General features: G+C 34.3%; 54 protein-coding genes (2 of these 54 cut by a window edge). 43 read left to right on the top strand and 11 right to left on the bottom strand.

What is annotated here, in order from left to right; translation table 11 throughout:
- The 20 genes from RBR53_06515 to RBR53_06420 form a co-directional block, all read left to right on the top strand.
- Nucleotides 1-81, top strand: the final stretch of a protein-coding gene (locus RBR53_06515; GenBank protein MDY0132306.1) for a hypothetical protein. 444 nt of this gene lie to the left of the window's left edge; 81 of the gene's 525 nt are visible here — the last part of the coding sequence; its start codon lies beyond the left edge, outside the window; its stop codon occupies nt 79-81.
- Between the two features lie 69 nt (nt 82-150).
- On the top strand, nt 151-1,332 hold the full coding sequence (locus RBR53_06510) for an iron-containing alcohol dehydrogenase (protein ID MDY0132305.1): 1,182 nt from the start codon (nt 151-153) through the stop codon (nt 1,330-1,332).
- 19 nt (nt 1,333-1,351) lie between these two features.
- Entirely contained in the window at nt 1,352-2,980 is a 1,629-nt protein-coding gene (locus RBR53_06505; protein MDY0132304.1) for an aldehyde ferredoxin oxidoreductase N-terminal domain-containing protein, read from the top strand.
- A gap of 670 nt (nt 2,981-3,650) precedes the next feature.
- The gene (locus RBR53_06500; protein ID MDY0132303.1) at nt 3,651-4,991 is read left to right on the top strand and encodes a lysine 2,3-aminomutase; all 1,341 of its coding nucleotides are present in this window, start codon (nt 3,651-3,653) and stop codon (nt 4,989-4,991) included.
- 133 nt (nt 4,992-5,124) lie between these two features.
- Complete coding sequence (locus tag RBR53_06495; GenBank protein MDY0132302.1) at nt 5,125-5,514, top strand: NADH-quinone oxidoreductase subunit A; 390 nt, start codon at nt 5,125-5,127, stop codon at nt 5,512-5,514.
- 2 nt (nt 5,515-5,516) lie between these two features.
- A complete protein-coding gene (nuoB, locus tag RBR53_06490; protein MDY0132301.1) occupies nt 5,517-6,071 on the top strand; it encodes an NADH-quinone oxidoreductase subunit NuoB in 555 nt (184 codons plus the stop codon).
- 11 nt (nt 6,072-6,082) lie between these two features.
- A complete protein-coding gene (locus RBR53_06485) occupies nt 6,083-6,547 on the top strand; it encodes an NADH-quinone oxidoreductase subunit C (protein ID MDY0132300.1) in 465 nt (154 codons plus the stop codon).
- A gap of 81 nt (nt 6,548-6,628) precedes the next feature.
- The gene (locus RBR53_06480) at nt 6,629-7,765 is read left to right on the top strand and encodes an NADH-quinone oxidoreductase subunit D (GenBank protein ID MDY0132299.1); all 1,137 of its coding nucleotides are present in this window, start codon (nt 6,629-6,631) and stop codon (nt 7,763-7,765) included.
- Between the two features lie 4 nt (nt 7,766-7,769).
- Nucleotides 7,770-8,753, top strand: coding sequence for an NADH-quinone oxidoreductase subunit NuoH (gene nuoH, locus RBR53_06475; protein ID MDY0132298.1), 984 nt, complete (start codon nt 7,770-7,772; stop codon nt 8,751-8,753).
- Nucleotides 8,750-9,193, top strand: a complete 444-nt coding sequence (locus tag RBR53_06470; protein MDY0132297.1) for an NADH-quinone oxidoreductase subunit I — start codon at nt 8,750-8,752, stop codon at nt 9,191-9,193. Before nuoH ends, RBR53_06470 begins: the two co-directional genes overlap by 4 nt.
- Nucleotides 9,187-9,705: an NADH-quinone oxidoreductase subunit J gene (locus RBR53_06465; GenBank protein MDY0132296.1), complete on the top strand. Its 519-nt coding sequence runs from the start codon at nt 9,187-9,189 to the stop codon at nt 9,703-9,705. Before RBR53_06470 ends, RBR53_06465 begins: the two co-directional genes overlap by 7 nt.
- A gap of 1 nt (nt 9,706) precedes the next feature.
- Complete coding sequence (nuoK, locus tag RBR53_06460; GenBank protein MDY0132295.1) at nt 9,707-10,024, top strand: NADH-quinone oxidoreductase subunit NuoK; 318 nt, start codon at nt 9,707-9,709, stop codon at nt 10,022-10,024.
- A gap of 36 nt (nt 10,025-10,060) precedes the next feature.
- Nucleotides 10,061-11,545: a monovalent cation/H+ antiporter subunit D family protein gene (locus RBR53_06455; GenBank protein MDY0132294.1), complete on the top strand. Its 1,485-nt coding sequence runs from the start codon at nt 10,061-10,063 to the stop codon at nt 11,543-11,545.
- Nucleotides 11,542-11,817: a hypothetical protein gene (locus RBR53_06450; GenBank protein ID MDY0132293.1), complete on the top strand. Its 276-nt coding sequence runs from the start codon at nt 11,542-11,544 to the stop codon at nt 11,815-11,817. Before RBR53_06455 ends, RBR53_06450 begins: the two co-directional genes overlap by 4 nt.
- Nucleotides 11,814-13,586 (top strand): Na(+)/H(+) antiporter subunit D, encoded by a 1,773-nt coding sequence (locus tag RBR53_06445; protein MDY0132292.1) that lies wholly within the window; start codon nt 11,814-11,816, stop codon nt 13,584-13,586. The genes RBR53_06450 and RBR53_06445 overlap by 4 nt, the downstream gene beginning before the upstream one ends.
- 37 nt (nt 13,587-13,623) lie before the next feature.
- Entirely contained in the window at nt 13,624-15,198 is a 1,575-nt protein-coding gene (locus tag RBR53_06440) for an NADH-quinone oxidoreductase subunit M (GenBank protein ID MDY0132291.1), read from the top strand.
- A gap of 43 nt (nt 15,199-15,241) precedes the next feature.
- On the top strand, nt 15,242-16,666 hold the full coding sequence (locus RBR53_06435) for an NADH-quinone oxidoreductase subunit N (protein ID MDY0132290.1): 1,425 nt from the start codon (nt 15,242-15,244) through the stop codon (nt 16,664-16,666).
- Nucleotides 16,667-16,960: 294 nt separating this feature from the next.
- Nucleotides 16,961-17,146, top strand: coding sequence for a hypothetical protein (locus tag RBR53_06430; protein MDY0132289.1), 186 nt, complete (start codon nt 16,961-16,963; stop codon nt 17,144-17,146).
- On the top strand, nt 17,146-18,087 hold the full coding sequence (locus RBR53_06425; GenBank protein ID MDY0132288.1) for an alpha/beta hydrolase: 942 nt from the start codon (nt 17,146-17,148) through the stop codon (nt 18,085-18,087). The genes RBR53_06430 and RBR53_06425 overlap by 1 nt, the downstream gene beginning before the upstream one ends.
- 61 nt (nt 18,088-18,148) lie before the next feature.
- Nucleotides 18,149-18,535, top strand: a complete 387-nt coding sequence (locus tag RBR53_06420; protein MDY0132287.1) for a pancreas/duodenum homeobox protein 1 — start codon at nt 18,149-18,151, stop codon at nt 18,533-18,535.
- 125 nt (nt 18,536-18,660) lie between these two features.
- Here the strand turns inward: RBR53_06420 and RBR53_06415 are convergent, their stop codons facing one another.
- Nucleotides 18,661-19,482, bottom strand: coding sequence for an EFR1 family ferrodoxin (locus RBR53_06415; GenBank protein ID MDY0132286.1), 822 nt, complete (start codon nt 19,480-19,482; stop codon nt 18,661-18,663).
- Nucleotides 19,483-19,827: 345 nt separating this feature from the next.
- On the opposite strand from RBR53_06415, the gene RBR53_06410 reads away from it, so the two are divergent.
- Nucleotides 19,828-20,664, top strand: a complete 837-nt coding sequence (locus tag RBR53_06410) for a hypothetical protein (protein ID MDY0132285.1) — start codon at nt 19,828-19,830, stop codon at nt 20,662-20,664.
- A gap of 46 nt (nt 20,665-20,710) precedes the next feature.
- Here the strand turns inward: RBR53_06410 and RBR53_06405 are convergent, their stop codons facing one another.
- From RBR53_06405 to epsC, 3 genes are read right to left on the bottom strand one after another with little or no spacing between them, the layout of a single operon-like run.
- Nucleotides 20,711-21,814 carry a hypothetical protein gene (locus RBR53_06405; GenBank protein MDY0132284.1) on the bottom strand — a complete coding sequence of 368 codons (1,104 nt, stop codon included), beginning with the start codon at nt 21,812-21,814 and terminating at the stop codon, nt 20,711-20,713.
- A complete protein-coding gene (locus RBR53_06400) occupies nt 21,811-23,184 on the bottom strand; it encodes a TIGR01777 family oxidoreductase (GenBank protein MDY0132283.1) in 1,374 nt (457 codons plus the stop codon). Before RBR53_06400 ends, RBR53_06405 begins: the two co-directional genes overlap by 4 nt.
- Entirely contained in the window at nt 23,171-24,151 is a 981-nt protein-coding gene (gene epsC / locus RBR53_06395) for a serine O-acetyltransferase EpsC (GenBank protein MDY0132282.1), read from the bottom strand. The genes RBR53_06400 and epsC overlap by 14 nt, the downstream gene beginning before the upstream one ends.
- 171 nt (nt 24,152-24,322) lie before the next feature.
- Here epsC and RBR53_06390 point away from each other — a divergent pair, with 171 nt between their 5' ends.
- From RBR53_06390 to RBR53_06340, 11 genes are all read left to right on the top strand, one after another.
- Nucleotides 24,323-25,222 (top strand): exopolyphosphatase, encoded by a 900-nt coding sequence (locus tag RBR53_06390; protein ID MDY0132281.1) that lies wholly within the window; start codon nt 24,323-24,325, stop codon nt 25,220-25,222.
- A gap of 14 nt (nt 25,223-25,236) precedes the next feature.
- On the top strand, nt 25,237-26,412 hold the full coding sequence (locus RBR53_06385) for a (Fe-S)-binding protein (GenBank protein MDY0132280.1): 1,176 nt from the start codon (nt 25,237-25,239) through the stop codon (nt 26,410-26,412).
- Between the two features lie 10 nt (nt 26,413-26,422).
- On the top strand, nt 26,423-27,424 hold the full coding sequence (locus tag RBR53_06380; protein ID MDY0132279.1) for a DHH family phosphoesterase: 1,002 nt from the start codon (nt 26,423-26,425) through the stop codon (nt 27,422-27,424).
- Nucleotides 27,421-28,182: a ribonuclease Z gene (locus tag RBR53_06375; protein ID MDY0132278.1), complete on the top strand. Its 762-nt coding sequence runs from the start codon at nt 27,421-27,423 to the stop codon at nt 28,180-28,182. Before RBR53_06380 ends, RBR53_06375 begins: the two co-directional genes overlap by 4 nt.
- Nucleotides 28,183-28,920, top strand: a complete 738-nt coding sequence (locus RBR53_06370) for a bifunctional precorrin-2 dehydrogenase/sirohydrochlorin ferrochelatase (GenBank protein MDY0132277.1) — start codon at nt 28,183-28,185, stop codon at nt 28,918-28,920.
- The gene (gene ccsA / locus RBR53_06365; GenBank protein ID MDY0132276.1) at nt 28,917-29,735 is read left to right on the top strand and encodes a cytochrome c biogenesis protein CcsA; all 819 of its coding nucleotides are present in this window, start codon (nt 28,917-28,919) and stop codon (nt 29,733-29,735) included. The genes RBR53_06370 and ccsA overlap by 4 nt, the downstream gene beginning before the upstream one ends.
- 16 nt (nt 29,736-29,751) lie before the next feature.
- Nucleotides 29,752-31,074 carry a glutamyl-tRNA reductase gene (hemA, locus tag RBR53_06360; GenBank protein MDY0132275.1) on the top strand — a complete coding sequence of 441 codons (1,323 nt, stop codon included), beginning with the start codon at nt 29,752-29,754 and terminating at the stop codon, nt 31,072-31,074.
- Nucleotides 31,075-31,208: 134 nt separating this feature from the next.
- Complete coding sequence (gene dksA, locus RBR53_06355; GenBank protein MDY0132274.1) at nt 31,209-31,571, top strand: RNA polymerase-binding protein DksA; 363 nt, start codon at nt 31,209-31,211, stop codon at nt 31,569-31,571.
- An 8-nt stretch (nt 31,572-31,579) separates the two neighbouring features.
- A complete protein-coding gene (locus tag RBR53_06350; protein MDY0132273.1) occupies nt 31,580-32,428 on the top strand; it encodes a PHP domain-containing protein in 849 nt (282 codons plus the stop codon).
- Nucleotides 32,429-32,533: 105 nt separating this feature from the next.
- Entirely contained in the window at nt 32,534-33,229 is a 696-nt protein-coding gene (gene rnc, locus RBR53_06345) for a ribonuclease III (protein MDY0132272.1), read from the top strand.
- Nucleotides 33,222-34,256: a radical SAM protein gene (locus tag RBR53_06340; protein MDY0132271.1), complete on the top strand. Its 1,035-nt coding sequence runs from the start codon at nt 33,222-33,224 to the stop codon at nt 34,254-34,256. The genes rnc and RBR53_06340 overlap by 8 nt, the downstream gene beginning before the upstream one ends.
- Before the next feature lie 99 nt (nt 34,257-34,355).
- Here RBR53_06340 and RBR53_06335 read toward each other — a convergent pair whose 3' ends face one another.
- Complete coding sequence (locus RBR53_06335; GenBank protein MDY0132270.1) at nt 34,356-36,635, bottom strand: PBP1A family penicillin-binding protein; 2,280 nt, start codon at nt 36,633-36,635, stop codon at nt 34,356-34,358.
- A gap of 229 nt (nt 36,636-36,864) precedes the next feature.
- On the opposite strand from RBR53_06335, the gene hisI reads away from it, so the two are divergent.
- Genes hisI through RBR53_06315 form a run of 4 tightly spaced genes read left to right on the top strand, consistent with a single transcriptional unit; the run spans nt 36,865 to nt 39,055 of the window.
- Entirely contained in the window at nt 36,865-37,245 is a 381-nt protein-coding gene (hisI, locus tag RBR53_06330; protein ID MDY0132269.1) for a phosphoribosyl-AMP cyclohydrolase, read from the top strand.
- 3 nt (nt 37,246-37,248) lie between these two features.
- On the top strand, nt 37,249-37,869 hold the full coding sequence (yihA, locus tag RBR53_06325) for a ribosome biogenesis GTP-binding protein YihA/YsxC (GenBank protein MDY0132268.1): 621 nt from the start codon (nt 37,249-37,251) through the stop codon (nt 37,867-37,869).
- Nucleotides 37,862-38,776 (top strand): GTPase Era, encoded by a 915-nt coding sequence (gene era, locus RBR53_06320; GenBank protein MDY0132267.1) that lies wholly within the window; start codon nt 37,862-37,864, stop codon nt 38,774-38,776. Before yihA ends, era begins: the two co-directional genes overlap by 8 nt.
- The gene (locus RBR53_06315; GenBank protein MDY0132266.1) at nt 38,777-39,055 is read left to right on the top strand and encodes an HNH endonuclease; all 279 of its coding nucleotides are present in this window, start codon (nt 38,777-38,779) and stop codon (nt 39,053-39,055) included. It abuts the gene before it with no gap.
- A gap of 67 nt (nt 39,056-39,122) precedes the next feature.
- On the opposite strand, the gene RBR53_06310 is transcribed toward RBR53_06315, so the two are convergent.
- From RBR53_06310 to iorA, 4 genes are all read right to left on the bottom strand, one after another.
- Nucleotides 39,123-39,728: a hypothetical protein gene (locus RBR53_06310; protein MDY0132265.1), complete on the bottom strand. Its 606-nt coding sequence runs from the start codon at nt 39,726-39,728 to the stop codon at nt 39,123-39,125.
- 376 nt (nt 39,729-40,104) lie between these two features.
- On the bottom strand, nt 40,105-41,499 hold the full coding sequence (locus RBR53_06305; protein MDY0132264.1) for a hypothetical protein: 1,395 nt from the start codon (nt 41,497-41,499) through the stop codon (nt 40,105-40,107).
- A 74-nt stretch (nt 41,500-41,573) separates the two neighbouring features.
- Nucleotides 41,574-42,173 (bottom strand): indolepyruvate oxidoreductase subunit beta, encoded by a 600-nt coding sequence (locus RBR53_06300; protein ID MDY0132263.1) that lies wholly within the window; start codon nt 42,171-42,173, stop codon nt 41,574-41,576.
- Nucleotides 42,174-42,193: 20 nt separating this feature from the next.
- Nucleotides 42,194-44,047 carry an indolepyruvate ferredoxin oxidoreductase subunit alpha gene (gene iorA, locus RBR53_06295; protein ID MDY0132262.1) on the bottom strand — a complete coding sequence of 618 codons (1,854 nt, stop codon included), beginning with the start codon at nt 44,045-44,047 and terminating at the stop codon, nt 42,194-42,196.
- Nucleotides 44,048-44,444: 397 nt separating this feature from the next.
- Between iorA and RBR53_06290 the strand changes: the two genes are divergently transcribed.
- From RBR53_06290 to RBR53_06275, 4 genes are all read left to right on the top strand, one after another.
- Entirely contained in the window at nt 44,445-45,221 is a 777-nt protein-coding gene (locus RBR53_06290; GenBank protein MDY0132261.1) for a GntR family transcriptional regulator, read from the top strand.
- Nucleotides 45,202-46,854: a choline dehydrogenase gene (gene betA, locus RBR53_06285; protein MDY0132260.1), complete on the top strand. Its 1,653-nt coding sequence runs from the start codon at nt 45,202-45,204 to the stop codon at nt 46,852-46,854. The genes RBR53_06290 and betA overlap by 20 nt, the downstream gene beginning before the upstream one ends.
- An 11-nt stretch (nt 46,855-46,865) precedes the next feature.
- Nucleotides 46,866-48,344, top strand: coding sequence for an aldehyde dehydrogenase family protein (locus RBR53_06280; GenBank protein ID MDY0132259.1), 1,479 nt, complete (start codon nt 46,866-46,868; stop codon nt 48,342-48,344).
- Nucleotides 48,345-48,427: 83 nt separating this feature from the next.
- Nucleotides 48,428-49,372 carry an ABC transporter substrate-binding protein gene (locus tag RBR53_06275; protein ID MDY0132258.1) on the top strand — a complete coding sequence of 315 codons (945 nt, stop codon included), beginning with the start codon at nt 48,428-48,430 and terminating at the stop codon, nt 49,370-49,372.
- Nucleotides 49,373-49,467: 95 nt separating this feature from the next.
- Here RBR53_06275 and RBR53_06270 read toward each other — a convergent pair whose 3' ends face one another.
- Nucleotides 49,468-51,777: an SLC13 family permease gene (locus RBR53_06270; GenBank protein MDY0132257.1), complete on the bottom strand. Its 2,310-nt coding sequence runs from the start codon at nt 51,775-51,777 to the stop codon at nt 49,468-49,470.
- Nucleotides 51,778-52,397: 620 nt separating this feature from the next.
- Here RBR53_06270 and RBR53_06265 point away from each other — a divergent pair.
- The 3 genes from RBR53_06265 (at nt 52,398) to RBR53_06255 (ending at nt 55,138) form a co-directional block, all read left to right on the top strand.
- Nucleotides 52,398-53,660 carry a hypothetical protein gene (locus RBR53_06265; GenBank protein ID MDY0132256.1) on the top strand — a complete coding sequence of 421 codons (1,263 nt, stop codon included), beginning with the start codon at nt 52,398-52,400 and terminating at the stop codon, nt 53,658-53,660.
- A 13-nt stretch (nt 53,661-53,673) separates the two neighbouring features.
- A complete protein-coding gene (locus RBR53_06260) occupies nt 53,674-54,483 on the top strand; it encodes a mechanosensitive ion channel (GenBank protein MDY0132255.1) in 810 nt (269 codons plus the stop codon).
- Nucleotides 54,484-54,682: 199 nt separating this feature from the next.
- Nucleotides 54,683-55,138, top strand: a complete 456-nt coding sequence (locus tag RBR53_06255; GenBank protein MDY0132254.1) for a YccF domain-containing protein — start codon at nt 54,683-54,685, stop codon at nt 55,136-55,138.
- A gap of 65 nt (nt 55,139-55,203) precedes the next feature.
- On the opposite strand, the gene RBR53_06250 is transcribed toward RBR53_06255, so the two are convergent.
- Nucleotides 55,204-57,671, bottom strand: partial view of a cache domain-containing protein gene (locus tag RBR53_06250; GenBank protein MDY0132253.1) — the 3' portion only. It continues 217 nt past the right edge of the window; 2,468 of the gene's 2,685 nt are visible here — the last part of the coding sequence; its start codon lies off the right edge, out of view — the gene reads right to left on this strand; the stop codon is at nt 55,204-55,206.

The following is a 57,671-nucleotide window of genomic DNA, read 5'->3' as shown; positions in this document are numbered from 1 at the left end:
AGAATCCCGAAAATAAGCTTTTCGAAAAGAATGTCAAAAAGACTCTATTTTTATACAATAGGGCTGGTTAGGGGTTGTTAATCAGCTATCAGCTTACTTAAATTTTATATAATTCATTTTTTATAAAAGTTTTTAAATAAGGAGAAAAAAATGCTTCCATCATACTATCAGTTTTATAATCCGGTAAAAATAATATCTGGAAACAAAGCGTTAGACAACCTTCCCTATGAACTTGAACTTTTAAACTCAAAGCGTCCTCTTGTAGTTACAGATAAGGGTGTTGAAAATGCAGGATTAATTAAAGTTTTTATAAACTCTTTTAAAAACAGCGGTGTTGAAATAGGCGGGATCTATTCGGATGTTCCTCCTGATTCTTCAAATTCAGTTGTTAAAGATATTGCAAGGGTTTACAGAGAAAAAAAATGTGATTCCTTAATTGCGGTGGGGGGAGGTTCTCCAATTGACACTGCCAAGGGGGCTAATATTCTTGTAACTGAAAACTCCGATGACTTGATGGAATTCGAAGGTACAGACTTACTTAAAAAACCTTTAAAACCTTTGATAGTTGTTCCTACAACGGCGGGAACAGGATCAGAAGCTACTCTTGTCGCTGTTATTTATAATGAAGAAAAAAAAGTTAAAATGGAATTTATTTCAGACTACCTTCTTCCCAACCTTGCAGTTATTGATCCTAGAATGACAGAAACAATGCCTCCTAAAATTACAGCTGCAACTGGGATGGACGCTTTAACCCACGCAATAGAGGCTTATACATGTTTACAGAAAAATCCCATAAGTGATGCCTATGCTTTTTCAGCAATAAGGATTATAAGTGAAAATATTTTGGCTGCTGTGGAAAACGGGAAGGATCGTAAAGCCAGGCTCAATATGGCAAATGCTGCAACTATGGCAGGAATTGCATTTTCAAATTCAATGGTTGGCGGAATTCATGCTCTTGGTCATTCAACAGGTGCAGTTGCAAAGGTTCCACATGGAGTGGCAATGTCTATCTTTCTTCCCTATGGGCTTGAATATAGTTTTGAAAAAATCAAAGACAGTTTAAGTGAGCTTCTTTTGCCTCTTTCCGGCCCTGAAATTTATTCAAATACTTCAAAGGAAAACAGAGCTTTTAAATTTATTGAAAATTTGAGAAATTTACAAAGAAAGCTCAATGAAAAAGCATCTCTTCCAATGAGATTGAAAGAAGCTGGCGTAACAGAAGACATGTTTGAAAGTATTGCAACAAAGACAATAAATGACGGTGCCTTGATGATGAATCCAGAGGAGATGAGTCATGAAGATGCAATGGGAATTTTGAAAAAAGCATTTTAAAATCAGGATAAAAATATTTATGGCTAAAAAAAATATTGGAATTTCAAATAAAGTTCTTGAAGTTGATTTATCTTCAAGAACCTGGAATGTTTTTGAGGTTTCAAGGGAGGAAAGAAAACTCTATATTGGAGCAAAAGGTTTAGGGTTAAAGTTGTTGTTTGACAGAATAAATCCAGGGATTGATCCTCTTAGCGAAAAAAACATCCTCTCAATTGTCCCTGGTATTTTAACGGATGCAAAAGGAGGCTGTTCTGGGTGGTTTTATTCAGTTGCCAAATCTCCTCTTACAAATTTGTTTAATTCTTCATTCTGCAACGGTTCTTTTGGAGTTCAGCTTAGAACAGCAGGATGGGATGGTTTGATAATCAAAGGAAGAAGTAGAAAGCATATAATCTTAAAAATTGATAAAAATGGTGCTTACTTTGAAGATGGAGAAGCTATTTGGGGGTTTAGCACAAAAAAGTCCCAGGAAAAACTTGTAAAAGGTAAAAACGAAGCCGCCCTTGTGATTGGACCAGCAGGTGAAAACGGGGTAAAGTTTGCAAATATTAGATCAGGGAATAGCTTTTTTGGAAAAGAAGGCCTTGGTGCTGTAATGGGTTCAAAAAATTTAAAAGGAGTTGTTGTAAAAGGCGGAGATTATAAAATTCTTCCTGCAAATAAGAAAAAGCTTAATAAACTTAGAAAAAAAGCAAATAAATATACTAATCAAAACCAAGCCGGTTCATATCTTTTTAAAAGTTTTAAGCCTGAATCTTCTTCTGATTTAGGCGAAATTTTCAGTGAAATATTTACAAAACGAAAACCTTATAAAGTTTCATCTGAGGACAAAAAAAGCCTGATTGAACTTGGAGCAGCTTCAGTTATTGGCACAAACCTTAAAACTTCAGACTCAAGCATAACGGCTAAGTTTAATGAAATCTGTTCAAAAATGGGGATGGATACAATTTTAGCAGGAAGAACTATTGGCTGGATAATGGGAAGTTCAGAAAAGTGTGGCCTTGATTTTCAGGTGAAAACTGAATCCTATAAAGGGATAGAGGATTTTTTATATGAGATTGCATATTCAAGAGGTGAAGGAGTAAAAGCAGGTCTTGGTTTAGAAGAGCTTTTAAGGCAATACAACCAGGAAGATTTTACAACTAAGATGAAAATAAGGGAAATGGATGCTTTTATGAACGAGGCTTTGCCTGATTCTCAAATTGATTTTCATGATCTAAATAGCGGGTCCTTTAGTTTTTCTTTTTATGAGATTGCAATTGATTCTTTTTTTAGACTTTTAAAGATTGATAATCTTAGGTCACAACCTGGCTTTATTAAATTATTTGAAAATGTTTTTTGTGCTGTAAATTCACTTGGTATCTGCTGTTTTACATCCTATTTCTATGCTCGTAATCCCGTTTTGTTGAAATATTGTCCTAAATTAACTTTGAATATTTTTGTGAAAAGGTTTCCAGCCCTTGCAATTTCCCTTGTTAACTTCAGCCTTTATTCCAAACTTTTTACAGCTTTAACAGGAATAAAGTTGTCAAGAAAGGATTTTTTAAAAGCGGGTGAAAGAATCCATAAGCTTGAAAAAAATATGAACATACGGGAATACTCTTTAGGGAAAAAAGATGTTTTAAAAGGAAGAGGATCTCAGATTTAATAGGGTGATTTTTGGTTCATAGACTTGCTGTTGGAAAATTTCCACAAGCTTTAACGGTTTGTTTGCCCGCAAGAATATTTCAAAGATGTTTTATATCTAGATTAGCAATATATTGCATCTTTTTTAGCCGATTTTTTCTATTCGGACAAGTAAGCTAACCCTTTTTGTTTTAGAAAAACATTTTATGGTCGCCGTCTTATTTTGCAAGCTTATCTTGGGGGTGCTTCAATTTGATATTGTAAGAAAATATTTTCAATCTCAATTATCCCCAGGTTAAATTTTAACCATTTTTGCTTTGCTGTACCTCTCATCTGAAGGAAATAATTTTATCAAGATGGGTCTGATAAAAAAGGCTGTAATTAAAAAGAACCCCCTTTAAAGTCAAAGTTGTTTAATGCTTAAGTGCTTTGATTTTCTCTTTGTTTGCTCTCCTGGCATTAAGTTGTTTTTTTAAAAAATTTTTTAAACACCAGGTTTATACTTTTATTTAAGTCTTAAATAAAAATAAATTCTAGTTGTTTAATTGTATAACTCATTGTTTTAAAAGAATTTGGTGTTTGTCTTTGTTTGACAAATCAATTAAACTCTCATATCTTTCGTTCACCCTACAAACAAAACTTAAATCTCGCGTTTAGATTTTTCTAAAATTAGAAATATTCAAGGAGGCACAATGGATAAACTCAATTTTCAATTTTACAATAAAAATTTTTTAAATAAAATCAAATACCTCGATAAGCTGGCACCTGAAATAAAAGAAGAAATTGAAATCTGTGCTAATATAATTCCTTTTAGGGTTAGCAGTTATGTTCTTGATGAACTCATTGACTGGAATAATGCTCCAGATGATCCAATTTTCCAGTTGACATTTCCCCAGCCGGGGATGATAGGTGATGATAACTATAACCAACTGAAATTGTTGTATTTAAACGGTGAAATGGATGTATTTAAAGAGCAGGTAAGAAAAATTCATTTAGGCATGAATCCTCACCCTGCAGGACAAATGGATTTAAACGTTCCGGTTATGGATAAGACAATTCTTCAAGGAATGCAGCATAAATACGATGAAACTGTTCTTTTTTTCCCAACTCAGGGTCAGTTTTGTCATAGTTATTGCACCTATTGTTTTAGATGGGCTCAATTTATAGGATTTCAGAAATTTAAATTTTCATCGAGTGAAAGAGAAAGTCTTCATAAATATATAAAAACAAATCCCATGGTAACAGATCTTTTGTTTACAGGAGGGGATCCCATGGTTATGAAAACATCTGTTCTTGAAAAATATATTGAACCTTTTTTAAAGGAAAAACCTGAAAATCTTCTTAATATAAGATTTGGAACAAAAGCTCTGGCAAACTGGCCCTTTAGATTTTATCGGGATAAAGATTCAGATGACTTAATGAGGCTTTTTGAAAAAATAACAAACAAAGGTTACCATCTCGCAATTATGGCTCATTTTTCCCATTATAGAGAACTTGAAACTCCTGCCGTTGAAAAAGCAGTTAAAAGACTAAAGTCAGTAGGAGCCCAGATAAGATGCCAGGCTCCCTTGATAAAAAATATAAACGACAATAGTTATGTTTGGGAAAGAATGTGGAAGGGTCAATTAAAGCTTGGCACAATCCCATATTATATGTTTGTTGGAAGGGACACAGGGTCGAAAAAATATTTTGAAATTTCTCTTGCTAAGGCTTTTGAAATTTTTACCCAAGCCTATAGAAATGTTTCAGGATTGGCAAGAACTGTACGCGGTCCTTCTATGTCAGCCGAAATTGGTAAAATTCTTGTTGAGGATATCACTGAAATAAAAGGTGAAAAAGTTTATGTTTTAAAATTTGTACAGTCAAGAATTAAAGAACATGTAAATAAGGTTTTTTTTGCAAAATTCAACAAAGATGCCTCATGGATAGATGAATTAGAGCCAGCTTTTGGTGAAAAAGAATTCTTTTTTGAAAAAAAGCATAATGAGTTCAAGGAAAAAAAGTTAGATATACTTAGAAGCTGCACCAACTGAATACTTAAAGGCTTTTGGTTAAAAATATTTATTTTTTTAAACAAAAATTAAAATATTTATCCTTGACATAGCCATATTTAAGGAACTAATAAAGTATAACTTTGGTACAAACCTGATACATGGAGATGAGTAAATGCCAGATGAATTGCTAATTCATTATCTTTACATAATATCCTTTCTGATAGGAGGGTTTCTTGCAGCTTTTGCACCTTTTGTAATTGCATTGCTAGTTGCCCCTGGCAGACGGGATTCATCTAAAAGTCTAGATACTTATGAATGTGGTATGAAACCATATGGGGAAATGTGGAATTTCAGATATGGAGCTGCATATTATCTTTATGCCCTCATTTTTTTGGCCTTTGATGTTGATATTCTTTTTCTTTTTCCTGTTGCTGTGGCATTTAATTCTGTTGAAGCTTGGAGAGGGATTTTAGAACTTTTTATTTTCATAGGAATTTTATCTCTTGCAATTGTATATGCCTGGAATAAAGGTGTTTTTAACTGGGAGAGAAAAAAGGTTTAAAAATGGATAAATTTATTGAAAATACAAGATCTGATGCAGTCTTGGAAAACGCTGATTACCAAGGTCAGGGTCTAGTCCTTAAATTTGCTCAGGCTGATATTTTTTTGAAGCATTGCCAAGCAAACTCACTTTGGCCTTTAACTTTTGGAATTGCCTGCTGTGCAATTGAAATGATGGCTACAGGAATGGCAAGATTTGATTCCGCAAGATACGGAGCTGAAGTTTTTAGGCCTTCTCCAAGACAAAGTGACTTAATGATAGTAGCTGGTACAGTAAATAAAAAAATGGCTTCCACCGTTGTAAGGCTCTACGAGCAGATGGCTGAGCCAAAATGGGTGATCGCAATGGGAAATTGTGCAATTTCAGGCGGGCCTTTTGCGATAGAGGAAAATTATACTGTTATTGAAGGGGTCGATAAATTGATTCCGGTTGACGTATATGTTCCAGGATGCCCCCCAAGACCGGAAGCACTTCTTGAAGCAATTTTCAAACTTCAGGAAAAAATTACCGGCAAACGTCATCCTTTTCCTCAAAACAGACATCCATCAAGGAGTTAGGGTTAATTGCAATGGACACAGCTAAGTTTTTAAAAGAAATAGAGAAAATATCAGTAAAAGAAAAAAGCCAGGATATCCTTCCTGGAGTTGAGTATGAATTCACTGTTTCAAATGAAAATATAAGGGAATTTGTTTCAATTGCTTATAAAAGTGAATTTATGCTGCTTTTCGTAACTGCAGTACATATTGAACCTTTTCCTGTGGTAATCTACCAATTTGTAAACCCTGAATCAAAGTTTAGAATTAGAGCAAGGGTGTTTTGCAGTGAGACCAGATCTTTACCAACAATTTCAGATATTTTTAATGGTGCATCCTGGTATGAAAGGGAAGTTATGGAGTTTTTCGGACTTGATTTTGAAGGGCACCAAGATAAACGAACCCTTATTCTTGATGAATCTGATAAAGGGCTGAACCCTCTTCTTAAAAAAGAAGATAAAGCTTTGAGTGCTGAAGAAACAGGTTTTAAAAATACTTAGTGTTTTGGATTTGAAGTTTAGTTTATATTTTGGCTAGCAAAGTAAATTAACAAACACAAAGTCAGAGGAAATCTAAATACAATGACTTTAGAAAATGAAATTAAATGTGAAAATTTGGAAAGTCAGGGGAAGCATAAGTTCCTTTTAAACATGGGTCCCCAGCATCCAAGTACTCACGGTGTTTTAAGAGTTGTGCTTGAAATGGACGGCGAATACGTAATGGGAATTGATCCTGTAATAGGGTACAGTCACCGCATGCATGAAAAAATAGCAGAGGTCAGGCCGGCTCAATCTTTTCTCCCAAATACGGCAAGAATGGATTATGTGTGTGCCCTTCCTTACAATCATGGGTATGTTGCTCTTATTGAGAAAATGGCTGGAATAGAAGTTCCTGAGCGTGCAGAATACATAAGAGTAATTACAGTTGAGCTTAATAGGCTTGCAAGTCACCTCCTCTGGCTTGGAACTTTTCTTCTTGATCTTGGTGCTTTCACCCCTATTTTATATTGTTTTGATGACAGAGAGCATATTCTGGATATACTTGAAAGTCTTACCGGTTCAAGACTCACCTATAGTTTTCACAGGGTTGGCGGTGTTTACAAAGATATTGACGATGATTTCATCGAAAAATCCCGTGAATTTATGAAAAGGCTTGAGAAAAGATTCGATGTTTATGACAGGCTTGTAACAGGAAATGTGATCTTTCGGAATAGAACTGAAGGTGTGGGAGTTGTTAGTTCAGATATGGCAAGAAGATATGGAATTACAGGAGCAAACCTCAGGGCAAGCGGGGTTTCTTATGATATAAGAAAAGCTTTTCCATATTCAATCTATGATAAATTTGACTTTGAGGTTCCTTTGGGAACCAAAGGTGATTGTCTTGAACGCTATTATGTAAGAATCAATGAAATGAAACAAAGCATGAGAATTCTTTCCCAAGCTTTTGATATGATACCTAAAGGAGATATCAGAGCAAAAGTTCCTAGAAAACTGAAAATTCCAAAAGGGCAATCGTCTTTTTCAGTTGAATCTGCAAGGGGAGAGCTCTGTTATTATATGGTATCTGATGGAAGCGATGTTCCATACAGACTTAAGGTTAGGGTTCCTTCCTATGGCAATCTTTCAGCACTTGCAGAAATTTGCGAGGGGATGCTTATTGCTGATCTTGTGGCAGTCATGGGCAGTTTTGATCTAGTAATTCCTGAAATAGACAGGTAGAAAAATGGATTTTATTGCAAATTTACCACCACATTTTTTAAGAATACCAATTGCATTGATTCTTGTAGTTTCTCTTGTTTTTATCAATGCATTGATTATGGTTTACCTTGAAAGAAAAGTAGCGGGCCATATGCAGTTAAGACTTGGACCAATGGAAGTTGGCTGGCATGGTGTACTCCAGACATTAATTGATGGAGTAAAGCTTATGGCAAAACAGCTGATAGTTCCAAGAGCTGCACACTCTAAGCTTTTTAGGATAGCACCGCTTCTTGCTTTTGTTCCTTCTGTTCTTCCCTTTGTTGTAATGCCTTTTGCTCCAAAACTTCAGGCAGCTGACATAAACATTGGATTAATCTATATTCTTGCAATGGCATCTCTAAACGTTTTTGCAATTTTTGTAGCGGGCTGGGCTTCAAATAACAAATATGGACTTCTTGGAGCAATGAGGTCTATATCTCAAGGTATTGCCTATGAAATTCCAATAATTCTTTCTCTTCTTTCAATTGTATTTGTTGTTGGTTCTTTCAGTTTGGGGGATATTGTAAGTTATCAGGGTAAAATTTGGCTTTTCCTTGTTCAGCCTGTTGCTTTTTTGATTTATTTTGTTGCCAGTGTTGCTGAAACAAATAGAGCTCCCTTTGACCTGCCTGAAGCAGAAAGTGAGCTTACAGCCGGTTTCCATACAGAGTACAGTGGAATGGCTTTTGCTTTGTTTTTTCTTGGCGAATATACAGAGATTTTTGTTGTAAGTTCAATTGCAACAGCTGTTTTTTTAGGTGGATGGCACGGATTTCCCCTTCCGTATTTTGAATATTCATCTGCAGTTTGGTTTTTATTGAAAACATATTGTCTTATGTTTTTAATACTCTGGTTCAGATGGACTTTCCCAAGGGTAAGATTTGATCAGCTTCTTAATCTTTCCTGGAAGTATCTTATACCTTTTTCGCTTGTAAATCTTTTAATTACAGCAGTGGTAGTGAAGCTATGATAAAATATTTTAAGTATTTTTTTATAGGCCTAAAAAGCCTTCTTATAGGAATGGGCGTAACAATCAAAGCCTTTTTTTCACCAGTTGTAACTGTTCAGTATCCAAGGGAGAAAAATATAATTCCCCAAGCATATCGGGGTCATATTGTCTTGGTTGTAAATGAAAAGGCAGGAACGCACAAATGTATAGCCTGCGGCACTTGTTCAAGATCTTGTCCTTCTCATTGTATTGAGATTTCTTCTGAAAAAAAAGAAGGTGAAAAAAAGAAGAGCCTCACAAAATTTGATCTTGACTTTACCAAGTGTTCTCTTTGTGGAATCTGTGTTGAGTCATGTCCTGTCGGTGCAATTGAATATTCCAAGGAATATAATCTGGCAGGCTTTACCAAAGAAGAATTTCATTTTGATCTTCTTGAATGCCTAAAGGAGACTTCATGCTGATTTATTATTATATTGCCGAAGTTTTATTTTTTGCCTTTGTTGTTTTGACTTTTTTTGGCGGAATTTTGGCGGTAAAGTCAAAGCTTATAATTCATTCAGTCCTTGGTCTGGCTGTTTGTTTTCTAGGGGTGGCGGGTCTTTATTTCTATCTTGGATCTCCATTTCTTTCCATGATGCAGATTCTTATTTATGTAGGTGCTATTTGCATAGTGCTTGTTTTTGGAGTAATGGTCGGTTACACCCCAACTCAGATAGCAGAAAAGCATCTTAAAGGAAAAAATTTGGTTCTTGCTGTTTTGGCAGGAGTGTCTGTTTTTAGTTTGATGACAGCATTGATATTTAGAACCGAATTTGTTCCTGCTCTAAATAAAACAGGTGATTTTTCAATGGAGCGGCTAGGCAGATCACTTTTATATGACTATTGCCTGGCATTTGAATTGATTTCTCTAATTTTGCTTGCAGCAATTGTAGGTGCAATAATTCTTGGAAAAGGTGGAAGAGGGGACAATTAACATGTTTTTCAGCCAAACTTTGGAAACATATTTGCTGATAGCCGTTTTTTTGTTTGTTACAGGACTTTACGGAATGATTCAGCACAGATCTTTTGTGGGTATGCTGATTTCGGCTGAGCTTGTGCTGAATTCTGCAGCATTGAACTTTATGGCTTTCAACAGGTTTACAGCTCCAGATCCAGCTGTTGGTCAGGTTTTTACCTTATTTATAATGGGGATTGCCGCAGCTGAGGTAGCAATTGCAATAAGTATGGTTCTTGCAGTTTACAGGCGCTATAAATGTGATGATCCAGACAATGTACATGAAATGAAACATTAATATCAATATTTCAAATATCTTACAGGAATTTCAACAATGGAAACAGTTGTAACCGCTAAACTGATGATAACAATAATGTTGCCTGTCCTGGCCGCCTTGTGGGTAATGTTTTTTTCCGGAAGGCAAAATTTAAGGGATGCTGGTGCCATAGTCGGAGCTGTCTTGACTTTTGGTTCCATAGCTTTAATGATTGCTCCTCAAGTTATTTCAGGAGGTCATTACTCTTTTACTCTTTTTGAACTTGTTCCAGGTGTCAATGTTTCTTTTTTCATTGACGGACTTGGTCTTATGTTTGCAGGAACAGCTTCCTTTTTGTGGATTTTTGCAGCAATCTACTGCATAGGATATATGAGAGGGCTTTCGGAACACGCACAGACAAGGTTTTATTTTTGCTATGCAGTCGCAGTTTGTGGTGCAATGGGTGCTGCTTTTTCAGCCAACCTTTTTACCCTTTATCTGTTTTATGAAATAGTATCAATTATTACATATCCTCTTGTTGCCCATCATCAGGACAAAGAATCCTATGAGGGATCAAAGAAATATATTATTTATTTGATGTTTACCTCAAAAGCATTCCTTCTTCCTGCCATGGCTCTTATTTATTGGCAGTGCGGAACTCTTGACTTTGCAACTTCAGGTATAGCTGAGGGTATTTTTTCAGGTGGTGTTTCAAAAGGCCTTATAATAGCGATTTACTTTTTGTGCCTTTTTGGTTTTGCAAAAGCTGCGATCATGCCTTTTCACAGCTGGCTTCCTTCTGCCATGGTTGCTCCTACTCCGGTATCAGCACTTTTACATGCGGTTGTTGTTGTAAAAGTCGGTGTTTTTTCAATTTCAAGAGTGATGCTTTCAGTTTTTGGAGTAAATCTTTTATCTTCACTTAATCTTGGCCTTATCACAGCCTATATAGTTTCTTTTACCATTCTGACTGCGTCAATGATTGCATTATCCAAAACAGATTTAAAGGCAAGGCTTGCATATTCAACTGTAAGTCAGCTTTCATATATAATTCTTGGGGTTGCTATGCTTACCCCTAATTCTATTACAGGTGGTTTAATTCATATTACAAACCATGCTTTTGCAAAAATCACTTTGTTTTTCTGTGCAGGAGCAATTTTTGTTGCTACAAACAAAAAAGATATAAGAGACATGAAAGGGGTTGCATACCAGATGCCTTTTACAATAACGGCTTTTGGTCTTGCAATTTTAAGTATGATTGGTGTTCCTCCTGCCGGAGGATTTGTTACCAAATGGTTTCTTGCCCTTGGAACTCTGGATATAAATAATATGATTTTACTGACTGTACTTATGTTGAGTTCTTTTTTAAATGCCTGCTATTTTGTGCCTATATTTTTAAGATCTTTTTCCAGGATGCCGGAGTCAAATATAAATCTTGAGAAGTCCCCCTTAATTGCAATGATGGTGGTTCCTCTTTTTATAACAGCGGTAATTTCTGTATGTATAGGTATATGGCCCGATCTTTTCCTTAAAATCATTAACCTTCTGGTGGATACAATATGATGGGTAAATTTTTCGGTTTTTTACAACAAAATTCTAATATTTTAAAGTGGTTGTTTTTTCTTTTCCTTGCTGGAATAATTTGTTTTGATTTTTTTGTTCCAAGAAGCGGTAATGGTCATTTTTTCGGAGACTCAATTGTTGGTTTCTGGAGTTTTTTCGGAATCGTAGGCTGTCTTGTGATGATACTTGTATGCAAGGGAATAGCTCATTCTTTTCTCATGAAAGATGTTGATTACTACTGGGAAGATGAAGACGAAGGGATAGTGAGATGACACAGGTTTCATTTTTAATGCATCCTGCATCAGTATTTTTTATTGCAGCTTTTTTTATGCCCTGGTTTAAAAAAAACAATTTAATGAAGCCTGTGCTTGTACTGGTGCCTGTAATTGCAATGTTTCAGATAAACTTTCTTCCGTCAGAATTTGGAAATATAAGTTATCTTGGACTGGATCTTGTTTTAGGAAGAGTTGATAAGCTCAGCTATATATTTTTAAATGTATTTACGCTTATGTCTCTTATAGCTGGGATTTACAGTTCCTACTCAGATGGGTGGGAGCAGCGTGCAGCAGCTTTTGTTTATGGGGGCAGTGCTCTTGGAGTTACTCTGGCAGGAGATTATCTTACGCTTTTTATCTTCTGGGAGCTTATGGCTTTTTCTTCTGTTTTTCTTATCTGGTACAGAAAAAAAAGACAATCCCACAAAGCGGGTTTGAGGTATTTGATTATCCATGTAACAGGAGGTCTTTTCCTTCTTGCCGGAATAATTATAAGACATAGTGAAGTGGGTAATTTTTTGTTTGTTCCAATAGTGCCTGAAGCAGCAACATTTGGTGACTATCTGATCATGATAGGTTTTATGGTGAATGCGGCTGTACCACCTCTTCACGCCTGGCTTACAGATGCCTATCCCGAAGCTACAGTTATTGGTGCAGTATATATGTGTGCTTATACTACAAAAACAGCGGTTTATGTCCTTGCAAGAGGATTTGCCGGATTTGAAATTCTTGTGGTTCTAGGTGCGGTAATGACACTTTACGGTGTTTTTTATGCTGTAATAGAAAACGATGCCAGAAGAATTTTGTCATATCATATTGTTTCCCAGGTCGGATATATGGTTTGTGCAGTAGGAATAGGTACTACCATGGCAATCAACGGTGCATGTGCCCATGCCTATGCTCATATCCTCTATAAAGCCCTGCTTTTCATGGGAGTTGGCTCAGTTCTTGAGATGACAGGAAAATCCAAACTTTCAGAGTTGGGTGGTCTTTATTCCAAAATGCCCATAACTCTCATATTAACTGTGATAGGCGGAATAGCAATTTCAGGATTTCCACTTACAAGCGGATTTATAAGCAAGTCAATGATTATAACTGCAGCAGGTGATGAACACAGGATATTTATCATGCTCATGCTTCTCCTGGCTTCTGTTGGGACCTTTCTTTCAGTTGGTATCAAACTTCCTTATTTTATCTGGTTTCACAAAGCAAAACCTTCTGTTCCAGATGTAAAGGAAGCTCATCTTCCTATGATAGGCGGAATGTCAATAGCAGCTTTCTTTTGCATAATGATGGGTTTTTATCCTGATTTTCTTTACAATATGCTTCCCTTTGAAGTTAATTATCAACCTTATACAATGTATCATATTTCCGAAACTTTACAGATAATCGGATTTACAGGTCTTGGTTTTTATCTCATGCGGAAAAAGCTGGTTCCTGAAGATAAAATCAATCTTGATATTGACTGGTTTTACAGAAAAGCTGCCAATCCTTTTAAACACTTCTGCGAAGGACCTTTGTCAAAAATCAATGACATTGTTGGCGACATTTACAAAACCATAGGAACAAGATCTGCAATGATGTTTGCCAAGGCAATGTCCTGGTTTGACTGGAACGGAATAGATTATGTGATAGATGGAAGTGCAAAAGAGACTCTAAACCTTGGAGACAAGGTTAGAATGATTACCACAGGCAAAATTCAGCAATATATAGGAGCTGCTGTTTTAGTTCTATTTGCTGTCCTTATAGTAATTGTGCTTATTTAAAGAAGTTAACCCTTAAATTATTTAACGGCTGATAAATATGGAACAGTTTTTAATTTTTGACAATGTTTCTTACCCGGTTTTATCGATGCTTGTATTTACTCCAATTCTTGGAGCGATAGGGCTGTTTTTCATCAATTCTCAGTATATGATGAAAATATGGGGACTTTTTATTACACTTCTCACAGCTGTGATATCAATTCCTCTTTATACCCGTTTCGATACAACTACAGCAAAATATCAATTTGCTGAGCTTTACCAATGGTTTCCAACCATAAATCTGAATTATGTGCTGGGTATAGATGGAATCAGTGTTCTTCTTGTTATTTTAACGACTTTTGTTATGCCTCTTTGTATTCTTTGTTCATGGAACTATATAGACAAACGAATCAGAGAGTTCCTTTTTGTAATCCTTATAATGGAAGCTGCAATGATTGGAGTTTTTGTTTCCCTTAACACAGTGTTATTTTATATATTTTGGGAAGCAATGCTTATTCCAATGTATCTTCTTATTGCAGTCTGGGGAGGCACAAGAAAAGATTATGCTTCAATTAAGTTTTTTTTATACACATTGATTGCAAGTATTTTCCTCCTTGTTGCAATAATTGCCCTTTATATAAATACAGGAACTTTTTTCATACCTGAACTTATGGGAAGAAATTTTGCTTTTTCATTTCAGCTTTGGGTTTTTCTTGCATGTGCCATTGCTTTTGCAGTTAAGGTTCCCATGTTTCCTTTGCACACATGGCTTCCGGCAGCTCATGTTGAAGCACCTACAGCAGGAAGTGTAATTCTTGCAGCTGTTCTTCTCAAAATGGGTGGATACGGGTTTTTAAGATTATGTCTTCCCATAACTCCCCTTGCTACTCAAGCCTGTGTACCTTACTTAATTGCTCTTTCACTGGCTTCTATAATTTTTGGGGGGTATCTTGCTCTTGGGCAAAATGACATTAAAAAACTTATTGCTTACTCAAGTGTAGGGCATATGGGTTTTGTAACACTTGGTATTTTTGTTTTAAATACCGCTGGTCTTAAAGGTGCAATGCTTCAGATGATAAATCATGGTATTACAACTGGTGCTTTGTTTATTTGTATTGGAATAATTTATGAAAGAACCCAGAGCAGGGATCTTAAAGTCAACTCTGCCATAGGAATGTTTATGCCGATTTATGTAACATTTCTTGGAATTTTTTCTCTTTCATCCCTGGCATTTCCAGGAACAAACAGTTTTGTAGGTGAATTTTTGGTTCTTGTGGGAGCTTTCAAAAAAAGCAAACTTGTGGGTGCAATTGCAATTCCAGGAGCTGTGCTTGCAGCAGCTTATATGCTTAGATTGCTTCAGAAAATGGTCTGGGCTGACAGTGACGGGCATAAGCATGGAGACGGCAGCGAAAGAGGCTTGTTTGATCTTGATTTAAGAGAGAAACTGACTCTGGCATTTTTAACTTTCTTTGTTTTCTGGATAGGTCTTAATCCAGAACCTCTTTTAAATATAATGGATGAAAGCATAAATCATCTTTTAATCCAATATAATGACGGAATAACTCAGGCTGTTGATTCTTCTGAAGGTCTGAATCATGCTTTAAAAACTGTTAAATGTTTTATTGCAGGATGATTTTATTAATTAAAAATAAATTAATTAAACTGGATTATAAAAAATGAATTTACTTTTATTTCTTCCTGAACTGGTACTAATCTCAATGATTTTATTCTTTTTCTTTGGTTCCCTTGGAGAAAAGAATAAGTTTGCATCGGATAAATCAGCCCTTTTTTTTGCATTTTTTGCATTATTGGCAGCTTTAGCTTCCCTCAATGCAAATGGAGAGCTTTTTTCTGGCTATTATCGAATAGATCTTTATTCCCAAACTTTTAAGGTATTAATTCTTGCTGCTTTTTTTCTTGTTCTTCTTCTGGGCAGAGGAATCAAAGGAATAAAAAAAGAGATATCTCCTGAGTATCTAATGTTTCTTTCAATAAGTACCTTTGGCCTTACTGCCATCACAAGTGCAGCTGAGCTTATCACTATTGTTTTATGTCTTGAGATATCTTCATTTTCCCTTTACATTGCAATACCTTTTAGATCAGATGATTCCACAAAAATACACTATGAAGCAGGGCTTAAATATATTCTTTTTGGAGCAGTTTCAACAGCTGTCACCCTTTTTGGAATGAGTTATATTTTTGGTCTTTGCCATACCACAGTATTAAAAGAGCTTTTCACAGTTCTTCCATCTATGTTAAATGAATCTCCAGCTGGAATTATTGGCTTTGTTTTAATGCTTACAGGTTTTTTCTTTAAGCTTGCACTTTTTCCCATGCATTTTTGGACTCCTGATATTTATGAAGGATCTTCCAATGAAACTGCAGCTTATATTGCAACTCTTCCAAAACTTGCAGGTCTAGCACTGATTATCAGATTCGTAGCTCTTTCAGGTGTTCAGTCAGGAGAAATAATTTTAGTTCTCACTGTGCTTGCAGCACTTTCAATGACACTTGGTAATCTTTCAGCTCTAGTTCAAAAAGATATAAAAAGACTTATTGCCTATTCAACCATTGCCCATGCAGGTTATGTGATGATTGGTGTATTGAGTGCTGGAACTGAAGGTTTTTCTTCTTCAGTTTATTATATTGCAGGTTATGTCCTTATGAGCATTGCTTTGTTCTTTGTAATCTATAATGTTTCTGAAAACGGGGAAAATATTAGCTTTGAATCATTAAAAGGATTAAGTAAAAGATCTCCTTTTCTTGCTTTCACCCTTGCTCTTGCAGCATTTGGAATGGCCGGAATCCCGCCTACAGTAGGTTTTACAACCAAGTTGATGGTATTTACCTCTGCAATTGCAAAAGGTTATTATGCAATTGTTATTATCGGTGTGATAAATGCAGGCATTTCAGCTTATTATTATTTAAAACTTGTAAGAGCAGCCTATACTTTGGGTGATAATAGCGAACCTAGGTTTTCAATTGGGTTTGGAAAGGCTTCTTTTGCTATTTTGATTAATCTTGGAATTTTAGTTACAGGGGTTTATCCCGAGCCAATAATCTCACGAGCAGTAGAAGCTGTTAAGTATATTTTTATTTAGGATGGAAACTATTTGTTTTTATTATATGCCCGATTGCCCAAGGTCTTATTTTTCACTCAGGAATTTAAAAAATGAAATTAAGGATCTTGACTTTCAGCTTAAAATAACAAAGGGTTTTTACTTTAAACTTAACAATAAACTTAGTTTACCTCCGTTTATTGTATATAAAGATAAATATTTAACCGGTTTACTTTTGACTAGAAATCAAATAAAGTTATTTTTAGAAGCTAACTAGAATTTTAAATTATTAAATAAATTAAAAAGGAAATCAAAGTAAAACATAGATTTAATCTTATGAATAAAAAAAAGAACAAAAAGGATATTATCAAGGCTCTTAAAGAACTTAAAAAATTCAGGATCAAAAAAAATTACAATAAAGTTAATCTTGATGAAAAAAATCCCGGCTGGGAGGAATCTGAAGAAAACTATTTGAAATCACAAAAAGATTGGCTTGAAAAAGTTAGTAAAAAAAAGAAATAATGATTGCCAAGTCAAAATTTAAATATTTACCTTCTGAGAAGTTTTTAGAAATTAAAGAAAAAATTATCAGATGGAAAAAGTTTTTAAGTTATTATGAAAACGGCTCTTATAATATCAAGGAAATAAGAAAAAACGCCTTAATTGCTGCAAAAAATATTAAAAACAACACTCCTGGAAATGTTTTTAAATTTTCAAACTCCCGTCTTGAATGGGTTAGAGAATCTAGTCAAAATTCAAAAGTTAATATTTTATACATTCACGGGGGAGGATTTATTGCAGGTTCTCTTGACAACCATAGGCCGTTTGCAAAAATTTTGTCAAAGAAACTTAACGCCAATGTTTTAATGGTTGATTATCCCCTTGCACCTGAAAACAAATATCCCACACAATTAAATGAAGTATTAAAATCTTTTGAATTTATGAAAGAAAATTCTTCAAAGTTTTTTTTTAATGGAATTTTAGGAGACTCTGCAGGAGCAAATTTAGGGCTTGCTGCGATTTTAGAATTAAATAAAAATCAAAGATTAAAACCAGATTTCGGTATTTTTTTATCTGGGTTTTTTGACCTTTGTCTTAAAAACACCTCAATTGAAGAAAACAAAATTAAAGATTTTGTATTAACTCGAGAGTTTTTGGAGTTTTGTGTAAAGTCTTATTCAGGTGAAGGAAAAAAATTGAAAAAATCAAGCCTATCTCCTGTTTATGGAGATTTTAATTCCTCATGCGATCTTTTTTTTCAGGTTGGAACAGAGGAAATTCTTATGGAAGATTCTATCAATTGTCACAATAAAGCTGTTGAAAGTAATGTTGATTCAACATTATCAATCTGGCCTTTGATGATGCATTCGTTTCAAAGTTATTATTCATGTTTTCCAGAAGCAGATTTTGCAATCAGGGAACTTAGTGCTTTTATTGAAAAATCAATTTCAAAACCTGGTTGACTTTAACTTTAGTTTTATAGTAATGAAAGATTTCTGATTAACACCAACCAAGGGAGTAGGTATGACTGAAATTGAAAAGATTTTTTCTTCTGAAGTTTTAAATGAAATCTTTCCATCCGAAAAATCCGATAAATTTTTTGAAGCTCTTTTCGGTGATACCGAAGATGGAGCATATGATATTTCACTTAAGTTTAGGGAAGAAAATGGTCAAGAAATTGTTTTTGACTTCAACCTTGATCAAAGGCCGGGTAAATGTCTTGTATGCAGCCTTACTTACGGTTTACCAACGGTTTTTGCCAAGCATCCTGTAATTAATATAAATGAAATTGTAGAAAAAATAGCCTCAAAAATCGGGAAGTCAGATCTCAAACCTGAATGGGAGCTGGGCAAAACAATTTCATTAAGCAAAGAAAAGCATCTCATCCCCCTCCGCCTGAAATTTAATTAGTAAAACTTTAAATTTAAATCCTATAACCAAACTTGAGTTTTTATCTCCAACTATATCTGATGAAGTTTTTAACGGAGGTTAATCAAAATTGCCTCCGTTAAATTTATGTTCTTTTTATCTACAAATCAAATAAAAAGTTCGGGCTCTTTTCTTTCCAGGAATTCCAGCTCCAATTCTTCCTTATGTTTTATAAAATCAGGAGAATCAAAGTGTTTGGCTTCTACAGGACATTCTTTGATGCAGGCACAACATTTAATGCAAATTCCTTTGACAGAAGAAACATTGTCTGGATCTATTGAACCCATGGGGCAAACATCAACACAGATTTTACAATCAATACAATTATCCTTTGTTTTTGGTTTGATTTTTCTGAAATCATATAAAGGATTATTGTTTTCATCTTTTACAAGATAGTAGGGTCTATAGGGTCTATTTCCCTTGACCTGAATTTTATTATAAATAGTTGACTTTTTAAGTTTTGAGTGAACTTGTTTTGCAAATTTATCAACAATTTCCATATCAGACTTGTCAGGCCTATTGCCGCCTAGGATTTTAGAAAAAGAATGCTGACCTATAAAAGCGCCTCCTCCAATTACAATAAACCTGTTTGATTCCATTATATCTTTAAGTTCTATAAGAGCGTCATCATAATTACGGTTTCCATATAAAACTATTGCAATTGCAGGAGTATTATTTCCTTTGATAGAGTTAAGATAATCAAGAAGAACATTAGGAACCCGGCCGGCATAAACAGGAATTCCCAAAATTATAAGTTCGTTTTTGTCAAAGTTTAAATGGTTTTTTCTTGCTTTTGGTAAAGTTATATCTATTGAGTTTACAGAGTTTGAATTGTTGATTGATTTTGATAATTTTTCGGAAAGGGCTGAAACAATTGTTTTTGTGGTCTTTGTTGGGCTGAAATAAATTGAGTTAATTTTAATATTCATAATAATAACCTCAGTTTAATCTAATATTTTAAAGGGTTTGTTTATTAATTATCCAGGAGTTATGGGTTAGTTTTACATCTACAATTTTTAAAATAATCTGTATAGTACTTGTCGTCTAAAGATATTGGCAGAGTCTCCAAAAAAATGATTCCAGGGAATCATAGTTCCTACAGGAAGTGTTTTGACGGCAGCTCCAAGTAAAATAAAGCTACACCATTGATCATATGATAGTAAAGTAAATTTAATTCCTTAAATTTTGTTTGACAAACAATAAATATTCACATTTGAAGTTTAGTATGAAAGATTAATGGTGGTTTTGATTTAAATTTATCTAAAGGAGGTAATTTGGACATTAATGGGTTAATAATTAATGAAATTAATAAAGGCTTTATTGTTGAGGATAAGTTTTTTCAATTTGCCAAAGATCTTGGAATTAATATAAATTTTAATGATTTAAAAGATATTGTATCAAATTATGATAAAGATTTATCAGAAGAAATTGTTTTTTATATTTTTACTCCTGATTTTGAAATGAGAAAAAGATTTGCTTTGATCTGGCTTAAAATTCAGTCTCAAGCTCAAGGTTTTAATTTGGAGACTATTTTAAAAAAGGTTAATCCAACAAAAATTGTTTATAAAGAATTGTCTGAGTTTGTAAATTTAGACAAAGAAGTTTTGAGATATTTTTTTAAAAAACTTGGACTTTTAAAAAAAATTGACAAGAAAATTTTAGCAACTTTGAACAATTTTGACCCAAAAGAAAAAGGACTGATAGCTTCTTTTCTCTGGAAAGATATTAAAAATATAAAAAATGAAAAAATAAGTATTTTAAATGATTATCTTAAAAAATCTTTTCATCCATTTTTGTTTTCTAAAAATGAATTTATATTTTTTCTTAATATTTTAGGGGGTTGGAAAAGTAAAGATGTTAAATTTCATACTTATCTTAAAAAACTTTTTTATATCTACAACAAGGCAGCCAGGCAGGCTGTTGAAACAAGTGAATTTTTAAAAAATAACAATGTAGAAACATTTATGATTCAGGGAGGCAGGGTATCTTTTGCAAACCCAGATGAAATTTTGGAAAAAAAGAATCTAGTCTGGGAAATTGCATCAAGACTTGGAGTTCATAATCAAATCTATATTGAAAATGAACTTAAAATAACTATCAAGTCCAAATAAAAAATTCAGGCTTGATAAAGTATTAAAAAAACTAAGCTTTAAAAGTTTAAATCAAACTTTGATTTTCTGAATTACTGAAAAAGATCCATTTAATAATAATTCCATAGGAAACTATAGCTAAAAGAGCCATAATTGGTGAAATTGAACCTATAGGGGCAAAAATAAGGGCAGTAATCCAGTGAAGGGCAATAAACTTTTTAGAATGAAGCTCTATTGGGAAGTCTTCAAACCTGACAAGAACAGCAAGGCCACTAAGATTCCATCCATATACCGAAGCAAAAGAGTGGGTTCTTAAAAGGATCTCACTATTTTCTTTTGAATAGTAAGATGTCATTTCCAAAGCTATATAGGCTATTCCGCTCACCCCTGTAAATAATAGAAAACACATTCCTGAAACAAGAAAAGCCCTTTGCTGTTTATTGAATTTATCTGTAAAAAACACATAAAATATTAAAATTACAGAGAAAAACAATATAAATGCAATTATAAGCTGGGCTATAAACAATTCAAAAAGAATGAAAATAAAAAAAATAATCACTCCAAGGTTTACAGTCCAAAAGCCTATGTTTTTTAAAACTCTTGTAAGATGAATTCTATTGTCGCCTGTAAGCTTGAACATTACACACATTGTAATAAGAGAAAGAGGGAAGGAAAAGCCCAGAAAAAAAGTATTAAGCTCAAGTTTGTCCATTTTTACAAAATGGATGAATTCATTATTTATCATCACAAGACCTGAAATTAATAATCCAAGGGAGAGACACAATATGGCAGCATTGTGAAATTTTCTATGAACTATTATTCTTTTGTTAAAAAACATCCATGGGAAAAACCCAAATTTTTTAATCCTGGCAGCTTCTGTAAAAACAGAAAGAGAAAAAGCACAAATAATTGCCAAAATATAAAGTTCAGTAAACGCAGCAAAAGCAAAAATAAGTGAAATTAAAATAAAGATAATACTGTTTTTTGAAAATATTGGTTTACTCAATGTGTATGAGTAAATAATTACTCCGCCCGCAGATAAATTAAAAAGAAAAATATGAAGACGATCAAAATGAAGGCCGTCTATTGGAGGTATTAGATGATGTGTAAATCCAAAAACAAAAGCAACCCACATAAGAAGAGATAGAAAAATTTTTTCTTTAAATTTCATTTTAGGCTTTCCTTTCCAAGCATTTCATCAATAGCTTCCTTTGGAGTGTTATGAAAAAATTTAAAGTTATTTGCAAGAAGTTTATCAGGAAAAACCTTTGCTCCGCATAAAACAGTTTCATATCCTTTTTGGCCCATAAAAACTTTGATTATAAAAGATGGAATTCTAAAGTAAAAAGGGAGTTTAATAGAAGTTGAAATGTCAGTCATAAGTTGATTGAATGTCACAGGATTGTTTGAGCAAAGATTTACATATCCTTTGATTTTTTCGTTAAAAACTATATGGTAAACCCCGTTTATCCAATCTTCATGTGAAATCCAACTTAGATACTGGTTTCCCGAGCCTGGAATAGCTGCAAGCCCTGAATAAAATCCCTTTAAAATAATTGGAAGAGCCCCTCCTTCAGGGGTGAGAACAACCCCTGTTCTTAGAATAATTGTTCTTGTTTTTTTGTTTGTACATAGTAAGGCAGAGTCTTCCCAGATTTTACAGACTTTGGAAATAAAAAGGTCACCGATTCCTGAGGTTTCGTTTAACAATTCATTACCTTTATTTCCGTAAAAGCCCGTTGCAGAAGATGAAATAAAAATGCTTGGAGGGTTTTCAAGGCTGTTTATTGTTTTTGCTAAAAGGGTAGCTGTGTTTTTTCTGCTTGAAACAATTTTTTTCTTTTTCTTTTTTGTCCAATACCCCTGGGCAATTGGTTCTCCTGAAAGATTTATGACAACATCTGTATTTGTAAAGGCTTTTTTATCTATTAAATTTTTATCAGGATTCCAGTAGAATTCATTTCCATTTTTAGGAAGTCTTCTGACAAGCTTTTTCACCTCATGGCCAGCTGTTGTAAGTCTTGGAATAAGAAGGTTTCCAAGGACTCCTCCAGAACCACTTATAAGAAAGATTTTTTTACCTTTAAATTTAGAGTTTATCTCAAGATCTCTTTTAAGAATTTTATGCCTGAGTTGAAAAATTGTATTAAGTTTTTTTAATATAATTTTTTTAAATAAAGGAAAAGTTATGAAATGAAAAAAAAGTTTAAATTCAACCCGGTCTGTCATTTCGCAAAAGCCATTTTCATCTTCTTTGAAAATATGCTTGTGTTTCCACTTTGAAAAAGGTCCAAAAGTTTGAATATCTTCAAAATATTTGTTTTTTATATATTCAGTGTGCTTTGCTTTCCAGGTAATTTTTACAGGATCATAAAGATGCATTTTAACTTTTGCGCCTTTTTTAATTCCTCCTTTGTGTAATTTAACAGAAATTTTCTGCCAGGGAGGGGAAAGTCTTTTCAAGGCTCCAGGATTTTCATGGAAATTAAAAACTTCTTTTTTAGTGAATTTAAGCTTTGTTTTTTTTTCAAATATGATCATGGTTTTCATCCTTGGATTTTTGTCTGTAATTTAGTTTTGGTTCTTCTAGTAAAACTACTGTATCCTGGGGGACAGACTTGGTCAGCCATACGTTACCGCCTATTACAGCACGCTTTCCAATTATTGTATTTCCCCCGAGAATTGTTGTTCCTGAATAAACAATTACATCATCTTCCAGGGTTGGATGTCTTTTAATTCCTCGAAATTTTTTACCGGCATCTTTGGGAAGTGAAAGAGCTCCAAGGGTAACTCCTTGGTAGAGTCTTACGTTTTTACCGATATTTGTTGTCTCACCAATAACAACCCCTGTTCCGTGATCGATTGCAAACCTTTCACCTATGTTTGCACCGGGATGAATATCTATTCCTGTAGCACTATGTGCATACTCTGTCATTATTCTGGGAATAAGAGGAATCTCCATTTTATAAAGTTCGTGGGCAATCCTGTATACAGTGATTGCAAAAATACCGGGGTATGAAAATATTATTTCATCATAGTTTTTTGCTGCGGGATCTCCATCAAGGGTTGCTTTTACATCTGTAGCAAGAAGCTTCCTTAAATATGGTATTTGTCTAAAAAGCTCAAGTGCTGATTCGTAGCCTTTATTTATGCATACCTCACATGGCTTATCATACCTGAAACATTCATGACGTAAGCTTTTTATAATTTGCTCGGCAAGCCTTGGAAAAAGATAGGATACACTTAATCCTATTTTGTATTTCAAATTGTATTGTTCTATTTTTCGCTTTGAAAAATATCCAGGAAAGAGGATTTTTATAAGCTGGTTAATAATGCTTACAATTTCATCCCTTGAGGGTATTGGTTCGTTATTTATATGGATAAACAAGTCCTCGTCAAAACAAGAATCAATTATTTTTTCTGTAATTCCATGTATTTTTTTTTTGTATTCTTCCAAAGAGTCTTTGGATGGTTCGCATAGTTTTGGATCTTTTAAAATCTTATTCATTTTGTCTCTTTTTTTAAGTGTGAACAGTTAACTTGAGCAACCTTTAAATTTAACAAACTTTATATTAAGCTTATTAAATTCAATAAAGTTTAAAAACAATATGCTCTTGTTTGTAAATAGAATTTAATATAAAATTAAAAATTTTGAAATCTATATATTTAAGGAGTTGAAATGAGAATTGTAACCAGACCTGATCTTGACGGTGTTGTTTGTGCTGTTTTGTTATATGAAGCTTTGGATATTAAAGAAGATGTTTACTGGGTAGAACCAAACCAGATTCAAAATAATGAAGCGGATATAAAAAAAGGTGATATCCTTGCAAATATTCCTTACCACAAAAATGCAACCATGTGGTTTGATCACCATGTTTCTAATTTGTTACCAGAAACGTTTGAAGGAAAACATGAAATTGCTCCCTCGGCAGCAGGGGTAATTTACAATTATTATTCAGATGTTTTTAAGGATAGATTTAAAGATCTTATAATAAATACAGATAAAATAGACTCAGCAGATCTAACCATGGATGAGGTTAAGTTTCCAGAAAAATATCCTTATGTTCTTCTTTCAATGACAATCAAAAACAGGCAATTTAAAGATATTCCATACTGGAAAAGGCTTATTGAACTTCTTCGAAAAAAGTCAATTGACCAGATAATGAAAGATCCTGAAGTTAAAAAAAGATCTGACAAAGTAATTGAAGAGAATTTAAAATGGAAAACTATTTTAAAAGAAAATACAAAAACAGATGAAAATGTTTCTATTCTTGATTTAAGAGCTTTTAAAACTAAAGCTCCTTCTGGGAATAGATTTTTAATCTATTCAATGTTTCCTGAAACCAATGTAAGCGTTAAAATAAGATGTGCAGATGATGATGAAGAAAAGCTGATTGTTAGTATTGGACATTCAATTTTCAATAAAACCTGTAATGTTAATCTAGGAAACCTTCTTGCAAAGCACAATGGAGGAGGGCACAAAGGAGCCGGGGCATTTTCAGTAAAAAAAGAACAGTTTGATGAAAAAATAAATCTTATCCTTAGTATTTTAAAGAAAAATTTACCTTTAAAGGACTAGTTTGGGTATAATTAATGAAAATTAGTTTTTATAAAAAACCTGGGGTTAACAAAAAATTTCTAGAGCTAAATGAGATCTTTTCAGCTGCTGATTCATGTAGAAAGTGTGGGAAATGCCAATCTGTATGTCCTGTTTTCAGGCAGACCGGGTTTGAGCAGCATACAGCAAGGGGAAAGCTTACTCTTATAAATGGGCTTAAAAATAATTTTTTCTTTAATCCTTCCTTAATAGAAAAGCATTTAAGATTTTGCCTTTTATGCGGGAGATGTGAACGGTCCTGTCCTTCTGGGATTGATACCTTGTCTGTTTTTCTTAAAGCAAGAACAGCAATGAATGAGTTTGATAAAAAATCTTTTTTAAAAAGATTTCTGATAAGAGTTTTTGTAAAATTTCCTTTTCTTTTTAAGCTTTTTAAAAGGACAAACAATTCAAATTTAAATAATTATCAGTTTGAGAAGGTAAATGAAAAAAAGCTGATTTTTTTTACAGGCTGTCTATTTGACAGAGTTTTTGAAGATACAACAAAAAGAGCTTTAGATTTTTTTAAAAGTTCGGGTTTTGATCCTGTTATTGTGGATGATGAGTGTTGTGGCCTTCCTTTTTTAACATCAGGAGACAAAAAGGGGTTTGTTAAGGCTGGAGACAAATTATACGGAAAGTTTTTAAATTCAGGATCAAATCTTATTGTTTCTGGGTGTCCTACTTGTATTTCAGCTTTAAAAAATTTATGGCCAGACTTTTTTGAGTTTGGAAAAGAATTTAATAGAAACTTTGAAGTTTTAGATTTTCATCAATTTGCAGCCAGAGTTATTAAAGAAAATAAATTTGAGTTTAAAGGAAAGGCAGAAGAAAAAATCAAATGGCATCTCCCCTGCCACCTGAAATCTCTTGGCGGTGAAAAAGATGCTGAATATGTTTTAAAAAAATGTTTAAACTTTAAGCCTTTACAAGAGTCCAAGCTTAATTCATCCTGTGGCTTTGGAGGTACATTTAGTATTGATCATCCTGGTATTTCAAAGAAAATTCTTGATAAAAAGGCTGGTGATCTTAGTCTTAAAGAAGGAGAAGTTCTTGTAACAGGCTGTCCAGCATGTGTTTTGCAACTGGAAAGAATTAAAAGGGCAGGAAACAAAAAAAGAGTTTTTCACACAATTGATCTTATTGGCGGAAAACAGATAAAAAAGTTTTAAAGGAGAACTTATGGCTCTTTCCAACAAAGATAGGGTGAAAAAATTATTTTCAGTTTTTTCCGGAGAAGATCAGGTTTTAATTTTAATTAATGCAGATCCTGATGCAATGTCATCGGCTATGGCTGTAAAAAGACTTTTATGGAGAAAAGTAGCAGGGGTTTCAATAGCAAAGATCAACAAGGTCAAAAGGCCTGATAATCTTGCAATGATAAGGCTTCTTGGAATTAAAATGATTGATATAGAAGATGTTGATAAGTCAAAATTCAATAAATTTGTAATGGTTGATTCTCAGCCATCTCATAGCGAGTTGTTTAATGGGTTTGATATTGATGCCTTAATTGATCACCATCCAGATACAGGATACAAAGCTAAATTCAGTGATATAAGACCTACTTACGGTGCCAATGCCACCATGCTTACTGAATATTTAAAAGCTGCCAAAATAAAACCATCTGTAAAGCTTGCTACTGGATTGTATTATGGAATAAAAACTGATACTTCAAATTTTCAAAGGGATACTCTCCCAGAAGATATAAGGGCTTTTCAATACCTTTTTAAATTTATCAATCCTAATCTTGAAAGGCGAATTGATCAGGCAGAAATTCCCCTTGAATTTCTTCAATACTATGAAAAGGCTTTTAGTTCAAAAGTCATTAAAGGAACCAGGCTTTATGTTCATTTTAAAGAAGTTCCCACCCCAGATGTTCTTGTTCAGATTGCAGACTTTTTCATGAGAGTTGATAAAGTTAACTGGACAATAGTTTCAGGCGTTTGTGAAAAAAAAGTTGTAATTATTATAAGAAATGACGGAATAAGAAAAAATGCTGGAAAAGTTGCAGAAGCAAGCTTTGGGGAATATGGCTCTGCCGGAGGTCATATTGGAATGGCAAGGGCTGAAATTGAAACCAGTGCTATTGAAGACTTTGTTTCAACAAAAAATCAGCAAAAACTTGAACTTTGGATAAGAAATCATATTGAGCTACGTACGAAAAAGAAAAGGACAAAGCCTTGAAAATAACAATTCTTGGTTCGGGAACCTGTGTTTTTTCGCTTGAAAGAGCATCTTCTTCTATTCTTCTGGAAACAGAAAATACAAACCTTTTACTTGATGCTGGCACAGGCTGCACAAGAAGACTTCTTGAAAAAGGTTTTGATATTTCAAAAATTGACGGAATTTTTCTTTCCCATTTTCATATTGATCATAGTGCTGAACTTGTTCCAATTCTTTTTTCTCTTAAAAACGGAGGTCTGCTAAACAATAAAAACAAGTTTTTTCTCATGGGAGGTTTGGGGCTGAATGACTTTTATAATAATTTAAAAAAAGTTTATGGTCATTGGATTGATATTGGAGAAAAACTTGAAATTTTAGAGTTTGATAAAAACAAAAGGAATTTTTTGGAAATTTTTGACATAAAAATAAAAGTTTTTCCAGTGAATCACAGGCCGGAATCTCTGGCTGTTAAAATTTCAGATAAAAAAGGAAAAAACTTTGTATATTCAGGTGATATGGATGTTACCCTGGGATTTGAATCATTTATAAAAGGCTCTAATCTTTTAATCATAGACTCTGCCATGCCTGATAATTTAAAAGTTGATGGTCATCTTACACCTGCTATTGCTTCTGAAATTGCTTTAAAAGGCAAGGTTGAGGAATTGGTGCTTACTCATTTTTATCCCCAATGTGAAAAAGCTGATTTTTTAAATGAGGCAGAAAAAATATTTAAAGGGAAATTAACTCTTGCTTCAGATCTTATGGAGATAAAATTATAAATGGAATACTATCCAGTATATTTAAATCTTTGTGGGAAAAAAGTGCTTGTGGTTGGGGGGGGAAAGGTAGCTTTGAGAAAAACAAAAAGACTTCTTAAAGCAAATGCTTCAACTATAGTTGTATCTCCTTTTTTTGTTCATGGTTTTTCAAATCTTAAATCCCATAAAAATCTTCTTTTAAACTTAAAAAAATTTGATACAAATGATCTTTACGATGTTTTTCTTGTTTTTGCTGCCACAGATGATTTAATTCTTAATTCTGAGATTGCAGATATCTGTGAAAGAAAAAAAATTATTTGCAATATTGCAGATAATCTTGAAAAATCAGCTTTTATTGTGCCTTCATCTATTAAGAGGGGAGATTTGATCCTATCTATTTCAACAGGAGGAAAAAGCCCTGCCTTATCAAGAAAGCTTAGAAAAGATTTTGAAAAGAAGTTTGGTGATGAATATGAAGTATTTCTTTATTTTTTAGGCATAGTCAGAGAAGAAATTTTGGAAAAAAGAAGAGGTAATCCTGAAAATAAAGGGATATTCAGGGAAATGGTTTTTGGTAATTTGTTGAATTCTATAAAAAATAAGGATATTGAAGAAATAGAAAATGAATTAGAGGAGATTTTAAACAATGAAGCTCTTTCTGGGAAGCTTATGGAAAAACTCCTCAAAGACAAAAACGAATATTTTTTTGATGTCGAAAAAAACAGCTTTTCCTTTTTATCAAAAGAGAGTGATTTATGATTTTTTCAACTTTAATTCTTTTTAGTTTATCTTTTTGTTTTTATGCTTTTTCACAGCTTAAAGCTGACTTGCGACTAAGAAAAACAGGGTTTGTTTTTTTATGTCTGGCTTTTTTATCATTGGGCGGTGAACTTATATTTCAAGGAATAAATTTAGGATACCTCCCTGCTTTTGGGATTCGGAATATTTTACTTTTGTCTTCATTTTTAATTTCGTTTTTTTTCATTTTGCTGTTTTTAAGATTTAAAGTGGATCTTCTTGGAGGAGCAGTTGCTTTATTTTCAGGCTTTTTGACTGGATTAGCTCTTTTCTTTGACAGTTCCCGGTATCCGGGTCAGGAGGATTTGGGCATATTTATGACAGCTCTTCATGTATTTTTTACTTTTTTTGCCAATGCGGCTTTTTTTACAGCCTTTGTAATAGGCATATTCTATCTTGTTCAGGAAAAAAATATCAAAGTTAAAAAGCATGGGATAATTTTTAAAAGACTTCCTTCCCTTGAAATTTTAGAGTCATCAGGGAATTTTTGTATCACCTGGGGATTTTGTTTTCTTACCCTGGGTCTTGGAATAGGAGTGATTTGGTCAAAGCAAATTTTTGGCCGTTTTCTCATGATAGATGCTAAAGAAATTTGGTCATTTCTTATCTGGCTTTTATATGCTGTGATTATTCACGGAAGAATTTCTTCTAGATGGAGAGGAAGAAAAGCGGCAATAATGTCAATTATAGGCTTTGCAATAGTAGTTTTTTCTTTTGTCGGGATTAATATATTTATGGATACTTCCCATGGTGAGTATTTTATGGGGGAATTATAATTTCGGAGTTATTTTTATGAGTGTTTTAAATCAGCAGGAAATAATTGTTGCAGGAATGAACCACAGAACAGCTCCTGTGGAAATTAGAGAAAAATTATCTTTAAATAATGAAGAGATTGAAAAAGCTCTTAGTTTAATGAAGGATAAAAAAGTTTTCAAAGAAGCTTTTTTATTTTCTACTTGCAACAGGGTTGAGGCTGTTTTTGTTTCTGATTGCCCTGAAGAGGGTATTAAAAAGCTTTTTGAAATTCTTGCACTTGTAAAAAAGATCCCCATGTCTGAATTTATTCCATGTTTTTACAAACTTAAAGGGCTTGAAGCTGTAAAGCATATATTCAGAGTCTCTTCAAGTCTTGACTCCATGATTCTTGGTGAGCCTCAAATTTTAGGTCAGGTAAAAAGTGCTTATAAATGTGCCACCTCCGCAGGAAGTTCAAAGGTGATTTTAAACAGGCTTTTCCATAGGGCTTTTCATTCAGCAAAACGAGTTCGATCTGAAACTGGAATAGGCGGCCATGCTGTTTCCATAAGTTATGCAGCCATTGAGCTTGGGAAAAAAATATTTGGCAGTTTTTTAAATAAAAAAGTTCTTTTAATAGGTGCCGGAGAAATGGCGGAACTAGCTGTTGAGCATCTTGTTCAAAACAGTGTTTCTCATGTCTATGTTGCAAACAGAACTTTTGACAAAGGCCTTGATCTTGCAAAAAGATTTTCAGGCTCTGCAATAAGGTTTGAAGAAGTATTGTCAGCTCTTGAATGGGTAGATATAATTATTTCTTCGACTGGTGCTCCTAACTATATTCTTGACGCTAAAGATATGCGTCAGGTGATGAAGAAAAGAAAAAACAGGCCGATTTTTTTTATTGATATAGCAGTTCCAAGAGACATAAATCCTGATATTAATAAAATTGACAATATTTATCTTTATGATGTTGATGATTTGCAGGATGTAGTTGAAGTCAATATGGAAGAAAGAAAAAAAGAGGCGGCCAAAGGTGAAGAAATAATTAAAGAAACAGCAATTAATTTTTTAAGTTGGAAAAAAAGTCTTGAGGTTGTCCCCACAATTGTTGAACTTAGAAAAAAAGTGGAGGATTCGGTTAAATATGAAGTTTTCAGGACAATGAAAGATTATAATCTTGAAAAAGAGTTTGAAACTGAGTCTGTTGAAAGAATGATTAGTTCAATTTGTTCCAGGCTTTTGCATGATCCCATAGCATTTTTAAAAAACCCTGGATCCCATAGAGATACCCAATCATATCTTCTTCTTGTACGTAATCTTTTCAATCTCGATCAAAAAAAAAATAAGGAATGCGAAGTCAAAAGAATTGTAAATTGAGTGAACAAGGTTCCAAGTTGATTGTTAATTGGAGTTAGCATTGCTAATTTAACTTTACTTTTATGAGTTGTTTTGCTATCAAAACAAGTTAATTTATATCTGATAGACTAAGCCTAGATGAAAGGTGCCGCCCGATGAAAGAAAAAGATTCTCAATACTTTAAACAGGTTTTAACAGACCAGCTCAAGGAACTTCTTGCCCATGGCGACAACACTGTAATCGGAATGACTGAATCCAAGGAAAATTTCCCAGATCCTACAGATAGAGCTTCCCATGAAACAGACAGAAATTTTACCTTAAGAATACGGGATAGAGAGCATAAGCTTATCAAGAAAATAAAAAAAGCCCTTGATCGGATTGAAGAAGGTAGTTTTGGTATTTGCGATACCTGTGGTGAAGAAATTTCACTTGAAAGACTAAATGCAAGACCTGTTACCACTGAATGCATTGAATGCAAAACAAAGGCAGAAGCCAGAGAAAGAGCTCTGGGTATCTGATTTAAGAGATGATAGACCTTCACATACATACAACTGCATCTGACGGTGTATATTCACCAAAAGAAATTCTTGAAATGGCTTCAGATTTGGATCTGGAAGCCATTTCAATAACAGATCATGATACAATTGAAGGTTCAAAACAAGCTTTAGAGCTTAAGGGAAAGAATTTTCCAGATATACTTACTGGAGTTGAAATTAGTTCAACTGCTCCGAAAAAGTTTAAGATTCCCGGAAGTGTTCATCTTTTGGGTTATAGATTCGACCCTGAGGATCAATCTTTGGAAGATGAGCTTGTTCTTCTCAGAAATTCAAGGAAGAATAGAAACCCTCTTATAGTTGAAAAATTAAAAGAACAAGGCATTGAAATTTCAATGGAAAGCCTTGAGCAGTTTTCAGGGGATGTGCAGATAGGAAGAGCTCATTTAGGAAGATATCTTTTTGAAAAAGGATATGTTGAGAATGTTGAGCAGGCATTTCAAAAATATCTTGGAAAAGGAAAACCCTGTTATGTGGACAAGTACAAAATACCAATAAAAAAAGCTATTGAAAAAATAAAATCAGCTGGAGGGGTTCCTGTAATCGCACATCCTGGTCTTATAGATAGTTATGAAAAAGATGATTTTCGTAAGTTTTTTGAATATTTAAAGGAACTTGGCCTTGAAGGAATTGAGGTGTTTTATCCTGGCCACTCAAAATCTTTACGTTCATTTTTTTTAAACGAGACAAAAAGGCTTGGGCTTCTTTCAACTGGAGGAAGCGACTTCCATGGTTATAAAAACGAGGGACTGGTTTTGGGCAGGGGTAGAAACAATCTTAATATTCCCTATTCTGTTTATAAATCAATAATAGAACGCTAAAAAATTTTTGGAGTATTTACCTGAAGAGATAAATTCTTGTCTTTCCCGGTAAATAATCCCAAAATCTGAAGTTGATTTTTTATCAGCTTAATTTGGATGGTGATTATGGAATCAGTATTAGATGAATACAAAGAGCTTGAAAAAGCAATAAAGTATAAGTTTAAAGACAAGAAGCTTTGTTTTAAAGCACTTTGTCACAGCTCTTATGCAAATGAAGCTAATGAAGATATAAAAGACAATGAAAGGCTTGAGTTTCTTGGGGATTCCGTTGTCAACCTGGTTGTAGGCGATATGTTGATGAAGCATTTTAAAAAGATGGATGAAGGAAATCTTTCAAGAATAAGAGCAAATCTTGTAAATGAAGTTATGCTTTCTAAACTTGCTAGAAAAATTTCGCTTGGTAATTATTTAAAATTAGGAAAAGGTGAAGAAGGTTCAGGAGGGCGCGACAAAAGCTCAATTCTTGCCGATGCTTTTGAGGCTATTATTGCTGCGATTTATAGGGATGGGGGGTTTGAAGATGCCTATAAAATGGTTGAGTTCATGTTTTTACCTGTAATTGAAAATGCAGGGAAACCTGAAAATTATCTTGACCCCAAAAGCAGACTTCAGGAACTTGCACAGATGAAATACAAAGAACCCCCTGTTTATAAGGTTGTATCTGAAATTGGACCAGATCATGATAAAGTTTTTAAGGTTGAAATGAGAATTTCAGATATAAAAGCTACAGGAAAAGGCAAGAGTAAAAAATCTGCTGAGCAGGAAGCTGCCAGGCAGGGTCTTGAAACCCTGGATGATTGATCAACCTTTTGTAATTCCGGTTTTTATACCTTTCCATGGCTGTCCCAACAAATGTTTTTTTTGTAATCAAAATGCAGTTACAGGAAAAAGCTCACCTGTTTTACCTGAAAAAGAGGAGCTTTTTAAGCATTTCAAAAAATTTATTTCATTCTCAAAAATTAGTGACAGACCAATTGAAATTGCCTTTTTTGGAGGTAATTTTCTTGGAATGGGAAATGATATAATTTTAAAATATCTTGAAATAGCAGAAAGTTTTTGCAGGGAAGGCAAGAACAGAGGGATTAGGTTTTCAACAAGACCGGATACAATTTCCAATGAAAAACTAGACCTTGTTTCCAGATTTAAAATCAAAACAATTGAGCTTGGAATTCAGTCTATGGATGACAGGGTTTTGAAAAAATCCGGCAGAGGGCACACTTCAAAAGACTCTATCAATGCAGTTGATCTTATAAAAAAATACAGGGAAAAATTTGACCTTGGTCTTCAGATTATGCCTGGACTTCCCGGAGAAACAAGGAGCAGTATTTTTAGAACACTTAGATTCCTTAAATATAGCAGTCCTAAATATTTAAGGATTTATCCCCTTGTTGTTTTAAAAAACACCCACTTGGAAAAAATGTATTATAAAGGTGTTTTTAAGCCTCTGGAGTTAAATCAGGCAGTTGAAATGTCTTCTTTGATAAGGGATTATTCCAAAAGAAATAAAATAAAAATAATAAGAATGGGCCTTCCTTCTGAGGCTGCTGAAAAAGATAATATAGTTGCAGGACCTTGGCACCCTTCTTTTGGTGAGCTTGTAATTTCAAGAAGCTTTTATAAGAAAGTTTCAATGAAGATTCTTTTATCCAATAAATCAACTTCTGGAAAAAATCTTTATATTTTTTTAAACCCTTCCTTTGAATCAGGAGCAAGGGGGTTAAAAAACAATAACATTAGTAATTTAAAGAAAAGATTTTGTTTTAAAAATATATTTATTGAAAAAAAACCTGAAATTCCATTTGAATCTTTTTTTATAGAAACAAGATGATAAAGACAAAAAATCCAACCTAAAAGTCTTGTACTTCAAAATAAATGACCAAAAGATTAATTCCAGTCATTTCTTTAATTTTTCCAGTTTATTGAGTTTCTACATTCCAAATTTAAAAAAATCTGTCTTGTCCTTTACTTTTTCCCTGGCAGGAGAAGTTTTTGTTGGTTCAGTGCCTTTTACAAAACATTCAAGGATTTCTTCTTTTGTGTCGGGTCCTGGAAGCAGACCGGTTTCAGCATCAATTCTTTGGAAGATTATATTTTTTGGAACCTTGAAATCATTTTTTGGCATTCCTTTATGTATATCTGCCATAAAATCTGTCCAGATGGGACTGGCGGCCTTGGAACCGGTTTCTTCTTTTCCAAGGGATTTTTCATGATCAAAGCCCACCCAAACTCCTGAAATATAATCTGTGGTGTATCCAACAAACCATGCGTCATTAAGATTGTTTGTGGTCCCTGTTTTTCCTGCAACTGGTCTTTGAAGTCTTTTTGCTCTCCATCCTGTACCGTCTTCAACAACACTTTTAAGTATGCTTGTCATTATATAGGCTGTTTCTTCAGGAATTACTCTTTTAGGTGAATCGAGGTGTTCAAACAAAACTTCACCTTTTTTGTTTTCAATTTTTTTAATAAAAACAGGGGAATAAAAGTTTCCTTCATTGGCAAATACAGAATATGAATTTGTCATTTCAAGAAGTGATAAACCAGAAGAACCAAGAGCTAAAGAAAGATCCCTGTCAAGATGGGATACTATTCCCATTTTTCTTGAATAATTTATTGAATAATCAATGCCGATTTCTTTCATAAGTTTGATCGTCACAAGATTTCTTGAAAGAGCAAGAGCTTTTCTAAGAAGTGTAGGCCCATAAAAAGTTTGGTTGTAATTTTGGGGTTTCCAGGTGAAATCTTGTTCTTTATCGTGAAAAACAAAGGCATTGTCCATGATTACAGAAGCAGCTGTATAGCCTTTATCAAGGGCAGCAGAGTAAACTATAGGTTTAAATGCTGAACCAGGCTGTCTTTTTGACTGGATTGCCCTGTTAAACTGACTTGATTGAAAGCTTTTTCCACCAACCATAGCAGTGACTTCACCTGAGCCTGCCTTAATGCAAAGAATTGCTCCAGACACTTCAGGGGTTTGTTCAAGGGCAGCTTCCCAAATATCAGTTTTTTCGTTTTTTGATACAAGCCTGATGAGGACAAGGTCATTTTTTTTAAGTGCCTGTCCTGGACTTTTTATTTTATGGTAAAGATAGTATCTGTTTGGATTGGGTTTTCTTGCCCAGGACATATTTTGGATGGGAATTTTAGCACTGGATTGGCAAAATTTTACAATAGCGTAATTTTCCTTGTCGTTTATTTGGACAACCACAGCTTCCAATTCAAAACCTGGCTCTATTTGATCAGAGTTTACAAGGTTTTTTTGCTTATCTAGAAAATGTTGGATTTCATCTTTGGAAAGTCTTTTTAAGGGGCCTCTGTACCCTTGTCTTTTGTCCAGCTCCCTAAGCCCTTTATTAAGGCTTTCATCTGCACTTCTTTGGGCATCAAGAGAAAGGGCAGTGTAAACATTCAACCCTCCTTTATAAAGCTGTTCTTCTCCATATTGAGCAAGTATAAGCTTCCTTATATGCTCTGAATAGTAGGGAGCTTTTTCCATAAAAAAATTTTTGGCTTCAGCAAATTTTATTTCTTGATCAAAAGCATTTAAAGCATCTTGTTTTGAAATAAAATTATTTTGCACCATTTGTTGAAGAACATATTTTTGCCTTGCTTTTGCTCTTTGAAAATATCTTATGGGAGAATAGCGACTGGGAGCCTGGGGCAGTCCTGCTAAAAGGGCACTTTCGCTGAGACTAAGATTGTTGGTAGTTTTACCAAAATAAATTTGTGCAGCAGCTTCAATCCCATAAGCTCCGCTTCCAAGGTAGATCTGGTTAAGATAAAGATAAAGGACTTCTTCTTTTGAAAAATATTTATCAATTCTATAGGCAAGGATGGCTTCTTTTATTTTTCTTGCATAGATTTTATCAGGGGTAAGAAAAAAAGATTTAGCAACCTGCTGGGTTATTGTAGAGCCTCCTTGAACAATTTCACCTGCATTTATATTTTTAAAAAAAGCTCTTCCTATACTTACAAGGTCAATTCCTCCGTGTTCATAAAATCTGGCATCTTCAGCAGCAATAAAAGCTTGTAAAAGATGTTTTGGCATTTGGTTAAGGGGAACAAGTATTCTTTTTTCCTTGTAAAATTCTGCAACTTTATGGCCTGAAACATCAAACACTTCTGTAACTTGGGGAGGATAATAATCTGACAATGATTTTATTTTAGGAAGGTCTTTGCTATAATACTGATAAAGTCCGGTTATTGACAAAACTCCACCGATAAAACAAATAAGAATCATAACAAAAAAGATAAAAGTAATTTTTTTTATCAAAGATGTTTGTTTTTTATTTAATTTATTGTTTTTTTCTTTTGCAGTCATTTTTTTATTATTTTATAGTTAAGGTTTGTTTTAGTAACGAAAATATCACTAACAGATCAGATTTAATCTGGCAATATCTACTTGTATAGCACAGTATAATAAAAATAAAGGGGATTTCATGGAAGAAATTTTTATAGATTTTGATAAAGAAGGTGGGCTTGTTCCTGTTATTGCTCAGGATCAAGAAAACGGAGAGGTTTTAATGCTTGCATATATGAATAAAGAAGCCTTTGAAAAAACTCTTGAAACAAAAAAGGCAACTTATTTTTCAAGGTCAAGGAACAAACTTTGGGTAAAGGGAGAAACATCGGGACATACCCAGCTTGTATCTGATATAAGATTGGACTGTGACAATGATACAATTCTACTCATTGTTGAGCAAAAAGGAGGAGCGGCCTGCCATAAGGGATATAGTTCCTGTTTTCACACTTCAGTAAATAGCGGAAAACCTGTAATAATGGCAGAAAAAGTTTTTGATCCAGAAAAGGTATATAAATAATATATGGAATTTAAAAGTAACAAAAAAGAATATTTAATCAAAAGTGCTGAATTTTTAACAAGTGCAGGAAATGAAAGTGAATATCCTGATGATAGTGTTCCTGAAATTGCTTTTGCAGGGAGATCAAATGTAGGCAAATCAACTCTTATAAACTGCCTGGTTAATAGAAAAAAACTTGTAAAAACAAGTAATACTCCCGGAAGAACCCAGAGGATAAACTTTTTCGAAGTAAACAATGCTTTAAGGTTTGTAGATCTTCCTGGGTATGGCTATGCCAAGGTGTCCAAAACAATGAGAGGGGAGTGGGAAAAGATGATTGAAGATTATCTTATTAAAAGAGAAAGTTTGTGCTGCCTTGTCTGGGTAATGGACATAAGAAGAGAGCCTGCTGAGTTTGAACATGATTTTGCACTTTGGCTTGAAGAAAAAAATATTTTTTATATCAATGTGCTCACAAAAGCTGACAAGTTTTCCAAAACAAAACAAATTGCCCAGAAAAATAAAATTGCTTCAAAATTAGGATTCAGTGAAGAGGTTTTTATAACTGCTTCGGGAATAAAGAAAACAGGAAGAGAAACACTCTGGGAAAAAATTTTAAAAGCAGCAGGAGTTGAAAATGATTGATTCAAATTTTATCTTTAATGAAAAACCCGATTTTAAAGCAGGATATGTTTCAATTATTGGAACCCCTAATGTTGGCAAATCAACTCTTTTAAATCGTCTTTGCGGTGAAAAACTGGCAATTATAACTGACAAGCCCCAAACAACAAGAAACAAAATACTTGCAGTTATTAATAATAAAAACTCGCAAATTGTTTTTATTGATACTCCGGGGATTCATTCTTCTGAAAAGATTATGAATAAAAAAATTGTAGAAAAAGCCCTTGAGGCTTCCAAAGAAGCTGATTTGATTTTATATGTTGTTGATCTTTTAAATAAAGATAAAGATGATGAAATTATAGTTGAAAAACTCAGTTCAATGGATAAAAAAGTTATTCTTCTTTTGAATAAATCAGACCAGGTGAAAGTGAAAGAAGAGATTCTTCAATCAATAGCAGGATGGAAAGAACGGCTTGAGTTTGAAGATATTATCCCAATTTCTGCTGTAAGGGGAGATAATATAGAAAAAATTATACCTGCAATTGAACAAAGACTTGATTTTTCCCCTCCTTTTTATCCTGAAGATTTTTTAACAGATCAGCCTTTAAGATTTATTGTCTCTGAAATTATACGGGAAAAAGTTTTTAATCTCACCCATTATGAAATTCCTTATTCTGTTGCAGTAACCATAGATAAATTTAAGGAATCTTCCAAAAAGATTGAAATTTTTGCAAATATTAATGTTGAACGGGATTCACAAAAAGGAATAGTAATTGGTAGAAAAGGTTTGATGTTAAAAGAAATTGGAACCCGGGCAAGGCTTGAAATTGAGGATTTTACAGGAAAAAAGGTAATGCTCCACCTTTTTGTAAAGGTGAATAAAAACTGGACTAAGAAACCAGGAGTTTTCAAGGAGTATGGTATAGAATAAATGTTTACTGATGAAAAAGAAATAAAAAGAGAAAAAGCAAAAGCCAGAGAAATAAGAAATAGTCAATGGTGGAAACGGAGGCTTTCCAAAGGGATATGCTATTATTGCTCTAAGAGCTTTTCGCCTGATGAACTTACCATGGATCACGTAGTTCCTTTATCAAGAGGGGGGAAAAGTACTAAAGGAAATCTTGTGTGTTCCTGCAAGGAGTGTAATAACAAGAAAAAAAACCTTCTTCCAATGGAGTGGTCAGAGTATCTTTCAAATCAAAGAAGCTGAATAAATGGTTTTATGAAAAAGGCAGACAAATGATTATAGTCTGCCTTTTTGTTTATGGATATTTAATTTATTGTTTTGTTTTTGACTTTTTAATTTCCTGGCATAGCCTGTGAATGGTTTGGGCGTGCCATTTTCCTCTTCCGGAAAAAGTCGGAAAATCATTTTCTGTAAGATAAAGAGCAACTTCATCATAAGTTGAATTTTTATCTCTTAAGCTTTGAATTAGATTTAAAATATAGGTTCTGCTTGTTTTTTTTATCTGCTCAGCTTCTTCTGCACTCATGATAAGATTGCTTTCATCAAGAATTTCAGCCGGAGCTGTTTCCTGAGCAGGCTGAGGTGAAGGCAATGCTTCAAGTTTTTCCATGAAAGCTGTAAATAAGTCTGCAATATGTTCAAGAGCATTGGCCTGTCTTTCCTGGGCGTCTATATTTCTTTCCAGTAAAAGAACCTGATCCTGAAGTGTTGTATGAGTATCTTCAATAGAGTTTTTCAGTGAAGTAATAACTTCTTCTTTAATTCCCGAAGGTTTTGGAGCCCTCCATCTTCTATCATTATTAGATCTTCTTTCAGGATAATGGTTTCCTATGCTGTTACCATCATTGTTTCTATAGGGTTTGTTGTGTTTTTTGTTGCTGTTTGCTGTTCTTAATTTGTGAAGAAATTCATTCATAAATCTTAATCCTTATCTCCTTTTATGGCTATTATATTGATAGTTAACCATTGTTAATTTTTGTTTCCTAAAATATTTAAATTATGATTTTTTTATTTGGATTTGATAAATAAACACATGGTTATGTTGAAAAAACAATTTATTTAAAAAAACTCTTAATGTCAAACACAATTTAAAATTACTACAGATATTAGATAGTTAAGTTTTAATGATTTTTTGGTTAAGCTGAATATGTTTTTAGGATAAATATTAAATTAATGTTTTTATTATTATATTTAAATTTGTTAAAAATCCAAGTTTTGCTCAAGATATAAAACAACAAAGCCGGCCTTATTAATTTAAAACCGGATTTGTTGTTTTTAAATTAAACAAATTTTTAATTGTCAAAGGGGAGTACAATGATCCTGCTTTTTGGATTTTTCCCAAGCCCTCCTGATTTATCTGTGTTTGCAATTATCAATTCTCTTTTTCCGTCATTATTGATATCAAACAACTGAAAGTCAGAAATCCATCCATCGAAAATTCTGGTAGAAAAAACTTCTTTAAAGGAAATTCTGTCCCAGGAAATGCCCGAAATATAGCCTTCTTTGAAAAATCTCAGCCTTTGAAGAAGTCTGCTTCCCCCATCTTGGTTTTTTATTGAAAGAAGAAGATCTGTATTGTTTTCACCCTTGATACTAATTACCCTTGTTGGAAAAAAATATCTTGAATCTATTTCGTCTCTTCCTTTTTGTTCATAATCAGCAAAGGTGACAGAGCCTCCGTATTCAGGCTCGGATTCATATATTTTCTTTAAATCATTGGAATAAAAATCTATGACTCCGTTAGCTTTTAGAAATGCCCATTCATTTGAATCAGGTTTTGTAAAATTGCCTCCAGCAATTCCAGGAAAAAATTCAAAGTCTTTTTTCATATGGAAATCTTTAAAGCTGAAGTCTGCTGTATTTAAAACTTTTATCCCTTTTCTGAACAGCTCTGTTTTTAAAAAATCTCCCTGCTTTGCAATTATAATTTTTTCACCTGAGGCCAGGTCGGCAGATTTGTAAAAATAGTTTGAAGGAAAACTTTTGTCTTTTATAATTGTTTTAGTTTTATTTTTTAGAAAATAAAGGTTTGACTTGAAGCTTTTATTTCGATTGTGAAACAAATTAACTATAAACATACTTTTGCCCCCTTTATTGAAAGATTCAATCCATAAGGGAGAAAAGTTAGGCTGGATTTCCAGACTTGCAATTGTTTCAAGTCTACCATCTGTTATTGTTGAAATGTTAAAATTTGTCTTAGTGAGCCACCCGATTTTAGGAGTATTGTTATAGTCTGATTTAACAATTGTTATTCCAATTATTTCTTCAGGAATTTGTTCACTTAAAAAAATGATTTCAGAATCAGGCTGTTGTTTTTTCTCTGGCTGTTTTTGGAATTTAGCCGGAGAACTTTTTATTGTTTTGCTTTCTATTATATCTTTAAATAAAATTCCAACCTCGTTGATATTATTTAAAATATCTGATTTTTTATCACTTTTTTTATTATAAGACTCAATAATTTGTTTGTTTTGAATAAGTGAAGCAGATGTTATTGAAGTATTTTCAATAATAAGAATACTACCTGAAATTGTAAAACCCTCATTGCTTTTTGAATCAGTTAAAACCGCTCCGTCAGCAGAGGATACAAGGCTTTTGAGAAGTGAATCTATTCCTTCTGAAAGATATTGATCTTCTTTTTCTGAAGAATGAATTTTGAACTTTTCAATATAAACCAGGGATTTTTCCATTGAAAACACATTCAATGGAAAAATCAAACAAACCAAGACAAAAAATAAGGTAAAAGATAAATTTTTCAATTTATTCACCCTAGCTCCTGAGCTTTTTTCATTCCGGAATGAAAGGCTTTAAGGTTTGTCTCCATAAACTGGGTTTTTGTTTTTTCACGAATTGTTTTTTCAATAACTTCTTTTTTAATGGGAATAAGGTTTTTTTGGGCAAGGGCTCCAAGAAGAACCATGTTAAGACTCAATGTTGTACCAGCTTCAATTGCAAGTTTGGTTGCATCAAAGCCAAGAAATTTTTTTGATTTTGCTTTTAAAAGACTTTCGATTTCTTCCTGCTCAGGATATTTTGCAAGTCCTATTGCTGATGTAAAAGGCTGAAGAGGTCTCATATTGGTTATAATTTCAGAGTTTTTATTGCATTTTGCAACAGCTCTTAAAGACTCCAGGGGTTCAAATCCAAGTAAAATGTCTGCTTCCCCATCTGCTATAATTGAGCTTTTTGCATCTCCGAAAAGAATTGAAGATTCAACAACTCCTCCTCTTTGAGCCATTCCGTGAATTTCACTCATTTGAACCTGAATTCCAGATTCAAGGGCTGCTTCTCCTAAAATTTTTGAAGCAAGCAAATTACCCTGGCCTCCCACTGCAACTATTATTAATTTAGTTATTTTGCTCATGCTTATTGTCCTTAATATTTTTATTTGATTTTTACCGGAGAAATTGCATTTTCAGGGCAAATCTGGGCACAGACCGAGCATCCTGTACACATTTCCGGATTTATTTTGACCTGATCCTTTTCTATGTAAAAAGCTGGACATCCAAGGTCATTGACACAGTTTCTATGGTTTTTGCACTTGTCCTGGTTAACCTGAAACACTGTTTTTTTGCCTTGTCCAAGCTGTTTTGCATATAAAACACATTTTTCCTTTGCAATAACAACAGAAACTCCCTTGAAATTCATTGCTTCTTCAATGGCTTCCTGGGTTCTTTTGATATTGTAGGGCTTTACGGTTTTGACATAGCCAATTCCAAGGCTTTTTACCACAGTTTCTATATCGATTTGATTATAATTGTTGTACCCTAGCTCAGTCATATCAACACCTGGGTTTGGCTGGTGTCCTGTCATTGCAGTTGTTCTATTGTCAAGAATTACAACGGTAATATCATGGTTGTTGAAAACAGCATTTAAAAGCCCGTTTATTCCTGAATGGAAAAAGGTTGAATCTCCAATAAAAGCAAGGGTGTTTTTCCCTGTGCTTTTTGAGAAACCGCAGGCAGTTCCAATTGATGCACCCATGCACAAAACAAAGTCTCCCATTGAAACAGGAGGAAGAAAACCAAGAGTATAACAGCCAATATCTGAAGGATAAATTGTGTCGGCACCTCCTGCTTTTTTGGCTGAATAGAAAACAGCTCTGTGGGAGCAGCCTGCACAAAGATTGGGGGGTCTGTTCGGTAAAACAGGAAGATCTGAAATATCTACTGGCTGTGCACTTTTATTTTCTAATCCAAAAAATGTTGAAATTGCATTTCTTACTATTGAGGGATTGAATTCATAAAGTCTTGAAAAAAGCTCCTTGGATTTTCCTTTTATCTCACAGGTTACTTTTTCAGTCTGGGCAACGGAACGAACATATTCTTCCATTATAGGTTCTCCTTCTTCAACAATAAGAACCTTTTCGCAGCCCTTGAGAAATTCTTTTATAAGAGCATCTGGCATTGGGTTGGTAAATCCAGGTCTTAGAACTTTAAATTTTTCTTCGTTTCCAAGTTCCTTGATTGAATCGCATACATAAGAATAGCTTACTCCATTACAGATAATTCCAAAGCTACCCTTACCCTCAATAAAGTTGTATGAGCATGAATCTGAAAGTGTTGCCGCTTTTTCAAGGTTGTCTAAAAGAATTTTATGTCTTTTTCTTGAAACCGCAGGAACAGAAACATAATTCATGGGATCTTTGATGAATTTACCTTTTGTATCAGGCGGAGTAATCTCTTTAAACTGAACTACTCCTGAAGAATGGTTGATCCTTGTTGTTGTTCTGAAAATTACAGGTTCATTAAGCTGCTCAGAGAGATCAAAGGCATATTTGATCATTTCTTTTGCTTCATCAGCAGAAGAAGGTTCAAGAACAGGAAGTCCTGCAAGTTTCCCATAATATCTATTGTCCTGCTCATTTTGACTTGAAAACATGAAAGGATCGTCTGCTGTGAGAAGAACAAGTCCTTTTTTTACCCCAAGATAAGCCAGAGTCATAAGAACATCTGCTGCAACGTTTACACCAACATGCTTCATGAGACAAAGACTTCTAAGGCCCGAGTTTGCGGAGGCCGCTGTAAGTTCTAAAGCAATTTTTTCGTTGGAGCTGTATTCAAAATAAAGGTCTGTTTCCTTTGAAATCTGAAAAAGGTTTTCAGAAATTTCCGATGATGGTGTGCCAGGATATGTAGTTGCAAATGCTACCCCAGCTTCAATTGCACCTCTTGCAATAGCTTCGTTTCCCAGTAGGAAGTGTCTGCTTTCGGGTTTTCCCTGTAAAAGTTTATGCATTGTTTCCGTCCTGATCTTTTTTAGGTTGAGTTTATTGTACTTAAGTACTGAGATATAACATGAGTTTTTTTTGTGTAAAGTTTTAATTGGATGAAATTAAAAAAACCTTTTTTTCTTTATAGATTTTGGTTTTGCTTAAATTTAAATTTTAGTAATTGGTATTACCAATTACAAAATGATTAAAATCAGATGGTTGTTGCGTTTTATTTGGATTAAACTTCTTGTTTTTATCAGCTTTTTTTTCATACCTAGTTTCTCTTGTCTACTATAACATATTGATTTCACACTTTAAGCTTATATGTCTAAAAGTTTTCAGATTTTTTATTGACTTAAAAAACGATATTATATAGCGTATTGGTATTACCAAAGAGAGTTGATTGAGATGAAAGGGTTTTGAATGGAGGCAAAGTACGTATTTAAAAGAGCTATTCAGGGAAGGGCAGTGGAAGATATTTTACTTCAGATTGAAGCTGCAATTTTAAACAGAGATTTCCTCCCCGGCGAAAAACTGCCAAGCGAAAGGGAGCTTCAGCTTCAGTTCGGCACAGGAAGAGGGGTGGTCAGGGAAGCTCTTAAAATTTTAAAGCAAAAAGATCTTTTAGAAATTAGAAAAGGTTCAAGGGGCGGAGCTTTTGTCAAAGAAGTTGAAGTAGGTAAAATAAGCGAAACTTTATCCTTGTTTTTAAAACAAAAGGAAATTGAGCCTGAAAAGCTCATAGAATTCAGGGAAAATATAGATCAGACAATAACTATTCTTTCCATAGCAAGGGGTAGTGTGGAAGAAAAAGAATATCTTTATGGAAAAGCAGTTGAACTTAGTAAACTCATTTCTTGTGAAAATCCAGATTTGACCCTGATTGGCGAAGCTGACAGGGAACTTAATATTCTTTTGGCTAAAATGACAAAAAATCCTTTGTTTGACTGGATAATGGAAGCAGTACAATTTGGTTTTTCATCATATGACTATGCTTTGTATGAAAAAGAAGAATTTAGAAGGCTTACAGCTGATAATTGGAAAAAAACAGCTTTTGAAATCAAGAGTAATGAACCTATGAAAGCACTTTCTTCTATTGGTTATCATTATTCTCTTTTAAGGCAGTGTATTGAAGACAAAAAAGCAGACAATAATTTAATTAAAATTTTTAGGAGGATTAATGGGAAAGACAAACTATGATTATATAATAATTGGAGGAGGCTCAGCCGGAAGTGTGCTGGCAAACAGGCTTAGCAAAGATCCATCAAATAAGGTTCTTGTGCTTGAAGCTGGAAGACCTGATTATAAGCTTGATTTCAGGATCCATATGCCGGCTGCTCTTACCTATCCTTTACAGGGAAGATTTTATAATTGGTGGTATGAATCTGATCCTGAACCATTTATGAATAATAGAAGAATTTATCAGCCAAGGGGAAAAGTTCTTGGCGGCTCCAGTACAATAAACGGAATGATTTATATACGCGGCAACGCAATGGATTATGAAAAATGGTCAAGAATAGAAGGGCTTGAAGACTGGAGTTATTTTCAATGCCTTCCTTATTTTAAAAAATTTGAAACAAGGCTTGTGGGTGCAAATCTCTATCACGGAGATAAAGGGCCACTTAAAATTTCAACTGCAAAGTGTGAAAATCCTCTTTTTGATGCTTTTTTTGAAGCTGTCCAGCAGGCAGGTTACCCCTTGACAGAAGATGTTAACGGCTACCAACAAGAAGGTTTTTCAAAGTTTGACCAAAATATTTACAGGGGAAGAAGATATAATGCAGCAAGGGCATATATTCATCCTGTCAAAAAAGAGAGAACAAATCTAAAAATACAATGTTTTGCCAAGGCTTCAAGAATTCTTTTTGAGGGAAATAAAGCTGTTGGGGTTGAGTTTAATGTAAAAGGAAAAAATCAACAAAAGGTTTACGGAAAAGAGATTATCAGCTGCGGAGGAGCAATAAATTCACCTCAGTTATTACAGCTTTCAGGAATTGGAAACGGAGAAGAACTGAAAGATCTTGGAATTGATGTGGTAAAGGATCTTAAAGGTGTTGGCGAAAATCTTCAGGATCATCTTGAGCTTTATGTTCAATATGCATGTAAAAAACCTGTTAGCATGTTTCCGGCACTTAAATGGTATAGACAGCCTTTTATAGGTGCTCAATGGCTTTTTCAAAGAAAAGGTGCTGCTGCAACAAATCATTTTGAGGCAGGTGGATTTATAAGAGGAAATGATGAAGTTAAATACCCCAACCTTCAGTATCATTTTCTTCCAATTGCAATCCGCTATGATGGTTCAGCTCCACAGGAAGGCCATGGATTCCAGTTTCATGTGGGACCAATGAATACAGATGTAAGAGGTCATGTTAAAATCAAGTCGAAAAATCCTGATCAATATCCCTCAATTCTTTTTAATTATCTTTCAACTGAGCAGGAAAGAAAAGAGTGGGTTGAAGCTATAAGAAAGACAAGAGAAATCGCAAATCAGTCAGCATTTGACGAGCTTAGAGGAAAAGAGCTTGCACCAGGAGTTGATTCCCAGACAGATGAACAGATTCTTGATTTTGTTGCCAGAGAAGGTGAAAGTGCATATCACCCAAGTTGTACCTGTAAAATGGGTTATGATGAGATGGCTGTTGTTGACTCTGAACTCAAAGTTCATGGAGTTGAAAATTTAAGAGTTGTTGATGCTTCGGTAATGCCACTTATTCCCAATGGAAATATTTATGGACCTGTAATGATGATTGCAGAAAAAGCTGCAGATATGATTCTTGGGAAAAAACCTCTTCCCGCTGAAAAAGTACCTTTTTACAAGCACGAAAAACAATAAAAGGAAGTTTTATGTTTAAAAAAATGTTCATAAACGGAAAATGGGTTGAATCAGAGTCCGGAGGAACAAGGAAAATTATAAATCCCTTTGATCAAAGTGTGATAGCAAAAGTTGCTGAAGGAGATGAAAGGGATAGTGTAAAAGCAATAAAAGCCGCAAGACAAGCTTTTGATTCAGGTATCTGGTCAAGTCTTTCAGGAGCTAAACGAGGAGAGTATCTTCATAAAATTCATGAATTAATTCTTCGGGATCATGAAGAGCTTTCACGACTTGAAAGTCTGGATACAGGTAAAACAGTTGAAGAAAGCCGCTGGGATATGGACGGAATTGCAGATGTTTTTAAATATTATTCGTCCATAGCAGAGGAAAACAAAGGCTATATTATAGATTCTCCTTTCCCGGATACATCAAGTAAAGCTGTGTATGAACCTGTTGGGGTTTGTGGGCAGATTTCACCCTGGAATTACCCTCTTTTACAAGCTTCATGGAAAATGGCCCCATCACTTGCAGCCGGATGCACTATTGTAATGAAACCAAGTGAAATTACCCCTCTTACCACAATAAAAATAACTGAGCTTGCAGAGGAAGCAGGAATTCCTCCAGGTGTTGTAAATCTTGTTTTAGGTACTGGAAACAAAGTGGGTTCAGAGCTTGCCAAGTCTTTAGATGTTGATCTCATCTCTTTTACAGGAGGGATTGAAACAGGAAAAATCATAATGCAGTCAGCTGCTAGCAGTTTGAAAAAGATTGCTTTGGAGCTTGGGGGAAAAAATCCCAATATAGTTTTTTCAGATTGTGATTTTGAAACAGCTCTTGATTTTGCTCTAAATGCTGTGTTTTTCCATGCTGGCCAGATTTGCTCAGCAGGGGCAAGACTGATGGTTGAAGATAAAATCCATGATAAATTTGTTTTAGAGCTTAAAAATCGGATTGAAAAAATAAAAATTGGAAACGGGTTTGATGAATCAACTGAAATGGGTCCGCTTATTTCAGAAGAGCACAGAGAAAAAATAGAAAACTATGTAAGTCTTGCTTTAAAAGAAGGGGCAATCCTGGAAACAGGTGGAAAAAGACCGGATGATGAAAAATTAAAAAAAGGATTTTTCTACCTTCCCACTCTTTTTACAAACTGCAAAGCAGAAATGAAAATTGTAAAAGAAGAAAGTTTTGGTCCTGTAATTACTGTTGAAAAATTTTCTTCTGATGATGAAGCTTTAAAACTTGCCAATGATACAAAATATGGACTTTCTGCAGGATTTTGGACAAATTCACCTTCAAGAATTGAAAAATTTTCAAAAGGATTAAGGTTTGGAACAATTTGGATAAATGATTTCAATGTATATTACCCAAGAGCTCCTTGGGGAGGGTATAAGCAATCTGGAATAGGAAGAGAACTTGGACTTGAGGGATTCCATGAGTATTGCGAACTCAAGCATGTTTTCCAAAATTATCAAAATAAGCCAATGAACTGGTTTGGCAAATTTAAATAAGTTGTTAAAAAGTTGTTTGATATCCGGTTTATTTCGGTTAAATGTTTTTAATCAAATTAGTTAATAAAAAATAAGGAGTTTTTATGTTTAATTTAAAAAAAACGTGGCTGGTATTTTTTATGATTTTCTCTTTTGTTTTTGCAGGATCTGTTTATGCAAAAGATGAAATCAGGTTTGTAAGCACAAGTTGGACAGGAATAACTGTAAAAACAGAACTTTCAGTAACTATTCTTAACAACCTTGGTTATAAGGCTTCAAATCTAATGGTTTCTGTGCCTATAGCATACAAGGCACTTGAAACAGGTGATGCTGATGTTTTTCTTGGATACTGGTATCCTTCAATGACAAATATTGCTGAAAGATATTTTGACAGAGGAACAGTTGTAAATTTTGTTGCAAATATGCCCGGAGCCAAATACACTTTGGCAGTTCCAACTTATGCTGCTGAAGGCGGTCTTAAAGATTTTTCAGATATAGCAAAGTTTAAAGATAAGCTTGATGGAAGAATTTATGGAATTGAAGAAGGAAACGACGGAAATCTTGTGATTCAGACCATGATTGATAAAAATATGTTTAATCTTAAAGGTTTTGAGCTGATCCCTTCAAGTGAGGCTGGAATGCTTTCCCAGGTAAGGTCTTATACAAAAACAAAAAAATGGGTGGTGTTTTTAGGATGGTCTCCTCATTATATGAATGAAGTTATTGATATGACCTATCTTACAGGTTCAACCCCTGATACCTTTGGCCCAAATAATGGTACAGCTGTTGTTTATACAAATATAAGAAAAGGCTTTGATAAGGAACAGCCTAATACTGCAACTTTCCTTAAAAACTTAAAGTTCCCCATTCCTATGATGAATGAAATAATGGATTCACTTAAAAAGGATCAGAATCTGACTCCTAAACAAGCTGGTTTAGCTTGGATTAAGAAAAATCCTGAAGTTTATCGTCCATGGTTTAATAATGTTAAAACAAAAGACGGCAAAAATGGTCTTGAGGCATTTGAAACCTATCTTAACAAACTATAGGCTTATTTAGTTTCAACAAAGGGAGTTTGTATTTACAAACTCCTTTTGTTGTTTTAATTGTCGCAAGTTGTCTGTTTTATGGAGCATTTCCGCAACTAATAAGGTGGCCAGAAAATAGGAAGCAGCCAAACTGAAACTCCAAAAACTATTATAGTAAGGGGTGCTCCCACTTTGATATAATCAATGAATTTATACCCGCCAGGTCCCATGACAAGCATATGGGCGGCATGGGAAACAGGACTTGCAAAGCTGGCAGAAACGGCTATGGCAACGGTCATTATTAGGAGCTGAGGGGAAATCCCCAAGCTTGCAGCAACGCTCAGGGCTACAGGAGCCATGAGCACAACAAGAGCGGACGGAGGAATAGCCTGAACCGCTATAACGGTAACAAAGAAAAAGGCAGCAACCACCCAGCGGGGTCCAAGATCACCTACCATGGTGATTAAAAAATCAGCCCCCATTTGAGCAGCTCCTGTTTTTTGGATGGCAACCCCCAGGGGAAGCATACTGGCCATGAGAAAAACAACTCTCCACTCAATGGCTCGATAAGCTTCTTGCATGCTTAATGCTCCGGACAAAATCATAAGAGAGGCTCCGGCAACTGCGGCAATGGAAATAGGAAGCAAACCAAGGATGGCACTGGCAATAACTAAAACCATAATAACAGCTGCAAAACCTGCTTTTTCCAGACGGGGAACCTTGACAGCAGAGGTATCCAGTACAAGAAAATCAGGATCCCTTGCCACGGCGTGCAGTTTTTCCCTTTGTCCATAAACAAGCAGGGCATCCCCAAACTTGAGGGGCATTTCCTGTAAACGGGTTCTAAAGACTTTGCCCTTGCGTAAAATCGCAAGTACGCTGACCCCATAATGTTCCCGGAACAAAAGATCCCCCAGGGTTTGGCCTGCAAGGGTGGTTCTAGGTGAAAGTAATACTTCGGTAACACCAACCTGCTGGGACTCCAACTCGGCTAAAAGGCCGGCAGATTTTTCATAAATCACAAGATCCTGAAGCCCCTCAAGGATTTCAAGGTCTTGTGGAGAGCCTTGCATGAGTAATAGATCATTTGCCTGGATTTTTTCCTGGGGAGACGGCATACAAATCAAGGCTTCGTCCCTAAGGATTCCTGCAACGGTAAGACCAAAAACATTACCCAGACGGGTTTCAAGCAGACTGCGATCCAAAAGCCCCGAACCTGAAGGAATACGCACGGGCAAAATTTGGCCATGGCCACCTGTTAAATTATCCACCTCACTTTGATCGATAAACTTAGGCCCAGTTACTAAATCTTTGTTAAAAAATTCTTCTAGAGCTTTTTTTTCACCCTGGAGCAGTAAACGATCACCAGGAGCAAAAGGATGGCGTAAGGCATCTTTGACAAGCTTGCCCTCAGAATTATGCAAAGTTAATACATGAACATGGTGTTCACGCCGTAATCCACTTTCAAAAAGCGTAGCCCCTAAAAGAGAAGAATCTTCAGAGACCCGACAATCGGCAACCACCATTTGTTGACAAATTATATTACTGGCTTGATCCATTGGTTCTATTTTAAGATGCTCACTGCCGTTCATTTGTTTTACACGATCAGTCTGGCCGTGGAAAATAAGTTTGTCACCCACCTGAAGAATTTCCGTGGGACGGGGGGCAAGAATTAGTACTCCTTTACGCTTCAGCGCCACAATTGTGATGGAAAGAGCTGAACCGCACCTGCTCTCAACCAGGGTGCGACCCGCAAGCTTTGATCCTGGACGAATCAGAGTGGTGAAAAGATGCTTGTCAAGCCCGTAGGGGTCTTCGCTTGAAAGGTTTTTATTCTCTAATGTTTTTCCACTTCCAGATGGCAACAAAAAACGCCCAATCAAGGCCACAAAGAGAATGCCTGCCATCACAATTGCCGCGGTAATCGGTGTAAAATCAAAAATTTTAAAAGTTGTAAAACCTGCACTGCTTAAAACATCAGTTGCCAGGATATTGGTAGAGGTTGAAATTCCGGTAAATGGCCCGCCAAGAAGGCAGCCTAAAGAAAAAGGCATCAAAAGCCGTGAGGGAGGCCTGCCGCTGCGCCGGGCAAGATCCATGACGGTGGGTAAAAGAACAGCTGCAACTGTTGTGGTATTAATCAGGGCCGAAAAAATGCTGGCCGTGGCCATCAAGACGACCACAAGCGTCATCTCACTGCCTTTAGCAAAACGCTGAAGAGGCTGTCCAAGTCTATGGGCTATGCCTGTACGGTTTAGTCCTGCAGAAAGGATGAACATAGCCCACACAGTAACCACCGCCGGACTGCTGAACCCGGCCAGAGCTTCATCTGGAGTCAAAAATCCCAGCAGGGTCAGTGTGGAAAGAACAAGCAGCCCCACAAGATCCGCTGATAGCCATCCTCCGATAAACACGATCAGGGCCATAAGGATAATTGTTAAAAGAATAATTACTTGAACAGTCATATAATACTCCGCTTAAAATACAAAAAATATTGTTTAAAATTTGATCCATGGTTTTAATTATAAATTATTTTTGGTTCATTTACAGGGCAGATCAAAAACCTAATAGCCATTGTCTGTCAGGCCTTTGATCTGATTCAAATTGTTTTTATATGAAAAGCTAACCTGGATAGATCTTTCAACTTTGGTTCTGGTTTAATTCTAGGTGTTGACAGGCCAGGTAAGCCTGTGGCTGTTAATCTGAAATCCTTAGTGCGTATAGCATGGATATATTATCAAATCAATATACCTAAACAATGCATTCACTTTTTTTAGTTTTAAACTAATTAACTCTTATATCAAATTGTTATGGTAATTTTTATTCACCAAATTATTCAGGTTTAAAATTCAAAACCACAAAATTTCCGAGAGTGTTATTTTAAAAATATAAGGTGTTTTGTTGGTGTCGCTAGAATAAAATCTTTTATAAAATATTATTTAAAGCTGGAGTAAATAAGCCAAATTTTTTATCATAAAAAATTTAGCAACAGTTTTCAAAATCAGGTTTTTGTTTTTAATATTTTTTTATTTATTTCAGGATTGATATGAGCAAAAAAAACAAGTCCTCTTTTTCAGAAGATAAATTTAATTCTTCACCAGAAAAAGAAATTATTCCAGAAAAAGAAATTTGGGAATATGTCTCTTTTGACAGTTTCAAAGTTCCTACAGTTCCAGCTAGCAGTGCGGCAGCTGATTTATGGTCATCTTTTAAGCTTATTTTCAAAAGGGAAGATAAGGGTGAAGAAATTTACCCGGGAAGTGAAGAAGAACTTTATTCTTTACCCTCCCGGCTTGAGGAATTTCTTCTTCCCATAATTGATTTTGAAGACGGAACAAAAGCTTTGGACAATGTTCTTAGCAACTGGCTTGAAAATCCTGATACAGGTAATTCTGTTGTTTATATTGTTGGGCAGCCATACTCAGGAAATAGTGAAATTCTTAAGAAGTGGGCAAAAAACAATGATTCAACAATTATTGAGCCTCCAGATTATGATAAAATTCTTTCAGGTTCTGATAAACTTCCTGAAAGTTTTCCAGAGTCGGGTAAATTATGGGTCCTTCCCAATTTAGAAAAGTTTTTTCTCCGCCATGTAAATGGATTAAAAATAATCCGTAAATTTCTTGAGCTTGCAGAAACAGGAAAGATTGGAAAAGGAGTGGTGGGTTGCCAGAGTTTTGGATGGTCATATTTAAATTTAATTTTCAGACTTTCCAAAAAAAATGTTTTTACTTTACAAGCTTTTGACAATGAAAAATTTATCAAGCTTCTTTCTAAATCAGTCCAAAGGGCAAGGTATACAAAATTTAAATTTTTAAATATGTCAAATGGTAAAAAAATTACAGGGATATCTTCTAATGAAGAACCTATAGATCCTTTTTTTACAAAGCTTGCTTCTTTTTGCAGAGGAAATCTTTTAATGCAGGTAAATTTGTGGAAGGAAAAACTCAGGCTTGAAAATGAAAATTTAAAAGTTGAAAAAATAGATTTAGAAAAAAGTAAAGGAAAAATAATTAATGAAACAATTGTCTGGATGTCTTCAGAAATTTCAGAGTCTGTAAATTTACCTTCCACGGATGAGGACTTAGTAATAATTCTCCATGTTCTTCTCCTTCATGATGGTCTTCCAGAGGATATTCTTTATAAAATTCTTCCTTTTTCAAAACCTGTGTGTAGAAGTGGATTGTCATATCTTCTTGGCTTGGGTCTTGTAAAAAACTTGGAAGGTAAATGTTTTGTGGTTGAATCTGCCTGTTATTCAGTTAGAAAAATGTTGTTTGAAAGAGATTATCTTGTGGATAAATTGTAAATAGAGGTGAAAAGTGTCAATTAAAAACAAAGATTCACATCTTTTTAAAACTCTGGAGCTTTGGGATTTTGTTGAACTTGGAATAATAATTGTTTTGTCAATCTTAATTGTGGCAGCTCTTCAGCACGGACTTAGATGGCTGAGCGGGCGGCTTCACGGCCAAAAAAAACTGACCCTTCTTGCTATTGTGCCTTTTGTAAGGCTTTTTGTAATTATTGTTTCAATAATGATTATAGTGCCTCTTGTGATAGAACCTTCCTTTCAGAACATGGCAGCGCTTCTTGGTACTGTTGGTCTTGCTCTTGGTTTTGCTTTGAAAGATTATGCAAGCAGTCTTATTGCAGGAATAGTTGCAGTGGGCGAAAGAAATTATAGAAATGGCGACTGGATAAGAGTAGGGGATATCTATGGAGAGGTTTATCACGTTGGAATGAGAACAGTTGAAGTTATAACTCCTGATGATGACAGAGTGCTTATTCCCCATTCCATGCTCTGGAATATTTCTGTTATAAATTCCAACAATGGAGAACCAAGGCTTTTGTGTGTGGCAGACTTTTATCTTGAACCTGATCATGACAGCAGAAAAGTGGTTGAAATTTTAGAAGATCTTGCTTTAACCAGTGCTTATTTATATTTTAACTCTCCAATCAAGGTTGTGTTAAAAGAAAAACCTTGGGGAACCCATTATAGACTCAAGGCATATCCTGTGAGCGTAACCCAGCAATTTGGTTTTGTTTCAGATCTTACAATGCGTGGGAAATCATCTCTTAGTGAGCAGGGGTTTAAATTTGCATTTGTTTCTCCTATTATTTCGGAAACATAAGATTTTTTAACTGAGTAGATTGGAAATCCATTGGTTTTTCTTTAGATCAAAAAGTATATGATTGCTGATTGTGGAGCTTTTATTGTTAACTCTTAGTTAAACAGAAAAAAACTATTATATCAAATTTTTATACTGTTAAATTGGAGTTTGAAACCAAGGCAAAGTTTTAACCAGAAAAAATAAATTGTGGAGAAAGTTTATGAGAACTTTGGGTAATATTTTATGGCATTTTCCGTTTTTAGGGTTTTTATCTGCCTTAGGGACATTTTTACTTGGTGTGATTTTACTAATAACAATAATTGGAGCACCCCTTGGATTAGGTTTGATTCAATTATCAAAGTTTTTATTGTGCCCGTTTTCAAACTCAATGATTAGTAAAAAAGATTTGAAAGTAGAACAAAACAAATTATGGCAAAGTTTTGGGTTCATTGTCAGGATTCTTTATTTTCCTTTTGGCTTAATTTTAGCTGTTGTAACAATTTTACAGATTGCCGGATTGTTTATAACAATAATTGGAATTCCTGTTGCTTTGGTTTTAGCAAAATCACTGGGCACTTATTTTAATCCTGTAAATAAAGTTTGTGTTCCAAAAGAAGTTGCTGATGAAATAGAAGTACGTAAAGCAAAAAAACAGACTGAAAAATATTTAGATTAATTTCTGAATTAAATGTTATTTAAAAACCTGCCTGGAAAGGCTTTAAATAAAAAAAGTCGCTAAAATCAGCCAACCAGATTTGCAAATAATTTATTCACGGCATTCACATAATCAATATTCATACACGGTTTTGATAAATGACAGATATTGGCATCATTTTGTTTAAGCTCTTTTATTGATTCTATAAATTCTATATTGCCGGAAACAAATAATATTGGGATGGTTTTATTTGTTTTACGGATATGATGATATACATCCATACCATTGAATTTTCCGGGGATAAAGTAATCCAAGCTTATTAAATCATATTGATTCCCATTCAACAAATCCATTGCAGCCTGACCATTTCTGGCAATATCTACTTTATGATTCCAGGGCTCATCTGTCAGTATCCTGGAATAAATGTCTGAAATAGACAGTTCGTCCTCAACAAGCAGAATGTATTTTCCAGAAAAAGTTTTTTCTTTTTTAACTTTTTCTATTTCTCTGGTTGTTAGTTCTTTTTTTATCACAGGCAAGCTTATGATAACTTTTGAACCCTTTTGAAGCTCCGAAAAAAATGAAATATCACCTTTATGCTGTTCAATATATTTTTTTACATTGGACATTCCATAACCAGTCCCCCTAATGTCTTGTTTATACATAGAGTATAGATCTTTACTGCCTTTCAATGTAAAAGAAGGTTCAAAAATTTCCCCAAGAAATTTCTGGGGAATACCACATCCGTTATCTTCAATTTCAATAAAGATTTGTTCATTTTGCTGATAGGTCCGAAAAATAATTTTTGGATATTTAACAAGGCTTATAGCATGAATTGAATTTTGTACAAGATTTACAATTGCATGTTCGATCATTCCGGGATCAGCCAGGACTTCTGGTAAATCATGTCTGTATTCCCTTTCTACCTTGATGCCTTCCAAATCTTTTTTCATCAGGGTTATAACAAGTTCTATTTTTTCATTAATTGAAAAGAATTCTTGTTTGGGTTCCTGATCTTTAGCAAAGGCTACAAGATTTCTTGTTAAATTTTTACCACGAAGAGTCTGCTCAAAAATTAATTCCAGTTTCTTTTTTATTTTAGCATCTTTACAATTAATAAGTGAAAGTTCTGCATTACCCATAATAATGCCTAAAATATTATTAAAATCATGGGCCATTTTTCCGGCAACCTGACCAACCAATGCAAGCTTTTCCCTTTCAGCTGCCAGGGAAAATGCGGTTTCTTTTTCAGACTGTGCCTTTTTTAATTCAGTAATATCTTCTCCAACAGAAACAATTTTTTCCATTGAACCATCTGCTTTAAAAACAGCATCAAATGAACCTCTGAAATAGTGAGTTTGGCCTTTTTTATCTTTGATCCTGTAATTTAGCAGGGCGTTTGAAATTTTCCCCTGCTTGGCTTTATCCAAACTCTTCAACAAAAGCTCAGCATCTTCTTTTATCATCATTTTAAAACCGGATTGCCCAATAAGCTCTTCAGGTTTATATCCTAGTTTTTCAAAGGATGGGCTTGCAAAGATATAATAAGCATTTGAATCATGAATGGAAACAAGTGCACTGGTATGTCCAATGATAAGTTTAAAGAGTTCTTCACTTTTTTTCAATTCTTCATGGGAGATGACCAATTTTTTTGTCATTATACTGATACTTTTTGATAGATCTCCAATTTCATTGTTTGAATTCAAATCAAGTTTAATCTCGTGCTGTCCCTGGCTTATTAAAACGGCCAGATCTCTTAAGCGGCTGATCGGCTTAGTAATAGATTTGGAAATAAACAGACCAATAATGCCTGTGATAATTAATAGGATTATAATACTGACTGCTATGCTCTTTTCCAAGTGATTAATAGGCTTTATGATATCAGAGATAACCGTTGAAACACCTAGTATCCAGCCATTTGAAAGCTTTGAAAATCCCATTATCTTTTTTTTACCCATGTAAACATATTCAATAACATCTGATTTGTTTTTTTCCATAGATTCTACAATACTATTCAAATCTTTATCTTTTAAATTTAGTATAGATCTATCTATTTGAAGGAAAGGGTGAACAAGAATAGTTAAATCCTTGTTGATCAGGAAAGCGTAGCCGGAGTCGTACAGTTTCATATTACTTATTGTTTTTTCAATATCTTCAAAACTAAGGTCTATTCCTACAACGCCAACCAACAAACCATTTTTATAAATGGCTTTTGTATATGAGATCATTTTTAAATTGATGGTTGCGTCAATATATGGGGGAATCCAAACACCTTCTGTATTGTTAATAGCATCATAATACCATCTCATATCTTCATTGGCAGGAAAAAAGGCGGAGATATCTTCAGATTCCTGATAAATGAAATGCCCTTTTCCATCATTAATATACCAGGACTCAAAAACCTGACCGGTTAATTCAGGATTGATGATAACATAAATTCCCTGAATGCCTATATTTTGATCACCTATTCTTTTGAGCAAATCATTCATTCGTTTCATATACTCATTTTGATAATTCTGGTTGCTTACAAACTGACTTGGATCAAAAGAGGAGC

It is taken from the genome of Desulforegulaceae bacterium, from assembly GCA_034006035.1.
Lineage (GTDB): Bacteria > Desulfobacterota > Desulfobacteria > Desulfobacterales > JACKCP01 > JACKCP01.
The sequence above is the reverse complement of the archived record's forward strand: the minus strand, read 5'-3'. Positions and strand labels throughout refer to the sequence as shown.

Excerpts from the sequence above, each read along its gene's own strand:
- RBR53_06510 (MDY0132305.1), top strand. The coding sequence starts at position 151 with ATGCTTCCATCATACTATCAGTTTTATAATCCGGTAAAAATAATATCT.
- RBR53_06505 (MDY0132304.1), top strand. The coding sequence starts at position 1,352 with ATGGCTAAAAAAAATATTGGAATTTCAAATAAAGTTCTTGAAGTTGAT.
- RBR53_06500 (MDY0132303.1), top strand. The coding sequence starts at position 3,651 with ATGGATAAACTCAATTTTCAATTTTACAATAAAAATTTTTTAAATAAA.
- RBR53_06495 (MDY0132302.1), top strand. The coding sequence starts at position 5,125 with ATGCCAGATGAATTGCTAATTCATTATCTTTACATAATATCCTTTCTG.
- nuoB (MDY0132301.1), top strand. The coding sequence starts at position 5,517 with ATGGATAAATTTATTGAAAATACAAGATCTGATGCAGTCTTGGAAAAC.
- RBR53_06485 (MDY0132300.1), top strand. The coding sequence starts at position 6,083 with ATGGACACAGCTAAGTTTTTAAAAGAAATAGAGAAAATATCAGTAAAA.
- RBR53_06480 (MDY0132299.1), top strand. The coding sequence starts at position 6,629 with ATGACTTTAGAAAATGAAATTAAATGTGAAAATTTGGAAAGTCAGGGG.
- nuoH (MDY0132298.1), top strand. The coding sequence starts at position 7,770 with ATGGATTTTATTGCAAATTTACCACCACATTTTTTAAGAATACCAATT.
- RBR53_06470 (MDY0132297.1), top strand. The coding sequence starts at position 8,750 with ATGATAAAATATTTTAAGTATTTTTTTATAGGCCTAAAAAGCCTTCTT.
- RBR53_06465 (MDY0132296.1), top strand. The coding sequence starts at position 9,187 with ATGCTGATTTATTATTATATTGCCGAAGTTTTATTTTTTGCCTTTGTT.
- nuoK (MDY0132295.1), top strand. The coding sequence starts at position 9,707 with ATGTTTTTCAGCCAAACTTTGGAAACATATTTGCTGATAGCCGTTTTT.
- RBR53_06455 (MDY0132294.1), top strand. The coding sequence starts at position 10,061 with ATGGAAACAGTTGTAACCGCTAAACTGATGATAACAATAATGTTGCCT.
- RBR53_06450 (MDY0132293.1), top strand. The coding sequence starts at position 11,542 with ATGATGGGTAAATTTTTCGGTTTTTTACAACAAAATTCTAATATTTTA.
- RBR53_06445 (MDY0132292.1), top strand. The coding sequence starts at position 11,814 with ATGACACAGGTTTCATTTTTAATGCATCCTGCATCAGTATTTTTTATT.
- RBR53_06440 (MDY0132291.1), top strand. The coding sequence starts at position 13,624 with ATGGAACAGTTTTTAATTTTTGACAATGTTTCTTACCCGGTTTTATCG.
- RBR53_06435 (MDY0132290.1), top strand. The coding sequence starts at position 15,242 with ATGAATTTACTTTTATTTCTTCCTGAACTGGTACTAATCTCAATGATT.
- RBR53_06430 (MDY0132289.1), top strand. The coding sequence starts at position 16,961 with ATGAATAAAAAAAAGAACAAAAAGGATATTATCAAGGCTCTTAAAGAA.
- RBR53_06425 (MDY0132288.1), top strand. The coding sequence starts at position 17,146 with ATGATTGCCAAGTCAAAATTTAAATATTTACCTTCTGAGAAGTTTTTA.
- RBR53_06420 (MDY0132287.1), top strand. The coding sequence starts at position 18,149 with ATGACTGAAATTGAAAAGATTTTTTCTTCTGAAGTTTTAAATGAAATC.
- RBR53_06415 (MDY0132286.1), bottom strand. The coding sequence starts at position 19,482 with ATGAATATTAAAATTAACTCAATTTATTTCAGCCCAACAAAGACCACA.
- RBR53_06405 (MDY0132284.1), bottom strand. The coding sequence starts at position 21,814 with ATGAAATTTAAAGAAAAAATTTTTCTATCTCTTCTTATGTGGGTTGCT.
- RBR53_06400 (MDY0132283.1), bottom strand. The coding sequence starts at position 23,184 with ATGATCATATTTGAAAAAAAAACAAAGCTTAAATTCACTAAAAAAGAA.
- epsC (MDY0132282.1), bottom strand. The coding sequence starts at position 24,151 with ATGAATAAGATTTTAAAAGATCCAAAACTATGCGAACCATCCAAAGAC.
- RBR53_06390 (MDY0132281.1), top strand. The coding sequence starts at position 24,323 with ATGAGAATTGTAACCAGACCTGATCTTGACGGTGTTGTTTGTGCTGTT.
- RBR53_06385 (MDY0132280.1), top strand. The coding sequence starts at position 25,237 with ATGAAAATTAGTTTTTATAAAAAACCTGGGGTTAACAAAAAATTTCTA.
- RBR53_06380 (MDY0132279.1), top strand. The coding sequence starts at position 26,423 with ATGGCTCTTTCCAACAAAGATAGGGTGAAAAAATTATTTTCAGTTTTT.
- RBR53_06370 (MDY0132277.1), top strand. The coding sequence starts at position 28,183 with ATGGAATACTATCCAGTATATTTAAATCTTTGTGGGAAAAAAGTGCTT.
- ccsA (MDY0132276.1), top strand. The coding sequence starts at position 28,917 with ATGATTTTTTCAACTTTAATTCTTTTTAGTTTATCTTTTTGTTTTTAT.
- hemA (MDY0132275.1), top strand. The coding sequence starts at position 29,752 with ATGAGTGTTTTAAATCAGCAGGAAATAATTGTTGCAGGAATGAACCAC.
- dksA (MDY0132274.1), top strand. The coding sequence starts at position 31,209 with ATGAAAGAAAAAGATTCTCAATACTTTAAACAGGTTTTAACAGACCAG.
- RBR53_06350 (MDY0132273.1), top strand. The coding sequence starts at position 31,580 with ATGATAGACCTTCACATACATACAACTGCATCTGACGGTGTATATTCA.
- rnc (MDY0132272.1), top strand. The coding sequence starts at position 32,534 with ATGGAATCAGTATTAGATGAATACAAAGAGCTTGAAAAAGCAATAAAG.
- RBR53_06340 (MDY0132271.1), top strand. The coding sequence starts at position 33,222 with ATGATTGATCAACCTTTTGTAATTCCGGTTTTTATACCTTTCCATGGC.
- hisI (MDY0132269.1), top strand. The coding sequence starts at position 36,865 with ATGGAAGAAATTTTTATAGATTTTGATAAAGAAGGTGGGCTTGTTCCT.
- yihA (MDY0132268.1), top strand. The coding sequence starts at position 37,249 with ATGGAATTTAAAAGTAACAAAAAAGAATATTTAATCAAAAGTGCTGAA.
- era (MDY0132267.1), top strand. The coding sequence starts at position 37,862 with ATGATTGATTCAAATTTTATCTTTAATGAAAAACCCGATTTTAAAGCA.
- RBR53_06315 (MDY0132266.1), top strand. The coding sequence starts at position 38,777 with ATGTTTACTGATGAAAAAGAAATAAAAAGAGAAAAAGCAAAAGCCAGA.
- RBR53_06310 (MDY0132265.1), bottom strand. The coding sequence starts at position 39,728 with ATGAATGAATTTCTTCACAAATTAAGAACAGCAAACAGCAACAAAAAA.
- RBR53_06305 (MDY0132264.1), bottom strand. The coding sequence starts at position 41,499 with ATGGAAAAATCCCTGGTTTATATTGAAAAGTTCAAAATTCATTCTTCA.
- RBR53_06300 (MDY0132263.1), bottom strand. The coding sequence starts at position 42,173 with ATGAGCAAAATAACTAAATTAATAATAGTTGCAGTGGGAGGCCAGGGT.
- iorA (MDY0132262.1), bottom strand. The coding sequence starts at position 44,047 with ATGCATAAACTTTTACAGGGAAAACCCGAAAGCAGACACTTCCTACTG.
- RBR53_06290 (MDY0132261.1), top strand. The coding sequence starts at position 44,445 with ATGGAGGCAAAGTACGTATTTAAAAGAGCTATTCAGGGAAGGGCAGTG.
- betA (MDY0132260.1), top strand. The coding sequence starts at position 45,202 with ATGGGAAAGACAAACTATGATTATATAATAATTGGAGGAGGCTCAGCC.
- RBR53_06280 (MDY0132259.1), top strand. The coding sequence starts at position 46,866 with ATGTTTAAAAAAATGTTCATAAACGGAAAATGGGTTGAATCAGAGTCC.
- RBR53_06275 (MDY0132258.1), top strand. The coding sequence starts at position 48,428 with ATGTTTAATTTAAAAAAAACGTGGCTGGTATTTTTTATGATTTTCTCT.
- RBR53_06270 (MDY0132257.1), bottom strand. The coding sequence starts at position 51,777 with ATGGCCCTGATCGTGTTTATCGGAGGATGGCTATCAGCGGATCTTGTG.
- RBR53_06265 (MDY0132256.1), top strand. The coding sequence starts at position 52,398 with ATGAGCAAAAAAAACAAGTCCTCTTTTTCAGAAGATAAATTTAATTCT.
- RBR53_06255 (MDY0132254.1), top strand. The coding sequence starts at position 54,683 with ATGAGAACTTTGGGTAATATTTTATGGCATTTTCCGTTTTTAGGGTTT.